Below are 48,222 nucleotides of genomic sequence, written 5' to 3' on the forward strand. Positions count from 1 at the left end.
ATTGCAAGGCAATCTCAAGGACTTTAGTCCCGGAAATTCTACGAATTTCTCGGGGTGATATTTAATTTTTGCATTTTAAATTAATTATTATGTAATAAAGGAGGGATAAAGATATGAACGGACAAAGTGTGAACAAAGGCGTTCTATTTTTTATTGTGGCAATTCTTCTCGGAGCTATCTTAGGAGGCGTTCTCGGAGAAATACTGGGTTTAATAATTACAGGAGGAGTATTAAACAAGATATTGGTAACAGGACTATCTCTTTCCTTAAGCCCCGCCACTTTGGATTTGGCAGTCCTAAATTTTACGTTCGGAGTAGGCATGAAACTCAATCTGCTTTCAGTATTTGGAATTGCGGGAGCTATGTGGTTATTTTATAAAATGTAATTTCTATCCCGATGTAATGTCAGGACAATGTTAACTTCTATTAACTAAAAATTATGAAGCTAAACGAAATAGTAAATAAAAAAGAATTGGCACAGAGCATTAAACTTTTTGATATATATGCGCCCAACATAGCAAAGAAATGCCTGCCCGGTAATTTCATAATATTGATGGTATCCGAATACGGAGAAAGAATTCCTCTTACAATAAATGACTGTGATAGAGCGAAGGGAACGATAAGAATCATAGTCCAGGAAATAGGCAGAACAACACAAGAACTTGGCAAAATGAAAGTGGGAGAAATCATCCCCAATCTGATGGGTCCGCTCGGTCATGCCTCCCATATAGAAAAATTCGGTAAAGTAGTATGCATAGGAGGCGGAGTGGGAACCGCAGTAATGTATCCGATTGCAAAAGCATTGAAAGAAAAAGGAAACGAAGTTATCACAATTATCGGCGCAAAAACAAAAGCACTTGTAATTCTTGAGAATGAGATGAAAAAAATAAGTTCACAATCCTATATTACAACCGATGACGGAAGTTACGGCAGGAAGGGGTTTGTAACCGAACCATTAAACGATATTATTTCGTCACAAACCCCGAACCAGTCCGCCACTGCTTCAATGGCGGACGGTACAGGGCACGGGATAGGCAGAGTATTTGCAATCGGCCCACTTATAATGATGAAGATAATAAGCGAGATAACAAAAAAACATTCAATCCCCACAATAGTCAGTTTAAATCCCATAATGATAGACGGCACGGGAATGTGTGGCGGTTGTCGTGTAAGCGTGGGCAATGAAACAAAATTCGCCTGTGTTGACGGGCCCGAATTTGATGCGCATAAAGTTGATTTTGACGAACTCATCCAAAGAAACAATAGATTTCAAGTAGAAGAAAGACATGCCTGTAAACTTTTAGAAAAATGAAAAGAAGACCCGTAAAAGAAAGAATAAAAGATTTTGGGGAAGTTGCTCTCGGTTTTAGCAAAGAAGAAGCAATAGCCGAAGCAAAAAGATGTCTGCAATGCAAAAAACCTCTTTGTATTAAAGGATGTCCCGTTCAGATAAATATTCCTAAATTCATAAAAGAAATTGCCGAAGAAAAATTCAGTGATGCGATTAAAACATTAAAAGAAACTAACAGTCTGCCTGGAATATGCGGGAGAGTATGTCCGCAGGAAACTCAATGCGAAATGTTTTGTGTCTTGGGCAAAAAAGGAAAACCAATAGATATCGGCTCACTTGAAAGATTTGCATCGGACGAGGGAAAGAACGAGGGACGAGGGACGAGGGACGAAGGACGCAATAAATTCCTCAATCCGCAATCCTCAATCCGCAATGGTATTAAGACAACGGTCGTTGGTTCGGGACCTGCGGGACTTACTTGCGCGGGGGAACTTGCAAAAATGGGTTATGAAGTAACAATATTTGAAAGTCTGCACAAGGCAGGCGGTGTATTAAGATACGGCATACCAGAATTTAGAATGCCCCGCGATGTTTTAGACAGTGAAATACAATATGTAAAAGATTTGGGGGTAAAAATAGAGTGCGATGTTTTAATAGGAAAAACATTTTCCATAGACGAACTTTTTCAGGAAGGATATAAAGCAATATTCATCGCAAGCGGCGCAGGCTATCCGCAATTTTTGAATATAGAAGGAGAGAATGCAAACGGAGTTTATTCGGCAAACGAATTTCTTACCAGAGCGAACCTGATGAAAGCATATGATAAACAATATCACACCCCTATAAAAGTCGGCAAAAAAGTAGGCGTGATAGGCGGAGGCAATGTCGCAATGGATGCGGCAAGAGTGGCTCTTAGATTAGGAGCGGATAATGTCTATTTAGTTTATCGCCGAACTGAAAAAGAAATGCCTGCAAGAGAAGAAGAAAGGGAGAACGCCAAAGAAGAAGGAGTAATTTTTAAAATCCTCACTCAACCCGTCAAAATAAAAACAGACGACAAGGGATGGGTGAAAGAACTTGAGTGTTTGCAAATGAAACTTGGCAAGCCGGATGATTCCGGAAGAAGAAGACCCCTTCCGATTAAAGATTCCAATTTTTCTATTCCTTTAGATACTATTGTTATCGCAATAGGACAAAATCCAAACCCCCTTATCCCCTCATCCACTCCGAACTTAAAAACAGGCAAAAAGGGAACAATAGAAGCAAATGAAGTCGGAGCAACATCCATCGAAGGAGTATTCGCAGGCGGCGATATAGTAACAGGCGCCGCAACGGTCATAGAAGCAATGGGCGCAGGAAGAAAAACGGCAAAGGCAATGGATGAGTATATACGCTCCGCTAAGACCTAAGACTATAGACATTAGACCTTTGACTTTAGACTAAAAAACCACAGACATTAGACTTTAGACTAAAAACTCCCAACCTCTTATCAATTTACAATCCCTTTTTGTGATTTTTCTCATTGTGTTTCGTCTTATTATTTATTTTATAATAACCCCATACTCAGACAATCTCTTATAAGCTTCTTTTAATTTTTTCTTAACCGTTTCAATGACTTCATATTTATTTGCTATTTCTTTTTGCTTGGCTAAATCAAATTTTCCAGTAGATGTTATGGGTATCTTTATATTTTTTACATCTTCTTCTATGTGAGTTTTCTTTAATCTTTTGTTTCCTTGCCCCTGTATAAAATCTGGAAGATGGTTATTCAAAAGGTACAACAAATATTTATAGTCCAACTCTTTTTTGTGTTCTTCTTTAATTAAAAGCAATCCAGAATGACAAGTCATATTAAACTTACCCTTTCTATAAAAAACCATACCAGGATAAGAGCCATCTATAGACCAAGTTAAACCTTCAGCATCCCAATCATAATGATCTATTTTTCCTATCTCTCCATTATTTAGTGTTTGTGCAGAATAAACCGGATATTCACCTTGATGGTTGTTGATATACTCTTTGGTGTATTTTGCCTTGCCTAATTCTATATCAAATAATTCAGTGATCTTTTTATCTTTGAATTTTACCTTGCTGATTTCATCTTCGATTTTCTTAATCTTTTTTCTTGAAGAATTAATTTCTTTTTCTAAATCAGATAAAAACTCATTATAAGAACAAATGCCTAGTGTTTTCTTTTCTTCTTTTATTTTCAGATTAATAAGCTCTTTATCTTTCCAGAAATTCTCAATAATCCAGTATTTACTTTTATCAAAAACATTAAAATCTATTAGCTTGCATCTTGGATCATCAACTTTAAAAAAAGTTTTGCTTCCTTTAAATTGATTATAAAGATTCTTGGCTTGTTCTAAATCGTTATCTTCGATTTCAAACCTATCTGCGTCCAAGTTTTCCCCTATGCTCGAAACTAGATAACAAAAGATAGGGAAGTCCTGAATATCAACATTATTCTGTTTTTTCTCAACACATAAAATATAGGTTTTTTTATTTGTATTAAAAAAGGTTTTCATTGGTAAAGAAATTATAGCATTGATAAAACACTCTTTCTTAATTTCTTCCCTTAGTTTCTTATTAGCAAAATTATCCATAATTCCATTAGGTATAACTACAAAAGCCCGCCCGTCTTTTCTTAAATTATTTAGTATCCATTTTAAAGCAAGCCCCTCAACACCAACACCTGAACACTTATATTCTGATTCTAAACCTTCTTCTTTTATTTCGTTTCTTAAACTTCTTGAACCTTTTTTTACATAGGGTGGATTAGAAAGGATAAGGTCAGGTTTATCTCTTTCCTGTTTGAATTTTACTTTTAAAGTCCCCAGATTACTTTCGGAAAGTAGCTTGAATGTTCCATTAAAATATTCAGCATAATTCTTGGTTAAATTAGGTGCTTTTTGTACAATATCTGATAAATATATTAACATATTAGCTTTGGCCAATATTATAGTTCTATGTTCATCGTCGTCACTACCTTTATCATAACCAAGAAATTTAACCCTCTTTGATGAGAAATTCGATCGAAACTGGCTCTTGAGTTTGGGATAAGTTTGTAAAGGCTCTAAAATAAAACCACCTACACCACAAAAAGGATCACATATAAACTCTGCTGAATTTACATCGGCCATTTCTATAATAGCCCGCACAACTTTTCTAGGAGTAAAAAATTGCCCCAAACGGCTCTTGTCTTGGCTTTGCTTTAAAAAAGTCTCAAATAACTTTGTCTTAAATTCTTTCTTTATATTTCTTAGGGACTGGAATTCTGCGTATTTCTGTAACGAACTCTTGAATAGGTTGGCTTGACTGTAAACTGGCTTTCCTTTACCGTCAACAAAGATTGTTCCGTTTATTATTGTAGTCCCATCGTCTGCAATGGGAAACAGTTTTATTATCTCTACCCTTGAATTTCTTGCGTAAAACTCCAAAACCTCTTTGCTTGTTTTTTTATTTTTATACATATCCATCAAACTTTGAAAGTCATATGGAGTTTTTAGGACGTTGAGATCGCTTAAAAACTTAAAAATAAACAATTCGACAACATTATACAGACATTTTGTAGGATCTTTTCCTGTATTGACGTAAATATCCTGCCAAACACTTTTAGCTAGATTTAATGGGTCAACTTCTTTTGTTTTCCTGAAAGTAGAGTTTTGTTCAGATATTTGATCTAATATCTTTTGAATTAAATCATAAGTCTCTTTAGTTGTTTCTTCTAATTTTTCATAGTTTAGCTGTTTTTGCTCCTTAATGAAAAAATTCGTCTGAACTTTTTGCTTATCTTCACTTAAAATAAAAGAATAACTCCTTTTTTCGTCTGTAGTTCTGTCTCTGTAATCATTCTTTGCATCATCTTGTCTTGGATTAATCCAGTAGGTTACAATTCCATCTGTAATAACCCCAATACTTGCATCAAGTAGCTGGCACACATCATTACATTGTTCTATTGATTCTTTCTTTTGTTTGTCTGTTTGAAAGCCACTAGGTTTCTTCCACTCTATCACAAGTAAAACTTTTGGCTTTTTTTTGTCTCTCCTATCAACAAGAAGTCCGTCAGCCTTCCTCTTTTCATATTTACCATAGCTTCTTTTCTCAATTATTCCACTATCCTTATATTGTTTTACTGTTGTGGAATGTAGAGGGAAGAACTCATAATCAACTATCAAAATACCCTTTTTGTCCAGCTCCCTTGAGATTTGTTCTTCACTAGCCACTTTTTCCCCTTTGTTTATCTCATATATTATATAAACTCAAAGATAAAAAACAAGCATTATAAATTACATATTAGAATTCAAATTCATTTAGAGAATTACAAATCAACTTATAATACTTGCTAACTGCTAATTGCTAATTTTAACTTGTCTTTAGTCTTTTGTCTATTATCTGTTTTCTGTTTTCAGTCTAAAGTCTATAGTCTATGGTCTTTAGTCTAAGGTTTAATGTCTTTTTTCTTTGTTTTATTACTTGCTAATTGATAATTGATAGTTGCTAATTTTAAATTGTCTATAATCCCATCTTTTTCCTTTTCTCTCCTTCTGTTATATAATAAATCCTTAAAATATGCGGACGTGGCGGAATTGGTATACGCGTATGGCTTAGGACCATATCCCTTCGTGGGTTGAGAGTTCAAGTCTCTCCGTCCGCACCACAATTAGGGATTTGACAGTTTAGGATTTATGGTTTATAGTTGTCGTTTCCAAATCGCATACAATAGACCATACACTATAGATTATTGGTTGGTTTTTGCGGGTGTAGCTCAGTGGTAGAGCGTCACGTTGCCAACGTGAGGGTCACGAGTCCGAATCTCGTCGCCCGCTCTAATAACAACACTGATATATCAGTGTTGTTATTACCCCGAGAGTATCGGGAAAATGTCTGTTGGAGATTTTTTCGATGGTTTACGATACGGGGTTTGCAGTGGGATATCTGCGTGATAATCACCCCGAGAGTATCGGAAAATTTCCACGAGGAAATTTCTGTAAAAATGTCTGTTGGAGATTTTTTCGATGGTTTACGATACGGGGTTTGCAGTGGGATATCTGTGTGAAAATTACCCCGCAGAGTATCCCGAAGGTTTTCGGGATGGCTTACGATACGGGGTTTATATGGTATAGAAGACAGTAAACAGACAACAGATGACAGAAAAACACAGAATGGATATGCAATAGAAATACGGTAGAAATACAGTGGAAATACGTAGTATAAAAACAATATATTTCGAAATATTTCTATGTATTTCAATTTATTTCTGTCCAATAAGGAAGAATATATGCAAATAGAAGTTAAAGATTTAAAAGAGAATAAAAAATCGTTATCTATCGAAATTCCTAAGGAAGAAGTAGATAAGAAACTGGCAAAAACATATGCGACGGTTTTAACCAGCGCCGCTATCCCTGGGTTTAGAAAAGGGAAAGCTTCCTTGAAAATATTAAAGCTTTATTACGGCAAGGATATTAAAAAACAGGTTTCGGAAGAACTTGTGGACGAATATTATCAGAAAGCAATTGATGAGAAAGATTTGAGGGTGGCTCCTTCACCGGAAATCAAGGAAGTAGAAGTGGAAGAAGGCAAACCTTTGAAGTTTGAAGCTATTGTTGAGACATTTGCCAAATTTAATATAGGAGAATATAAGGGAATAGAGATTGAAAGAGAGAAATCAGAAGTTGGCGACAAAGAGATAAACGCTGTACTTGAGAGAAAACGCGAAGAACTTGCAGAGCTTATCCCTGTTAATAACCGCCCGTCTATAAAGGGGGACCTTTTAACGGCTGATTATCATATAGAAATAGACGGGAAAGTCGCAAAAGAATTAAAAAACCAAAAATTAGTATTAGGCAAAACTCCTGTTCCCAAAGGATGGGAAAAAGAATTGACCGGAGTCAAGAAAGGTGATGTTAGAGAAATCCGCGAAAAAGCCAAATCGGAAAAATCTAAAGAGGTATTGTATAAATTTGTTGTCAAGGATGTTCAGGAAAGACGACTTTTAGCCCTTGATGATGATTTCGCGAAAAAATTGGGCGATTTCGAAAGTTTGGCTAAGGCAAGAGAAAAGATAAAGGCAGAATTGGAGAAAATGGCTCGTTTTTACGAAGAAGAAAATCTAAGAAGAACTGTCATTGATAAAATCCTTAAAAATTCCGATATTGAAGCACCTGCTTCTTTAATTAAAAGGTTTACGGATTATTATAAATCTATGAATAAGGATATGAGCGAAGAGGAAAGCAAAAAACTGGCGGAAGAAAATATTAAGAAAGAACTGATAGTGGACGAAATTGCTAAAAAAGAAGGGATAAAAGCAACTGACGAGGAAATAAGTAGAAGAAAAAGCCAGATTACAAGAAAAGAAATTTCGCAGGAAGATATCCGGGAAGACTTGAAAAAAGAAAAAGTTTTAAAATTTCTTATTGACAACGCAAAAATAAAAGATAAAGCAAAAAAAGCGATTATTACCCCTGAAGAAGAGAATAAACTTTCTTCGGACAAAAAAGGAAGTATCATAATTCCTTAAAAAACTAAAATGGCTTTAATTCCTATAGTTATAGAACAAACAGGCAGGATGGAAAGAGCGTATGATATCTATTCGCGACTGTTGAAAGACAGGATAATTATGTTGGGCGTTCCCATAGACGACCATATTGCCAATGTGGTAATTGCGCAACTGTTATATTTGGAATCCGAAGACCCCAAAAAAGACATATTTCTGTATATAAATTCACCCGGCGGGTATGCAACCGCAGGATTGGCGATATATGATACTATGCAGTTTATAAAATGCGATGTGTCTACGATATGCCTAGGGCAAGCCTCTTCTGCCGCCGCATTATTGCTTCTTGCGGGGACTAAGGACAAGCGACTGTCCTTGCCGCATAGTAGAATACTTATTCATCAGCCTTCCGGCGCTGTTCAGGGACAAGCCACAGATATTGGAATCCACGCAAAGGAAATATTAACTCTAAAGGAAAAAATGAACGAACTTATTTCTCAACATACAGGTCAATCATTAGAGAAAGTTCAAAAAGATACTGAAAGAGATTATTTTATGAATCCCGAAGAAGCTAAAAAATATGGTATCATAGACGAAATTATTTATTCTAAGAAACCCGCCTCTTCCGGCAAAAAAGATAAGGGCGAAGGAGTTAATAAAAAATGAAAACATTTATACTCAAAAAAGAAGCAGTTGAAAGAAAATGGTATTTAGTAGACGCCAAAGATGAAATCCTGGGAAGATTAGCATCAAGAATAGCCCTTGTTTTGCAAGGCAAGAATAAGCCCTCATATACTCCCAACGTTGATATGAGTGATTTTGTAGTGGTTATAAATGCGGAAAAAATAAAAGTTACGGGCAAAAAATTGCAAACCAAACAATACGAAAGACATTCAACCTATCCGAGCGGTTTAAAAATCGAAAAATTTGAAACATTGCTTAATACAAAGCCCGCAGAAGTGATAAAGAAAGCAGTTAAAAGAATGTTGCCCGTAAACAAATTAAGAGATAAAAGAATGAAGAAATTGAAAATTTACAAAGGTTCTGAACATCCGCATAAAAGTGTAAAAATAGAACCTATAAATCTTACCAAGAAAAGAACTAGTTCGGTTCTTGGTAAACCCTGAATCGTCTAAACATTATATCGGGACTGGTTTGGGGCTTACAAAATACCTGCCTCGCCGAAAACGGCGATTCAAGGCGGGGAGGAGAATTTTGTTTTATGGAAAATAAAGTTAATACTACAGGAAGAAGAAAAGAAGCAGTTGCAAAAGTTTTTCTTTCCTTGGGAACAGGCAATATCGTCATAAACGGCAAAAGATTGGACGAATATTTCCCACTATCGAACCTTCAGGCAAGAGTTCTTGCCCCACTTGAAGTTACTGAAAATCTAAAGCTATATGATGTAAAAATTAAGGTGCTCGGTGGAGGTATTTCAGGACAAGCCGGTGCAGCTGCGCTTGGTATTGCCCGCGCCCTAGTTGAAACAGACGAAAAATTTAGAGCTACGCTTAAGAAAAAAGGCTTATTAAAAAGAGATCCTCGAATGGTAGAGAGAAAAAAATATGGCCGAAGAAAAGCTCGTAAAAGCCCCCAATACTCCAAACGATAAAGGGGAAATTGTTGTTGTTAGTGTTCTCGGTAATGAAATTAGATTAAGAACACAAGCCGGTTCGGATTATATTCATAAGTTAACCGAAGATATTGAAAACAGAATAAAATGCTGTATGAGCGATTCGGGCATTATGTCTTCCCTGAAAGCGGTGATTTTAGTATGCCTTGACCTTGCGGACGAATTGGAAAAGCAAAAGAAACAGCATTCCAAAAAAGACAAGTCTTGTGAAGAAAGAATAGATAAACTAATCAATAAAATTTCCGCAGTTTAATTCTAACGCATAGAAATGCGTTAGAATTACCCCGCAGAGTATCGAAAAAATATCGAAGACCCAGGGTATTATTAACAATGGGGCGAGAGATTTTTTTGATGTTTTACGATACGGGGTTTCGTTGAAATAGAAATACGTTCCGTTTACCCCGTTTAGAGATTTTACGTCGAATAGAACCCTTTACTTAAATAGAAGTATAAAAGGTAATTACGGAAGAAAATTTTTACGAATAAGTTACACTCCGACAACGATACGCCGGAGTTATCCCCGCCTTGCCGTCGAGACAGGTCTAACAGGGGTTTACAATCCAATTTTGCGTGTTATAATAAGTCAAGGCTCTGGGATATACGTGATGGAATAAATGGAATCTTGAGCCAAATAGTTAAAAAGGGAATTCTACTTTGGGTAAAGCGTGTACGTCCCGATGTAATGTCGGGAAAACACAAACTATTCAAGGGAATACCCACTTTGTAAAGCAGCTTTAAGATTCCTGTCCCACACGGTATCTTGGGGCTTTTTAATTCTAACGCATAGAAATGCGTTAGAATTACCCCGCAGAGTATCGAAAAAATATCGAAGACCCAGGGTATTATTAACAATGGGGCGAGAGATTTTTTTGATGTTTTACGATACGGGGTTTCGTTGATATAGAAATGCGTTAGAATTACCCCGCAGAGTATCGGAAAATTTCCACGAGGAAATTTCTGTAAAAATGTCTGTTGGAGATTTTTTCGATAGTTTACGATACGGGGTGATTAAATTCTTCATTCCTTTAAATACAATTTCAAAAATCAAATTATAAAGTGTAGAATAGTACGCTTACTAATGAGAGCACTTTATACTTAACATTTCATACGTGAGCTGTCATTCCTGCATGTAGTAAGCAGGAATCCAGTCTTTCGTCATGAATAGATTCGTCCCCAAGTGTTTCTATTGGGGATAAAAATCCCCGATTACTGCATTCGGGGGCAGGCTATTCGGGAATGACAAAAGAGGGGCGGGAATGACACACAATGTAAAGTACTTTCTGTCCTCCTTAGTAATATCAATAGTATTAACATATAAAAAAATATATGCTGCCAATTATTGGAATAACGATGGGCGACCCTGCCGGAATAGGCGGAGAAATTATCATAAAATCTCTCAAACAAAAAGCCCTGCGCTCAAAGTATTGTCCCGTTATTATCGGTGATTTTTCCTATTTGAAACTCCTCATAAAAAAACTTTCTAGTCCCTTAAAAATAACCAGTATAAATAAAATTAAAGACAGAAAATCCTTACCCATTGACGCAGTCCCCATAATTGACCTGAAAAATTTGGAAAATAAAAAAATAAAGTTTGGAATATGTGACACTGGTTGCGGGAAAGCTTCTTACGAATATATAGCCAAAGCCATAGAATTAGCTTCTTACGGATTTATTGACGCGATTGTTACAGCCCCCATAAACAAAGAAAGTTTTCATAAAGCACATATACCTTATACCGGACATACGGAAATGTTGGCTAAACTTACAAAAACGAAAAATTTCGCAATGATGCTCGTAGGCGGAAAATTAAGAGTCGTATTAGTGACAAGACATATCCCCATTAAAAATGTTTCAAAAAAATTAACTGAAGAAAAAGTTTTCACAGCTATAAAACTTGCCCACAATGCAGGTAAATATTTCAATATCACTAAACCAATAATAGGCATCTGTGGACTTAATCCTCATAGCGGCGAAGGTGGAACTATAGGAGATGAAGAGATTAAAATAATTATACCCGCAATCAAGAAATCCAAAAAAACGGGAATAAACGCGATGGGACCATATGCTTCGGATACTATTTTTTATAAAGCTTTAAAACCTGCCCGCCAAAGTTTGTCAGGCGGGGGAAACTATGATTTTGTTGTTGCAATGTTCCACGACCAAGGACTTATACCTTTAAAAGCGCTTTATTTTGACGAAGGGGTAAACGTTACCTTGGGATTGCCTTTTATCCGAACCTCGCCCGACCACGGTACGGCTTATGATATTGCAGGAAAAGGCATCGCAAATCCTAAAAGTATGCAGGAAGCGATAAAATTAGCTGTAAAAATGAGCCGTATTTAAAATAAAATTTACAAATTTAACTTTTATCAGAAAGACTGAATTTTCTTCCTGATTTTCTTAATCATCCAAGGCGGAGTAGATGCTCCTGCGGTTATTCCGACTTTTTGAAAATTTTTAAACCATTCTTTCTTAAGTTCAGATTCGTCTTCAACCTGACAAGCGCGTTTCTTATTTTTTATACATAGTTCCAGCAACTGTCGTGTATTGGCGCTATTATGTCCGCCTATTATTATCATTATATCCACATCCTTTAAAAGTTTTAGCGTAGATGTTTGTCTTTTTCTGGTGGCGTCACAGATAGTATTTATTACCTTGATCTCTTTGGAGCATTTTGATGCTTTTAAAACAACCTGTTGAAAAATATTCTCACTCATTGTGGTTTGAGCTACTACTCCGCAGGAACCAATAGATTTGTTTTGTAATTCTGATTTATCTTTTACCACAATCACATTACCCTGCAAGAACGGTAATATACCTCTAATTTCAGGATGTTTCTTGTCCCCGACTATTATTAATTGTTCACACATCTTGCTAAGTTTGATAGCTTCATCCCGGGCTTTTTTTACGAAAGGACAAGTCGCATCAATAATTTTTTTTACTCTCGGTTTTATTTTCTTAAGCACTTCAGGAGAAATGCCATGTGAAGGAATAATTACTATTTCATTATCTATTTTTTCAAAATTCTCTATGACTACAATGCCTTTGTTTTCCATTTTTCGGACCATAGGAGGATTATGTATTAAAGCGCCCAGTGTGTAAACCTGTCCATTTTTAGCCGCATCTAAAGCTATTTTTACGGCTCTTTTTACACCGAAACAGAAGCCTGCATTCTTAGCAACAATTATTTTCATTTTATTAACTGACTGTCATTGCGAGCCCAAACATAGTGAAGGCGTGGCAATCTAAAAATGAGATTGCTTCGTCGTCCCGCTTTCAGCGGAGCTTCTCGCAATGACAAGCATTAAGTGTTACTTTCATTTTTATTCTTTAAGATTCTCGAAATGGAAGGTAATGTATCTTTGTTTATCTGATTTAATTTTTTCTCGTATACAAACAATGCATAGAAAGTTAAAACAAAAGTGATGCCCCCTGCTATGGCAGAGACAATTTCACTGCGGCTTATGCCCCATAGGATTAAATATCCGATTAAAAAAGTCATTATCGGTAAAATAAAAACAAGGAAACTCAATTTGGAAATCATACCCTCGGAAATAAATATTTCCACTTCGTTTCCAATTTTGGCTCCAATATCATTGTCAGCAGTTAGCGTCCTTTGCCCTTCATCATCAAGCATACAAATTCTACATTTATCGCAATGTTCAGAAGCGCTTAAAAGCACAACTGCCCTATTTTCTTCTATCTTTATAACTTTCCCTATTTCAATCATATGACTATCATTTTAGGTAAAGCACACCGAGTTGGCAAATAAAAATTCAGAATTCTTCCCAAAGAAAATCTAATAGTGTATTATATACAATCTAATCGCATATAAGTGCGTTTAGATTATCCCGCTGAATGCGGGACTAAAGAAAACCACAGCAGAAGAAAGAAGATTAAGGAAAGTTTATATGAGCGATTTAAATAAAATAGCGGAAAATGTAATTAGCGGCAAAGCCGAGGATGTGAAAAACTTAGTCCAGCAAGCGTTAGATGAAAATATCCCTCCAAAAAAAATATTGGATGAAGGATTGATTGCGGGGATGAATATCGTAGGACAAAAATTTAAAAATAACGATTTTTATATTCCGGAAGTGCTTATTGCGGCAAGAGCTATGCATAGCGGAATGGATGTGTTAAAACCAAGTCTTGTGAAATCAGGAGTAAAACCAATAGCAAAAATTGCAATCGGCACAGTAAAAGGCGACTTGCACGATATCGGAAAAAATCTCGTCACAATGATGCTTCAGGGCGCGGGTTTTGAAATAAATGATTTGGGTATCGATGTCCCCCCGCAGAAATTTATTGAAGCAGTCAAACAAGGTATTCAAATTATAGGATTAAGCGCCCTTCTTACTACAACAATGCCGTCTATGAAAGAGATAGTTGATACTTTTAAAAAAGAGGGATTAAGAGATAAAGTTAAAATTATGGTGGGAGGAGCGCCCTTAACCCAGGAATATGCCGACGAGATAGGAGCTGATGGTTTCGCCTCCGATGCCGCATCTGCCGTAGATAAAGCAAAAGAATTGCTTAAGTTATAAGTTATTTTATAATCCCGCAATCTGAATGATAATTTTTTCATCTTCAACGAAAAAATCAGCGTCCCCAGGAGGAGTCGAACCTCCAACCTACGGATCCGAAGTCCGTTGCTCTATCCAGTTGAGCTATGGGGACAAAAACATCACATACGTTAAGATAAAAAAGTTTTGGGTTTTGCAACTATAACCATTTTTTACGCCTGAAGTAGAGCATCATTAAACCGGCAACACCAGCCATTATTAACAAAACAAAAGGGTAGCCCAATTTCCACCCAAGCTCCGGCATAAACCGAAAATTCATTCCATAAACTCCCGCAATAAATGTCAACGGAATAAATATGGTCGCAATGATTGTGAGCACTTTCATGACTTCGTTCATTCTATTGCTTATACTCGAAAGATAAATATCAAGCATTCCAGAAAGCATATCCCTAAATGTTTCTACGGAATCAATTACCTGAATGGTATGGTCGTAAACATCCCTCAAATATACCATTGTGGTTTTATAGATAAGCTTTGATTCTCCTCTTTGCATATTGCTTATTATTTCTCTTAACGGCCAAATAGATTTACGCAGTGACATCATCTCTCTTTTTAAGTTATGAATTTTCTGTGCGGTTTTTGTTGTCGGCTCCAGCATAACCTCATCTTCTAAAGACTCGGTTTTTTCGCCCAATTTTTCAAGAATAAGAAAATATCCGTCAACTATGGCATCTATTAATGAATAGGCAAGATAGTCGGACTTCATTTTTCTTATTTTCCCTTTATTTGTTCTGATTCTTCCTCTGATTGAGTTAAAAATATCCCCTTCAGCTTCTTGAAACGAAATAACAAAATTAGAACCAAAAACAATGCTTACTTGTTCCTCTTTTATTCCGTTATTTTTTTCATTCTGATAAAGCATTTTCAAAACTATAAAAATATGTTCCGGGAAATCCTCTATTTTAGGGCGTTGAGATGTGTTAACAATATCTTCCAAAATTAAAGAATGAAGATTAAAGTGCTCCCCAACTTTTCGTATAAGGTCAAGATTATGTATGCCGTCTATGTTTATCCAGGTTACAGTAGGCTTATCCCTGTATGGGAAAGCTTCCTCGATAGTTTTTACTTCCTTTTCTTCAAAAGTTTTTTCGTCATAATCAAAAATCGTTATCCTTACCTTTGCATCCCTTTCTTCGCCTATGTGCACCAAAGTTCCCGGCGGCAGTCCAACCATTTCAGAACTTTTTTTAGTAGATTTCCAAAACATTTTCACCTCTTTTCGTTTGCATTTATTACCAATCTTTATATACCTCAAAACTCGCTTTGGTTTTATTTATACTAAATCGCAGGCAAGCTGTCAAAATTGTCACCTTGAGCAAAATCTTGTAAAAAATATTTTAGAGGATATGCTAATAATTTATCAGCTGTAGATATATAGAATCCTAAGCAGATATGATAAAATTCACCAGTAACACTTGAAAGGAGCTATTATGAGCGTCGAAGTTGAAAAATTATGCGAGCGATATCCTGACTTAATTGCCTGCAGAAAAGATATCGAATCTGCAATAGACACAATAAAGGGATGTTATGAAAACAATAATAAAGTATTAACTTGCGGAAACGGCGGAAGCGCAGCCGATGCTGAACATATAGTAGGCGAATTAATGAAGGGGTCTCGTAAGAAAAGGAAGGTTTCAAGTGTTTTTTCTGAAAAAATAAAAGGATTTTATCCGCAAGAGTGTGAACAATTATGCGACAACCTCCAAACTCCGCTGCCTGCGGTTGCGCTCACTTCTCATTTATCTTTTACAACAGCTTTTAACAATGATATGAATCCGGAGTTTACTTTTACACAGCAACTTTTTGGGCTTGGGAAAGAGGGAGATGTTTTAATAGCATTGTCCACTTCCGGAAATGCAAAAAATGTTATCAATGCTTGCAAACTGGCAAAAGTTCTGGGTATAAAAACTGTCGCTTTAACAGGAAGAGACGGGGGGAGGCTTAAAGATATATGCGATATTGTTATACGTGTTCCGGAGGATGAAACATTTCTTATTCAGGAATACCACCTACCTATTTATCACGCAATATGTTCTGCAATAGAGAATGAATTTTTCGAGGAATAGTTTTACAACTTAATTTGCATTCCCTCATAAACAGCAAAACATTTCAAATTGCTCTTTTCTTTCTTAATTATCTGCTTACAATCTTTAACTATTTTGTCTAAATCCTTGTCTTCTCTCTCCTGATTATGATGGAATAGACCAAACTTTTTCACATTAGCTTCCATGGCTAATTTTAACGCATCTTTGTAAATGGAATGTCCCCAACCTTTTTTAGTTTTATAATCCTTTTGTGTATATTCGCAATCGTGTATAAGCAGGTCGGCTCCTGACGAAAAATCCACATAATCTTTATAATCAAGCCCTCCGGGGTGTTTAAAGGTTAATTCATTATCTGTTAGAAAAACAAAAGATTTGTTATCTTCTATAAATTTATAACCTAATCCACCATTGGGGTGACTTAACGATATCGGGATAACCGTAACGGAATCTATCCGAAACTTATCCTTACAAGCCTCATGATAAGAAATGTTGGCCTTGATATCTTCATAATTTACAGGGAAATAAGGAGGAGTCATTGATATTTTGAGAAGTTCCTTGATTGATTTTTGGGCAAACGGATAACCATACATTTTTATACGCGCTTTTTGGGTATATATGGGCTTAAAAAACGGAAACCCCAATAGATGATCCCAATGCGCATGTGTAAAAACGATATCATAACTATACTTTTTTTCTTCAAGAAGTTTAATCCCTAATTTTCTAATACCTGAACCCGCATCGATTATGATTATTTCGCCATTCTTGCTCCTTACCTCCATGCAAGTGGTAGAACCTCCATATTTAATATATTCTTTGCCCGAAACCGGTATTGAGCCCCTTGCCCCCCAACATTTAATAATCATTTCAAATCCTCTTTTTTGGTAAAATTACTAACGTGATACAAATGATAGCATTACTGTGTAGTTATCTTCAAGTATTGTAACTTTTTAGGTGTTTTTAGAGTATTATATGTAGGAATGGTAAATAAGATGATTTGCAAAGACTACGAAAAACAAATCTCAGGGATTTTGGATGGAGAAAAACTTCCCCGCCAAATTTTATCTCATATAGACGAATGCAAATCTTGTCTTAATTTTTATAGAGATACCATAGATTTACAAAGGGGTTTCAGCGAGATAGAAAAATTAGAACCATCGCTGGATTTTGATGCAAAGATTCTTGAAAAACTAAAAATGCGACCTTCCTATTACAAGATTCTAATTTTAATCAGTCCCTTTATTATTTTTATTTCTTTTTTGCTTACCTCTCTTGTTGTTGGAAGATACTCCACTCAAATTACCGTGTTTTGCGCAAAAATATTAAAAATCTGGGAAGTTTTATCCGGATTGTTTTCATATAAATTTTACATCTCTGGAATTTTATTGTTTCTAAGTGCCGCATTTATTGTCATTACTTTTAGCGTATTTGATATCGTTTTACTTTCAAAACTTATTAAAAATGGAGGAGAGTTATGAAAAAAGTATTGATATTGTTTTGTTTTTTAATGTTATCTTCCGTATTATTGGCTAGTGAAGTTTTCCACATCGAGCAATCCACAATTATAAAAGAGGACTTGGTTCTCATAGGCAAATCCTGCGTGATAGATGGAACCGTTAGAGGAGATGCCGTTATTATTAACGGAAACTTAGAACTTAACGGAACGGTTGAGGGAGATGCCGTCGTTCTCGGCGGAGAAGCAATAGTCAACGGACAAAGCCACGTAAAAGGAGATTTGGTTATTGTAGGAGGAAACCTTATAAAAGCAGAAGGTGCTTTTGTAGACGGCGAGGTCGTAATAATCTCCCTGGGACCCTTAAAAAATCTGTTTAAACTTATACCCTCGGTCGTGCAATTCTCAACGGAAAACGGCAAAATCACAATTGAAGGAGACAGTATAATAAAGCCCTTCGGACAAGGGACAAGACAGACGCATACACGACATACATTTGGATGGAAACCCAGCCCAATTTTGCCCTCTTGGATATTACTCGTAAAAGGGATTGCTCTATCAATGTTTATAATGATTTTCACTGCTATTTTCTCATCCGGGTCAGAAACAATGGCGCTTTATTTAGAGAAAAAACCGAGGCAAGCTTTCTTTGCCGGATTTTTAGCGCAGATTTTATTTGTTCCTGCGATTATCGTTCTTGTTTTTAGCATAATCGGAATTTTATTTATTCCTTTCTTAATGCTCGCTTATCCTATAGCATTGCTTGTAGCTCTTGTGCCTTGTTCGCTTTTTATAGGCAAAAAAATCGTTAAAGAATCCGCTTTTTTTAATGAAAAGAGATCTCTAATATCATTGATAGGACTTCTCATCCTTTTTATTATGCTTTTCCTGGGGCAACTGCTTCAAATAGGAAGCTCCGCATTAAATATTATTGGAGGAAGTATTTGCTTTTTAACACTTTTTGCATTTTATCTCTATTTTACTTTCGGGCTGGGCTGTCTTATATTATCAAGAGTAGGCACGAGAAAACCCTGAACCCTGCTCCACTGGTTTTACCTCCCCCCTGCACGCAGGGGTTGGTTTATAACCGTGGTCTCGGGGTCATTACCGTTCGGAAAATTCTAACATTTCTATCTTATGTAGCATCGGGGGTTTTGGGGGAGCGGGGTAAATGGAACTGGATGCAAAATTCATAGAAAAGTTATATAAAAAGGACGAAGAAGCATTAGGAGTCTTTTTGGGCGAATTCAAAGTCCCGCTTTATAATTATATTTATAGAATAATTTATAACAGGCACGATGCGGAAGATATTCTGCAAGAAGTATTCTTAAAGATTTTCCGAAATATTTTCAAAATAGACTTTTCTAAAAATTACAAGTCTTTTATTTATAAAATAGCAAGAAATGCAACCCTGGACTTTCTTAAAAAAAGAAAAGAAGAATATAAGTTTAACAAGAAACCGATAGAAAAAGACGAAGAATCCTGCGAAAAATTAGAGATAAAAAACACTATAGAAATAGCGCTAAGGAGTCTAAATACAAAAGAAAGAGAGTTAATTGTTTTGAAGTATATCCAAGGTTTTAAAATTTCCGAGATCAGCGAAATTCTCAAAATACCCGAAAGTACAATTAAGATAAGGACATTTAGGATAATAAGAAAAATGAGAAATTATATGCAAGACAAATAAGAAAATTTTGCCACTTTTGCTGAATATCACTTTCTCAATTTCTTCACAACATATACTTTCAGAGGACACTTACATAGATAACAAGACTCAAAAAGAAATGAGTATTCACATAGCCAAGCATCTTTATTGGAACATTCTACAAACGATTCCATTGGAGTATCTTTTGTCATAGAAAGATTTTTAAAATCAGACCTGTAGCATGCAAAATCTTTTGGACATTTCATTTCGCTCATTATTTTTTCTATTTGTTCTTTATGCTCTATCATTTTTTTTTCTTCCTGTTTTTATTTAATCGGAAAAACTTATCCCAATCGGCAAATCTTTCCATTTTTCGCTAAGACAAGGAGGATTTTGGGGATTATTTTGTTTACAACAAGTTAACCTCCCCCAACCGAATTTTCTTAAGAGTTTACAAATAACAAGCAAGTCTTTTCCACTAAAGTATTTATCTGCAAATTTTTTAATGGTCTCAGGTTTAAACTTTCCAGTCCCATTATTTTCTACGGCTACTACCACTAATAAAAGAAGTGCTGTTAATTCTTTCCCTGATAATATATTGATTAGATAAGAATCAATTTTCTTAAGAATTTTAAACGATCTAAATATCTTCTCCATACACTTGTAAAAAAGGAACTATTTCACTTATTTTTTATAATAAATATTATATATTATTCCTAAGTATAGAGTGTTTGTCAACCCCGTTAGAGATTAAAGAGAAAAAAATATAATTCATCTCAATAATTAGGAGACAAAAAGAGAATGTATGTAAATATTAAACTGTGATTTACGGTAGCCTTATGGCTACCTATCTCTAACGGGGTCAAGGGTTTTAAAAACTTGTAGGTTAAAAATTATTATGATATTATTCCCCAGCCATGAAACGACGAACTGAACAAACTATTTTGTTAGCAAAAGAGATTGGTCTAAAGCTAAGAAATATAAGGAAAAAACTGGAATTAACTCAAAAACAGCTTTCTCAAAAGATACCGGATAAATTAGATTATACATATATTGGAAAAATTGAACGGGGCGAAATACTACCTTCACTTAAAATGCTTAAAAGGATAAGTGAGGGATTGAAAGTTCCTGTAGATTTTTTCTTTCAAAAAGAAACAGTGACAGAGTTACTGAACATTCTGCCTCAAGAGATCAGAGATATTGCTCGGGACATTGATAAAGTTGCTTTTTTTAGAGCAATAAAAGAACTGGACAAAAAAGATATTCCTTTAGTAACTGAAATAATAAGAATACTGAACAAACATCGTATATCTTTGAATGAGGGCAAAGTTCACAGATATTTTCCTTCCGCAGAACACACGGTTAGGTTGGTAGCCGAAAAGAAAACTTCTTATAAGCGCAAGAAATCTGACAAATAAGACATTTTTCTTGCGTTATTTATTTTTGGGGAAATACTTTTCTATAGCTGCCTGGATATAACCATCGTAAGCTATAACCAATTCAATAACGAAAGGAGTAAACTTACTTACTTGCATTCCTATCAAAGCAACTTGAGGCTGGGAGATGGCAACTACGAGTATATCGTCTTTTTTCTCTACTGGAATGACGCCCAACTCACGCACCGTTTTTTCCGGAAGGATGGTAGCTATTTCTTGCGGTATATTTAAACTTGACAGGTCTACCCAAGATAGATGAAATTGGCTGGCTAAAGCAACACATATATCAGTGGGAGTTATATGCTTAAGGTCTACTAATATTTGCCCTAACTTTTTGTCTTTCTGTTCCTTTTGCTTGTTAAGGGCATCCTCCAATTGGTGAGAAGTAATATAACCCGCACCGAGAATAATTTCTCCCAAAGGTTTAATTTTTGTCTTTTCTATAAGTTTTTGTTCCGCTCTTCTTATTTCATCTTCAATTATAAAAAACCCTTCTGATTGCTGGGTAATAGTTTCTTTCTGTCCTCCGTCTTTCTTTTCTCTTTCCATCCTTTGTTGTTTAAATAATCGCTCCACTTCTTCCAGAGTAATGTTTTGTTGGTCTATTAATTTTTTACCCAACAATCTTTTGCAATCAACGTTTTTAACCGTAGCAGCATTTATATAAATACGTTCGCTTTTATCCGCAGGATTTATAGGCACTATAAAAAAACCGGCATCTTTGAGATTATATTTGTTAGTAGAGCCGTCAACTATCTGTCCGTCCTTAAATTCCACCTTCAGCCTATAGGGAAGAACACCTGCATATATTGACTGGTCTATGGTTTCTTTGTGCAGAATGTTTCCGCTGCTGTCTTTTTTCTTGAGAAAGATAATTTGTTTGATTAAATCTATCTTAATGGGGATGTTGTCTATTTCGCCTTTGTCGTTCTTGGATTGCAAATAAAACACGGGAAAGTTCATATTGAAACTGAACACTTCCCCTTCTTTTTCTTCTCCTTCTAAAAATTTAACTATAACATGGTGCATTTAACTTGCATCCCTTCTGGTTTGGATAAGCAAGATTCAATTAGACATCGCAAACATCACAGCCTAAATTCCCTCACCGTTTGGTATCTTAGCATAGATATATATAAATTCAAAATGGAATTTTTCATAAAAATCTTATATTAAAACACCGGAGTTTACTCTTTATTTTTTATCTTTATAAGTGTTAGAATTAACCGTAAAATAAAATTAGTTTGTATGACATTATAATAACGGCTAAATTAGGAAATTTCTAATATGAATAATTTTGGGTTGGAATTTTTAAAGGTGTCCGGAACTGGTAACGACTTCATCATAGTTATAAATGTAGAAAATAAATATAACTATGAATGGTCCAGTCTGGCAAAAAATCTATGCAGGCGTCACCTATCTATAGGAGCAGATGGGCTTATCGTATTGGAAACTTCTCTCAAAGCAAATGCCAGAATGAGAATATTTAATTCTGACGGGAGCGAAGCAGAGATGTGCGGTAATGCAGCGCGCTGTTCTGCGCGGGTTCTTGTGCATAAAAAACTAACTATCCCAGGTGAAGTTAGTCTGGAAACACTCTCCGGAATTATCACGGCACAGGTAAAAGAGGATACAGTGAAAATAAAAATGACACCACCACATAGTTTCAAGGAAGAGATACATATAAAAATTGATGGCACGGATTATATCGGAAGTTTTATTAATACAGGCGTCCCTCATGCTGTTTTTTTAACTGACGACATAAATAAAATAGACTTACTTGAGATTGCGCCTAAAATCAGAAATAATGAACAGTTTCAGCCGGAAGGAACAAATGTCAACTTTGTGCAAATCCTAGATAATAATTCAATGTCCATCCGCACATATGAAAGAGGAGTGGAAGACGAAACCTATGCATGCGGCACAGGCGCCGTTGCTTCAAGTATCGTAAATTTTATAAAAGGCAACTTAAAAACAAACCTTATAAAAGTGCAAACAAAAGGCGGAGAATTAACTGTTTCCATAGAAGGGACACCCGATAAAATAGAAAATATTTACCTTGCCAGTCCCGTTGAAATAATTTATTCAGCAAAAATTTCACCCCGTTAGAGATTAATTTAATAGAAAAAGTTTAGGCTTTACCAAAGTTTTAAAGCTAAAAACAGGGAAAGAAAACCTTGGGAGTATGACAGAAATGTCAAAAGACATTTCTTATCTCTAACGGGGTTTAGGAGAAGAAATAAAATGATTGATGTTTCAAAAAAATTAAAAGCACTTGTTGAATACCCTTTTGCAGAACTTGACAGAAAAAAAGCAGAAGTTTTGAAAAAAGGTGGTGACGTTATATCCCTTGGAATTGGCGACCCCGATTTAGGACCGTTTCCGAGTGTAATAGAAAAACTAAAAGAATCAACATCAACGCTCAATGTAAATAAATACCCTTCATATAAAGGCAGCGAAGAATTACGCTACGCTGTTGCAAAATGGTATAAAGACAGATTCGGTGTAAAACTTGACCATGAAACAGAAGTTCTAATTCTAATAGGCGCAAAAGAAGGCATAGGACATATACCATTGGCTTTTGTTGACCAAGGGGACAGCGTATTAGTACCAGACCCCGGATATCCGGTATATAAGGCGGGCACTATTCTGGCTGGTGGTTCACCTTTAACTATGCCATTGCACGCAGAAAACGGATTTCTTCCGGATCTAAAAGACATTGAAAAAAAATATGGGCCTCAACTTATAAACTGTAAAATGATGTTCTTAAATTATCCAAATAACCCGACCAGCGCCATAGCTGACGAAGGCTTTTTTAAAGAAGTCGTCGATTTTGCGCAGCGACACAATATAATCATCTGCCACGATGCAACTTATTCGGAAATTACTTATGATAACTATAAAGCACAAAGCTTTCTGGAAACAGAAGGAGCCAAAAATGTCGGAGTAGAATTCCATTCGCTTTCAAAATCCTGCAATATGACAGGTTGGAGAATTGGATTTGTAGTAGGCAATAGAGAAGTAATTGTAGGATTGGGGAAAGTAAAAACAAACATGGATTCAGGTGCGCCAAACCATATGCAGATTGCAGGGATAGAAGCGATAAATACAATGCAGGAAAATTTGGGAAGGATTCTTCCGGTATATAAAGAGAGAAGAGACCTATTAGTGAAAGCAATGCAGGAAGCAGGCATCAATATGCAGTCTCCAAAAGCGACATTCTACCTGTGGATTCCTGTCCCTGCTGGCATGAAGTCTGTAGACTTCTGCGGGAAAGTACTTGAAGAATGCGGCGTTCTGGTAACACCCGGCACAGGTTTTGGAGCTGAAGGTGAAGGTTATTTCAGGATAAGCTTAACCGCCTCCACAGAAAAAATAGAAGAAGCATATAAAAGAATTAAAAATTTGAAATTGTAAAATTGTCGGATTTTAAAAATTTTCTCCACTTTTAAAAAATTTAACTTATTTTTTGCACAATTTTTGTGCTATAATTTCATCTGTTGATTTAGTGAGATTTAACCACGACGCCGTGGAAAGCGCCGTGGTTTTTTTATTTTGTAATATTAGAAAAAGTGGTAAAATCCACAAAGCAGTGATAACGACAAAGGTGTCTAACAAGTTAAGTGAGGAGGTTAGTTCTATGTCTAATAAGATTGAATCTTTTATGGAAAAAATCATCAAGAAAAATCCTGGTGAACAGGAATTCCATCAGGCGGTAAAAGAGGTAGCTGAATCTGTGATACCGTTTATTGAAAAGAACCCAAAATATAAAAAAGCTAAGATATTAGAAAGAATAGCAGAACCCGAGAGAGTAATAATGTTCCGCGTTCCTTGGCTTGACGATAAAGGTGAAGTCCAAATTAACCGCGGCTTCCGCGTTCAAATGAACAACGCTATCGGCCCGTACAAAGGGGGACTACGTTTTCATCCCACTGTTTATTTAGGACTTTTAAAGTTTCTTGCTTTTGAACAGGTTTTCAAAAATAGCCTAACAACCCTTCCTATGGGTGGAGGCAAAGGCGGTTCTGACTTTGACCCTAAAGGAAAATCAGATAACGAAGTAATGAAGTTCTGCCAAAGTTTCATGACAGAACTTTGCAGACATATAGGCCCTAACACCGACATACCTGCAGGAGATATCGGCGTAGGAGGACGTGAAATCGGCTTCATGTTCGGTCAATACAAACGTCTCCGCAACGAATTCACTGGCATCCTCACAGGCAAAGGTCTCAACTGGGGCGGTAGCTTAATCAGACCTGAAGCCACAGGTTATGGTTGTGTTTATTTTGTGGAAGCAATGTTAAAACACAAAGGAGATACATTAAAAGGAAAAACTTGCGCAGTATCAGGTTCCGGTAATGTTGCACAATATACAGCAGAGAAAGTAAACCAGTTGGGAGGAAAATGTGTTACCCTTTCCGACTCAAACGGTACAATTTACGACCCTAAAGGCATAGACGAGAAAAAATTAGCATATGTCATGGAACTTAAAAACGTAAAACGCGGTCGTATCAAAGAATATGCTAAAAAATACGGATGCAAATATTCCGAAGGCAAACGTCCTTGGGGCGTAAAATGCGATATTGCTTTCCCATCTGCAACACAAAATGAGATAAGCAAATCAGATGCAAAAGAGCTGGTTAAAAACGGTTGTATAGCTGTGGGAGAAGGCGCAAACATGCCTACAACACCTGAAGCTATAACAGTCTTCCAGAAGGCTAAGATTCTATACGGTCCCGGCAAAGCAGCTAACGCTGGCGGGGTTTCTACTTCAGGACTTGAAATGTCACAGAATAGCCAAAGGCTTCCTTGGTCAAGAAAAGAAGTTGACAACAAACTTCATGAAATTATGGTTAATATACATCAGACATGTGTTAAATATGGGACAGAAGGTAAATACGTCAACTATGTAAAAGGAGCAAATATCGGCGGATTTGTAAAAGTCGCCGATGCAATGTTAGATCAAGGTCTGGTATAAAAATAAAAAGCGCAAAGTTTGCGCTTAACTCATAGACAAAGGCGTTCCTATCTATAATTAAAGATAGGAACGCCTTTTTTGTCAAAATTAGGAAGAAACTATGGACTTTAGAATATTACTGGAGAAAATAACGCCTGCACTGAAACATATTGCGCGAAAACATTTATTATATGGTTTTTATGATGAGAAAGACCTTTACCAAGAAATGTGTCTTTATCTGTGGCAGAATTACGCAAACGGACTACCGATAGGCATAAATGAAGCATATGTGATCAAGGGATGCGAATTCCATATACAGAATTTCTTAAGAAAAGGCAGACCCAAAACACCTCTTTCAAGCCTTGATAAACTAATATCTCCCGAAGGATTAACTTTGGGCGATATTCTTGAAGATAAAAAAACAAACCTTGAATTAGATATAGATTGCAAACTTACAATTGATAAAATAAAAAGCATAGGGTTAAACGACAAAGAACGAAAGGTATTCTATTCTTTGCTTAAAGGATATACTGTTCGAGAGATAGCAAAAGAAATAGGATGTTCACATGTTATGGTTATTAAGCATAAAAAGAACATAACAAAAAAATGGCAAAAAAAAGGTTACCAAGAGTAGTATATTTTTACTTAATACCATTGAAACACTCAGAAGTGTAAAGAAAACAAATTTAGGTAGTTTAGACATAGGCGTCTTATCAATTTAATAAAATTGGCAAGACGCCTTTTTATTTTTAAAAAATTAAAAAAGGAGGGGAAGATGCTAAAGAAGTCAAGGGGAAGGTTTAATGTATTGTCAGTAGCGGTTCTATTTTTAACTGTATTTGTTTCTTCTAATTGTTATGCTCAGGAAGGATTATTAGAAAATACGGACATAGGGATAAGTTCTGATGTAGGGATCTATTCAAAATACATCTGGAGAGGATTTAAGCTTGACGATGACCCGGTAATGCAGTCGGGAATTTACACAAGCATTAAAGGACTTACTGTTAGCATATGGGGAAGTTTTGATGTCGGAACAGAAGACAGCTTGAATTCAGATGAAGTTGACTATTCAATAGATTACACTTATGAATTCGAAGATTACCTTAGCTTGTCGGTGGGACATAATTATTATGATTTCCCGCCAGCAGATCTATTTACTAAAGAGTTTTATATCGGCATGGGTTCTAATGTGCTACTTTCCCCAACTCTGACTTGGTATAGAGATTATGGAGACGAAGACAAAGGTGGTGGCGACGGCAGTTACACGGTTTTAGGCCTAAGTCACAGCTTTCCTTTGGGGGATTCGCCTGTTAGTTTGGACTTGAGCGGACATGTAGGATATAACGATAAACTTTTCATACAGGGCGAAGGAGGCGATACGGCTTTTAGCATTGGTTTAACTGTTCCTTTAACTGAAAAGATAACATTTAGTCCAAATGCTAATTATTCTATGCCATTCGGAGACCTCAAAGATGAAGATGACGGGAATCAGGAAGAAGAATTTTATTATGGGTTCACTATGGCATTTGATTTTTAAAAATAGAAAGGAGGATGAAATATGTTAAAAATGTTACATAGAGTATTAAAAGTAATTCCACTAGCGCTATTATTTACTTTCGGATTGGCAATATACGCATTTGCCGATGAGCCTAGTGCAGCAAGTAATGCCGTAGCCATTAATACCGTCTGGACTCTGGTAGCGGCATTCTTAGTTTTCTTTATGCAGCCGGGTTTTGCTATGGTTGAGGTCGGTTTTACCAGGGCAAAAAATGCCTCAAATATTTTAATGAAAAATCTTATGGATTTTTCAGTGGGTTCAATTGCTTTCTGGCTGGTAGGTTTTGGGATTATGTTTGGTGCGGATAAATTAGGTCTTTTTGGCACCAGCGGATTTTTCTTAAGTGCCGCTAATCCTGCAACAGGGGAAGGCTTATGGCAATTTGCTTACTGGATGTTTCAAATAGTATTTGCCGCTACCGCTGCTACCATCGTTTCAGGAGCAATGGCGGAAAGGACAAAATTTCCGGCCTATCTAATTTACTCGGTTTTCATCTGTGCCTTAATCTATCCTGTAGTGGGCCACTGGATTTGGGGCGGCGGCTGGCTTTCAAGTAAAGGAATAATTGATTTTGCCGGTTCAACAGTAGTTCATTCAGTGGGCGGTTGGGCGGCCTTGGCCGGAGCAATATTGCTAGGTCCGAGGCTGGGGAAATACAACAAGGATAAAACCTCTAATGCTATTCCCGGGCATAACATTCCCTTAGCTGCATTGGGCGTGTTTATCCTCTGGTTTGGCTGGTTTGGTTTTAACGCTGGAAGCACGACTGCCGGCACTAATTTAAGTATTGCCACTATTGCAGTAACCACTAATTTAGCTGCTGCAGCCGCTGCGATTACAGCTATGTTTACTGCCTGGAAAAAATTCGGGAAGCCGGATACCAGTATGGCTTTTAACGGAGCATTAGCTGGTTTAGTAGCCATAACCGCTCCCTGTGCCAGTGTATCCCCTTTGAGCGCGATTATTATCGGGGCGATAGCCGGTATATTAGTAGTTCTTAGTGTTGAGTTTATAGATAAAGTTCTACATATTGACGACCCCGTAGGAGCAATATCGGTTCATGGCGTTTGCGGTGCTTGGGGTACTCTTTCAGTCGGGCTCTTTGCTCAAAGTGCTTATGGCCAGTCAAGCGGAATAGGCGCTGTAAACGGTTTTTTCTTCGGAGGAGGATTATCACAGTTTTTTACTCAATTATTAGGCGTGGGTTCAGTATTCATATGGGTATTTGGAACCGCCTCAATTCTCTTCTTTATTATTAAGAAAACTATAGGATTAAGAGTATCCAAAGAAGATGAGTTGAAAGGTCTGGATATTACTGAACATGGCATGGAGTCTTATGCTGGGTTTCAGATATTTACTACAGAAAAATGAAAAGTACTAGCAAGCGTCCCGGCATTATGTCGGGACTACTTGCTACCTTATAATAGGAGGATATTAATATGAAACTTATAATTGCAATGATACAACCGCACAAATTACCGGATGTAAAAAAAGCGCTCTATGATGCGAAAGTTTATAAAATGACTGTCTCCAATGCATTAGGTTGCGGGCAACAAAAAGGATTTAGTGAAACTTACCGTGGCGTAATCCACGAAGTGAATTTATTGAAAAAAGTAAGACTGGAGATAGCAGTTAACAAAGATTTTGTTGAACCAACAATTAACGCAATCATTAAAGGAGCAAGAACCGGCAACATCGGAGACGGCAAGATATTTGTTTTGGACTTACAGGAATGTATTAGAATAAGAACAGGGGAACGCGGATATGATGCTATAGGATAAATTGTTTTTGAAGGTTACCAAAAGCTCTGTTTTTTTACTTGTTACAATGTCAAATGTACAAGTCTAAGCAATAGAGCACAAGGTTTGTGCAAATGTATAGAAAATAATTTAAAACAAAGTTGTTTTAATCCTGATGGGTTAGAACATTTTTTTATTTAGAATTAACAACTTAAAAATGGAGGTTTAAAATGGCAAAGAAAACAAAACAGGACATTTTAAAATTGGTTAAGGAAAAAGATGTAAAGTTTATACGCTTGTGGTTTACCGATTTATTAGGGCAGGTGAAGAGTTTTTCAATCACAGACAAGGAATTAGAGAATGCGCTTGATAATGGTATGGGATTTGATGGCTCTTCCGTTACAGGTTATCAGGACATAGAAGAATCAGACATGATTGCAATGCCTGACCCTGATACATTTGCGGTATTGCCGTGGAGGCCAACAGAGAAAGCTGTCGCCAGAATGATATGCGACGTATTAAACCCCGACAAGACTCCATATGAAGGGGATCCGCGTTATGTCTTAAAAAGAGCTCTAAAACGCGCAAGCAAAATGGGTTTTGACCATTTTTATTTAGGGCCGGAACTTGAGTTTTTCTATTTTAAAAACGATATAGGCACAGAGATACTTGATAAAGGCGGGTATTTCGACCTAACCACACTCGACGTAGCAAGCGATTTAAGGAGAGAAACAGTATTGGCTCTTGAAAAGATGGGTATAGACGTTGAATATTCGCATCATGAAGTAGCCCCATCTCAACATGAAGTCGATATGAAATATAAAGATGCGCTCGAGATGGCAGACAACGTTATAACTTACAGGGTTGTCGTAAAAGAGATTGCAAGTAAATTCGGAGTATATGCCACCTTTATGCCAAAACCTATTTTTGGGCAAAACGGTTCAGGAATGCATGTACATCAATCGCTATTCAAAGGAAAGAAAAACGCGTTTTTTGACAAAAATACAAAAGATAATTTATCAGATACAGCTCAAAGCTACATAGCAGGTCTTTTAAAATACTCAAAAGAGATATGTTCTATCTTTGCGCAAACTACCAATTCGTATAAAAGATTAGTCCCGGGTTTCGAAGCACCGGTATACATAGCATGGAGCCGCAGGAACCGAAGCGCGCTTGTAAGAGTGCCGCTTTATTATCCCGGCAAAGAAAACGCTACCAGATGCGAATTCCGGGCAGGTGATCCTGCGTGTAATCCTTACATTACCTTTGCCGCTATGCTTCACGCGGGATTAGAAGGCGTAGAAAAGAAATATAAAGCGCCTAAGCCTATGGACCAGAATTTGTATCATTTAACTGCTGCAGAAAGAAAAGCTAAAGCTATCGAAACGCTTCCCGATAATCTTGGGAATGCAATCGCTCTAACCGAAAACAGCGAACTTGTTAAAAAGGTTCTGGGAAATCATATCTTCCCTAGATTCATCGAGCTGAAGAAGAAAGAATGGGACGATTATAGAATTCAAGTTCCTCAACACGAACTTGATAAGTATCTTTCTATTCTATAGCAAGCCGAAAGTTACTGTTATTACTATTATCATAAGCAAATATAATAGATTTTAATATGAGTTTATCGCAAGAAATCAGCAATTGGATAGAAAAGCAAGTTAAAAACGCCAATAAAAAAGGTATTGTTTTAGGACTGAGCGGGGGAATTGATTCTTCGGTAGTAGCGGTTTTATCGAAGAAAGCATTAGGCGATAATGTTCTCGGGTTACTCCTTCCCTGTAATAGTTCCAACATAGACGAGAGGTTGGCAACGGAACTTGCAAACACATCCAACATAAAAACCAGGAAGATAGATTCGTCCGGCCTCTTTAATCAGCTAATTAATATAAATCCCAAAGCAAATGACCTGGCTAAAGCCAATTTGAAACCCAGGTTGAGAATGCTGATTTTGTATTATTTTGCTAACTCATTGGATTATTTAGTAGCAGGTACCGGAAACAAAAGCGAGATAATGACAGGTTACTTTACCAAACACGGTGATGGAGGCTGTGATGTTTTGCCTTTGGGAGGATTATTGAAAACAGAAGTGAAAAGTTTAGCAAGAGAGTTGAATCTTCCATCTGAAATTATAAAAAGACCGCCAACTGCGGGGCTTTGGGAAGGGCAAACAGATGAATCCGAAATGGCTATAACTTATAAAGATTTAGATAAATGTCTTATAGCAATTGAAAGTAAAACTTTTAAAAATCTTAAAGAATCGGACTTAAAAAGAGTACGGTTGATGATTAAGAAATCACACCATAAAAGAAAAAGAATTCCAATGTTCTATTTTTAAAAAGAAATTGAAAAACTTGTTTAAAAATGCACAAGAATTGAGCGTTTTTTATGATAGACAATATTTCTGATATATTGGATAAAGATTTTTATGATATAGACGCTGGCAAGATATATGCCAACATGGTCAACCGTGTTGAAAAAATAGTTATAACAAAAGCACTTGAGCGTTCATGCGGCAACCAGGTTGAGGCATCAAAGATACTCGGGCTACACCGCAATACTTTACATAGTAAGATAAAGAAGTTTAATATAGACATAATGAAATTTAAAAAATGAATTCCAGATCTTTTCCTGTTAAACAGGGATTATATGACCCGTGGTTTGAGCACGACAGTTGTGGTGTGGGATTTGTCTGCAATATAAACGGGGAAAAATCGCATGATATTGTAAGTAAAGGCATCGAGGTTCTTGAAAGATTAAGTCACAGAGGCGCCGTTGGAGCTGATCCCGAAACGGGAGATGGCGCAGGCATATTGATACAAATACCCCATAAATTCTTACTGCAACAATGTAAAGAAAACGATATTCTATTGCCCAAATTCGGACATTATGGAACAGGATTGGTTTTCCTACCTACCGATAATAAAGAAAAAAACTTCTGCATTAATCTATTCAAAAAAACTGTTAATGAAGAGGGGCAAAAATTTCTCGGCTGGCGTAATCTCCCTGTAGATAGTTCGGTGATAGGAGAAAGCGCAAAAAAAACCATGCCGTTTATTTCTCAAGTCTTTATTGGAAGAAATAAAAACTTAAAGACTCAGGCTACATTTGAGAGAAAACTCTATATCATTAGAAAACAAATTGAGAATATTATCCGCTCATCTTCCTTAAAGCAAAAATCCTGCTTTTATATTACAAATTTATCATCCAAAACCCTAAGTTATAAAGGATTATTAAAACCTTCCCAATTAAGAGATTTTTTCCCTGACCTAAAGAATAAAACTATAGAAAGTTCTTTATGTCTGGTTCATTCACGATACAGCACAAACACCTTCCCTACTTGGGATCTATCACAACCATTCAGGTTCTTAGCTCATAATGGAGAGATAAACACCTTGCGCGGAAACATAAATTGGATCAGAGCAAGAGAACGGCTTCTTGTAAACGAATTATTCGGCACGGATATAGAAAAATTAAAACCAGTTATTGTTGAAGGAGGCAGTGACTCGGCAGCTATTGATAACGTCTTTGAACTGCTAGCGTTGTCAGGCAGACCTCTTGAGCATGCAATGATGATGCTTATTCCTGAAGCTTGGGAGCACAACGATTTTTTAAATAAAGAACTTGAAGATTTTTATAAATACCATGCCTGCTTTATGGAGCCATGGGACGGTCCGGCTGCAATAGCGTTTACAGATGGAAAAAATATCGGAGCAATACTAGACAGAAACGGACTTAGACCTGCGCGTTATATTGTAACCAAGAATGATTTTGTGGTAATGGCATCAGAGGTCGGAGTTCTCAATATAGACCCTGAAGATATTAAGACCTCAGGAAGACTTGAGCCGGGTAAAATATTCCTTATTGATACCCAATCCGGACGCATAGTGCAAGATTGTGAAATTAAAAAGAAAGTCTCTATGTCTTCTCCTTATGGTAAGTGGAATACTGCGAATATGGTTAACCTCGATAAACTTATTACCAGCGGCACAGGTAATAAAAAATCTGAAGATATCATGTCTCAACTAAAAGCCTTCGGTTATTCCAGAGAAGATTTAAAAATGATTATAAAACCTATGGCAGAAGACGGCAAAGAACCTACTGGTTCCATGGGGAATGATACTCCTCACGCATTTTTATCAAAAAAACCTCAAATCCTTTATAACTATTTCAAACAACTTTTCGCGCAAGTAACAAATCCTGCCATAGACTCAATAAGAGAAAAACTTGTTATGAGTCTGGAAAGTTTTGTTGGACCTGAGAAAAACATCTTAGAGGAAACACCGGAACATAGCCATAAACTTACGGTAAAAAATCCAATACTAACAAACGACGAGTTTGAAAAGATTCGCGATATAAGCATAAACGGGTTCACATCAAAGACACTCTATACTTTCTTCAATGCGGCAGACGGTCAGGAGGGATTTAGGCTTACTTTAGAAAGGATTTGCTTTGAAGCAGAATATGCTATTGAAAAGGGATATTCTTTTATCGTACTCAGTGACAGAGGAACAAACAAAGATAATATAGCTTTACCAATGCTTTTGGCTACAAGCACCATTCATCAACACCTTGTAAGAAAAAATATACGTTCGCAGGTCGCAATTATAATCGAAAGCGCAGAACCACGGGAAGTACATCATTTTGCGCTCCTTTTCGGTTACGGCGCAGATTGTATAAACCCATACCTTGCATATGAAACAATAGAATATCTCATAGAACAAAAGGAGATTAACGTAGATATTAAAAAAGCGCTTGCAAATTACAACCAAGCACTAAGAAACGGCATATTAAAAATACTATCCAAGATGGGAATATCCACCTTAAGAAGTTATAGAGGCGCGCAGATATTTGAAGCATTGGGTTTGGATAACGAGCTTATAGAAAAGTTTTTTACCGGGACAGTATCGAGAATAGGAGGGGTAGGACTTGAAGGCATAGCAGACGAAACCATAGAAAGACATAAATTCGCCTATCCTAAAAGAGGTATGACAGCCCCCTATCTGGCAAGCGGCGGAATATACCAATGGAAAAAAGATGGAGAATTTCACCTTTGGAACCCTGAGAGTATCGCTGCGCTGCAGGATGCTACGTGCAATAATGACTATGCTCTATACAAAGAATTTGCAAATATGATCAATGACCAATCAAAAAACCCTACGACTTTGAGGGGACTGCTTAAATTTAAAAAAGGAAAACCAATTTCTATTGATAAAGTTGAACCTGCCCGAAAGATAATGAAACGTTTCGCAACAGGAGCAATGAGCTTCGGCTCAATCTCCAAAAAAGCGCATGAAACAATCGCAATTGCCATGAACAGAATTGGGGGGAAATCCAATACCGGTGAAGGCGGTGAAGACCCTAATAGATTTATAAAATTACCAAATGGAGATTCCAAACGAAGCGCTATAAAGCAAGTTGCTTCCGGTAGATTCGGAGTTACTATTAATTATTTGGTAAATGCAGACGAGATTCAAATAAAAATTTCCCAAGGAGCAAAACCGGGTGAAGGCGGCCAACTTCCCGGACATAAAGTAAGTGAAATTATTGCAAGAACGCGCTATACAACTCCGGGCGTTACTTTAATATCACCACCTCCACATCATGATATATATTCAATTGAAGACCTTGCCCAACTAATATTTGATTTAAAAAACGCTAACCCCAAAGCGCGCGTGAGTGTAAAATTAGTTTCTGAAATAGGAATAGGGACTATTGCTGCAGGAGTTGCAAAAGGTCATGCAGATATGATTCTTATCTCCGGCGCTGACGGAGGAACTGGAGCATCTCCTAAAAGCTCTATAAGATATGCAGGGCTTCCTTGGGAATTAGGACTTTCAGAAACACACCAGACCCTTTTACTTAACAACCTGCGTTCCGGAGTTCGTCTGCAAACTGATGGGCAAATGCGAACAGGTCATGATGTTGCGATTGCAGCGCTTTTAGGCGCCGAGGAATACGGGTTTTGCACAGCCGTACTCATTACATCAGGATGCGTTATGTTAAGGCACTGCCACTTAAATAATTGTTCCGTCGGAGTAGCCACACAGGATGATATTTTACAAAAAAGATTTAGAGGAAAACCTGAATATATAGTTAACTATTTCAATTTTATAACACACGAGCTTCGCGAAATAATGGCAAATCTTGGCATAAAAACTATAAACGAAATGATAGGCAGAACAGACCTTCTTGAAGTTAATAAAGATATAATTCCTGTTAAAGCAAAAGGGATAGATTATTCACAAATGCTTTATAAACCCGAGCTTCCCCCTAATGTAGGACGATACTGCACATCAAAACAGAAAAACGAGCTTGATTCTGTATTAGACAGAAAACTAATAAGGATGTGTAAAAACACTTTTGAGAAAAATGAACCGACAAATATTTCGCTTTTAATCAAAAATACAGACCGAACAACAGGCGCAATGTTAAGCGGAGAAATATGCAAAAGATGCGGTGATGGAACGCTTTTAGAGGATACTATTACCTGCAAGTTCAAAGGCACGGCAGGGCAAAGTTTCGGAGCATTCCTTGCAAAAGGCATTACATTTGAACTGGAAGGCATGACTAACGACTATGTAGGTAAAGGCATTTCCGGCGGAAAAATTATCATCTATCCTGACAGAAAAGCAGACTACACTCCCGACGAGAATGTAATTGTAGGAAATACCACCTTCTACGGGGCTATATCAGGCGAAGCATATATATGTGGCATTGCAGGGGAAAGATTCTGCGTAAGAAATTCCGGACTTTATGCTGTTGTAGAGGGCGTTGGCGACCATGGTTGCGAATATATGACAGGCGGAAGAATAATAGTTCTTGGAAAAACCGGAAGAAATTTTGCGGCAGGAATGTCAGGCGGGATAGCATATATATATGATGAAGATAAAACTTTCAAAAACAAATGCAACAAGAATATGGTCAAATTAGAAAAAATAGAAGAAAGCGATAAAGACACAATATGTAAATTACTTAACAACCACTTTAAATATACGAAAAGCAAGAAAGCAAAAAGAATTATAAAAAATATAGACAATGAATTGAAAAAATTCGTTAAGGTCATGCCGATGGAATATCGGCGTATCTTAGAAAAAGTAAAGATAGAAGAGAAACTAGAATTGACGGAGGAATTAGATGGGTGATCCAAGAGGTTTCTTGAAAATATCCAGACAAACGGGAGAATACAGAGAAGTATCTAGGCGTCTCCAAGACTTTAAACATGTTGCAAAGTTGCGATCTGAAAAAAAGTCAAAAGAACAAGCTTCGCGATGCATGGACTGCGGAACTCCCTTTTGCCATTGGAATTGCCCAATAGGCAACTATATTCCTGAATGGAATGATTATATGTTCCATAGCAATTGGCAAGCTGCATTCGCTTTATTAAACTCGACAAATAATATGCCTGAGATAACAGGAAGGATTTGTCCCGCCATCTGCGAGTATGCGTGCGTATTAGGATTGAATGATGAAGCTGTAACCATACGCGAAAATGAACTTGCTATTATAGAATTTGCGTTTAAAAACAAATTAATAAAACCCCATATCCCCAAAGAAAGAACCGGTAAAAAAATAGCCGTTATAGGTTCGGGTCCGGCAGGATTATCCTGCGCCGCGCAACTTAACAGCACAGGTCATAGTGTCATAGTTTTTGAAAAAGATAAGAAACCGGGAGGAATCCTACGCTACGGCATACCTGATTTTAAACTTGAAAAAAACCTTATAGACAGGCGTATTGATATATGGAAGAAAGAGGGCATTACTTTTAAAACAGGGATAGATGTTGGTAAAGATTATTCTGTAAAAAAACTTCTAAAAGATTTTGATGCCATATGCCTGGCAGGCGGGTCAAGAATTCCCAACGACCTTAACATTAAAGGAAGAAATCTAAAAGGTATATATTTTGCAATGGATTATCTAATCCAATCAAACAAGCTCGCATCAGGTGAAAAAATATCACCAAATGAGGTCATAAACACTAAAGGCAAAAAAGTAATTGTTCTAGGTGGAGGCGACACGGGGGCAGACTGTATCGGAATAGCGCATAGACAATCAGCTTCAAGTGTTGTACAAATAGAAGTCATGCCAAAACCGCCAAAATGCCGCAACGAAGAACATCCCTGGCCCAACTATCCTTTAATCCTAAAGACCTCATCCAGCCACGAAGAAGGTGGCCAGCGCCATTGGGAAATACTCACGAAATATTTTATTGGAAATAAGGGGTTAGTAAAGAAGCTTGAATGCGTAAAGGTCGAATTTGCAAAAGAAAAAGGTAATAATTGTCCTGTTATGAAGGAAGTTGCAGGAAGTAATTTTGAAATTGAGGCAGACCTTGTTATTTTAGCTGTCGGATTTTCACACCCCCAACATTCAGGTTTGCTCAGCGAACTAAAAGTAGAACTTGATAAGCGTGGGAATGTAAAAACTAGCGATAACTTTATGACTTCCGTTGACAAGATATTCTGCGCAGGTGACATGAGAAGAGGCCAGTCACTTGTAGTATGGGCTATATCTGAAGGACGACGTTGCGCCCATTCTATTGATAAAAATCTGATGGGAGAAAGCAATCTGGCTTCTATGTAAACATATAAAGGGTTATTAAAATGATAAGCACAGGTATAAATGGTTTAGATAATATAATTACAGGATTAAGAATTGGGGATAATACTGTTTGGCAAATAGATGACATAAAGGACTATGCCCAACTCGTTAAACCGTTTGTAGCGCAGGCACTTAAAGACAAGAAAAAAGTTGTATACATGAGGTTTGCTTCCCATAAAGAACTGCTTAAACCTTCACCAAAAATAAAACGCTATGAACTTAATGCATATGCGGGATTTGAATCTTTTGCCACAAAAGTCAACAACATAATTACACGGGAAGGCGAAGGCGCATATTATGTATTTGACTGCCTTTCAGAACTTCTTTCAGCCTGGGCTACCGACCTTATGATAGGAAACTTTTTCATGGTCACTTGTCCTTATCTTTACGAACTTAAAACCGTCACATACTTCTCAATATTAAGATATAAACATTCCTTTAAGTCAATAGCCAGGATACGTGAGACAACTCAATTATTGGTGGATGTATATCATTGCCAAGGTAGTTTTTACATACATCCTCTAAAAGTTTGGAATCGTTATTCTCCCACTATGTTTCTTCCTCACCAGAAAGAAAACGGTAAATTTACACCTATTACAGACAGTGTTAACGCTGTAAAGTTGCTTTCTTATATACACGAAAAGGGAGCGGAGAGCGCAAAAAGAAATCTGGATTATTGGGACCTTTTATTTATCAAGGCAGAGGAACTACTCAAGAATAATGCTTCGAAGAATAAAATAAAAAATATGGTAAAAAAACTTTGCGGCATAATGTTAACAAAAAACGAAAAAATATTATCCCTGGGGATACAACACTTCTGTTTAGAAGAACTTATCGAGATAAAATCAAGATTGATAGGCACAGGATATATTGGCGGGAAAAGCACAGGAATGCTTCTTGCTCGAAAAATTCTTTCGGAGAACAAATTGCTTAATTGGGAGAAAATCTCAGAATCGCACGACTCATTTTATATAGGTTCGGATATATTCTATTCATACATAGTGCAGAACCGATTATGGAAACTACGTATGCAACAGAAAACAGAGGGCGAATACTTCAAAGTAGCAAAAATCCTAAAAGAAAAGATACTTTATGGAACCTTTCCTGAAGAAATTATGGAACACTTTCAGCAGATTATAGAATATTTTGGCTCATCGCCTATCATAATACGCTCAAGTTCACTTTTAGAAGACGGTTTTGGCAACGCATTTGCCGGAAAATATGAAAGCATATTTTTAGCCAATCAAGGAAGCCCCGAACAAAGATATATTCAATTTGCAGAAGCTGTAAAGAAAGTATATTCAAGCACTATGAGCGAAGACGCCCTTGCATATAGAAAACAAAGAGGCCTGGATAAATTAGACGAACAAATGGCGCTGTTGGTGCAAAGAGTTTCGGGCGCCCCTCACCAAGAGTATTTCTTTCCTGACCTTGCGGGAGTTGGTCTATCTCACAATATATACATGTGGAATGAAAATATGAATCCAAAGGCAGGAATACTCAGATTAGTTTTTGGACTTGGAACAAGAGCAGTTAACCGCGTTGAAGGGGATTATCCTAGAATGGTTGTACTCGACAATCCTTTACAAAGACCATACGCAGAAAAAGATGACTTGAGAAAATTTTCACAACACGAAGTAGACCTTATAAACATAAAAGAAAATGCTTTTAAGACCATCCCTTTCGAAAATCTTATAAATGAAAAATCTTATGTAAATATAGACCGCGTCGCTGTAAAAGATTATGAGTCCATACACATGATGAGTAAGAACGACACCGAAGACAAAGAATATTGGATATTGACACTGGATAATGTATTTAACGGTAATACATTGATAAGTTTATTTAAAAAGATATTAAAATCACTTGAGAAAAGTTACGGCTATCCTGTCGAGATAGAATTTACGGTAAACTTTGTAAGGGATAATACCTTCAAAATAAATTTACTGCAATGCAGGCCACTACAGACAACGGGGCGCGGACGTAGAGTTGGGATGCCAAATATTGTAAAGAGAGAAAATATATTCTTCCAGTCACAAGGATATTTTCTGGGAGGCAATATTTCGCAGGAAATACGAAGGATTGTATATATTGACCCACAGAAATATAGTAAACTTATATTATCTGATAAATATGAAATCGCCCGTATAGTAGGAAGATTAAACAGCTGCATAGAAAGCAGGGAAAAGTTACCCACTCTTCTTATGGGACCAGGAAGATGGGGCACCACAACACCATCCTTAGGTATACCGGTAAAATTTGCAGAAATAAACAATGTGGCAATCCTTGCAGAAGTCGCCTTCTCGGAAGGTAACCTTATGCCTGAACTGTCTTTCGGAACACATTTTTTCCAGGACTTGGTTGAAACAAACATATTCTATGTTGCATTGTTTCCTGAGAAAAAATCTGCCCGCTTCGCCGAGAGGCAAGCAGGCGGAGATATTATATTCAACGATAAATTTTTCAAGAAAGATAAAAATTTACTCGCAAAACTTGTGCCTCAATCGGCTAAATATAAAGATGTTATCGGTGTATATGATATAAGTAGCGGAGATTTAAAAATAATGTCAGACATAGTCTCGCAGAAGATTATATGTTTTTCAGACTCAAAAAGGATACTTAAATGAAGGCGAAACTTGCTCTTGAAGACGGGACGGTATGGGAAGGATTAAATTTCGGCGCAAAAGGTGAAAGCTATGGTGAAATAGTTTTCAATACCAGCATGGCCGGCTATCAGGAAATACTTACCGACCCTTCCTACAAGGGTCAGATTGTTGCCATGACTTATCCCCTCATCGGAAATTACGGAATAAACAGCGAAGATGTGGAATCTATAAAACCCTTCTTAGAAGGTTTCGTAGTAAAAGAATGCAGTCAAATCTCCAGTAGTTGGCGTTCAGAAAAAAGTCTGGATGAATACCTTAAAGAAAATAATATTATAGGCATAGAAGGCATAGATACGCGCGCTCTTACAAAACATATTAGATTGCAGGGAGCAATGAAAGCGGTAATCTCTACAAAAGATTTAGATAACAACTCATTAATCAAAAAAGCAAAAGCATCCGAGGGATTGATAGGCAAAGATTTGGTCAAAGAGGTCACCTGTAAAAAAATACAAACTTGGAACGAGAGAGGTAAACACAAAGTTGTCGTATTGGATTGCGGGGTAAAATTCAATATCTTAAGAGAACTATCCAATAACAACTGTAAAGTGATTTTCCTGCCGGCTAAAACCGATGCAAAAACCATATTGGGTTTGAAACCTGACGGGCTACTACTCTCAAACGGCCCGGGCGACCCGGAAGGTGTTGCCTATGTTGTGGAAACCGTAAAAAAATTATTAGACAAGTTACCAATTTTCGGCATATGTTTCGGGCAACAAATGTTGGGGTTGGCTCTGGGCGGAAAAACATATAAATTAAAATTCGGACATCATGGAGCAAACCATCCCGTCAAAGATTTAAAAACAGGCAAAATTTACATAACCGCGCAGAATCACGGATTCTGTGTCGATATAAATTCTTTAAACAAAGAAGACATCGAAATTACACACGTAAACTTAAACGATAATACTTTAGAGGGAATAAGACACAAAAAATTGCCCGTTTTTTCCGTGCAATTTCATCCTGAGGCAGGACCCGGTCCAAACGACGCAAAATACCTGTTCGGGGAATTTGTAGAGATGATGGATAAAGACAGAAGACAGAAAACAGACGACAGATGACAGAAAAGACAATAGGATTAATAATTTTTTAATTTCTGAGTTCTGTTTTCTGATATCTGACTTCTGAAAAAATTATGCCTAAAAGAACGGATATAAAAAAGATATTAATAATCGGCGCAGGTCCTATCGTAATCGGACAGGCATGCGAATTTGATTATTCGGGAACACAGGCATGTAAAGTTCTCAAAGCCGAAGGATTTCATGTTATCCTGCTAAACAGCAATCCTGCAACGATTATGACAGATCCGATAACAGCTGATAAAACATACATCGAGCCAATTACTCCCGAAATAGTTCAAAGAATTATTGAAAAAGAAAAACCCGACGCTATTCTGCCCACACTCGGCGGACAAACTGCGCTAAATGTTACCGTACAAGTTGCAGAAATGGGAATATTTGATAAATACAATGTGGAAGTCATAGGCGCAAATATACAAGCTATCAAAAAAGCCGAAAACAGAGAACTATTCAAAAAGGCAATGCATAAAATAGGGCTGGATTTACCCAGAAGCGACAAAGCGCACAGCTTAAAAGAAGCCTTAGAGGTGGTCGAAGAAATCGGAATTCCCGTAATTATAAGACCAAGTTTCACATTGGGAGGAACAGGCGGAGCAGTCGCATACAATATAGAAGAATTCAAACGATTAGCTAAGACAGGTCTTGAATCGAGCATGATTAGCCAAATATTAATTGAAGAATCCGTCATCGGATGGAAAGAATTCGAATTGGAAGTTATGCGAGACGTAAAAGACAATGTTGTTATTATATGTTCTATAGAAAATTTTGACCCTATGGGGGTTCATACAGGTGATTCAATTACGGTTGCTCCCATACAAACTTTAACAGACAAAGAATATCAAAACATGCGTGATGCCTCAATTGCATGCATCAGAGAAATAGGTGTAGAAACAGGCGGTTCCAATGTTCAATTTGCGGTTAATCCGGATAACGGACGAATGGTAGTTATTGAAATGAATCCCCGTGTATCAAGAAGTTCCGCATTGGCCTCCAAAGCAACAGGATTTCCCATTGCAAAAATAGCCGCAAAACTTGCCATAGGATATACGCTGGATGAAATTCCCAATGACATCACAAAAGAAACTCCCGCGTGTTTTGAACCAACAATCGATTATTGCGTAGTTAAGATACCACGATTTACTTTCGAAAAATTCTCCGAAGCGAACGCTACTCTAACCGTATCCATGAAATCCGTAGGCGAGGCAATGGCAATCGGACGAACATTCAAAGAAGCGTTGCAAAAAGGATTAAGGTCTTTGGAAATAGGAGTAGACGGTCTTATGGATTTAAAATTTCAAGTTAGCGAAATTCAACTTTTCGAAAAGTTAAGAACTCCAAACGCCGAGAGAATTTTTTATATAAAATACGCATTAAAGAACGGTATGAATATAGACGATATTTATAAACATACTCAAATTGACAGATGGTTTTTACATAACATCCAAGAAATTGTAGAATTGGAAAAACAAATAACAGATTCCAGACAACAGATTTCAGACAACAGAAATCAGAAAATTAAAAATAAAAAACAAAAAGATATGTCATCTGATGTCCGTCCTCTGTCTTCTGATTTGTTATTGAAAGCTAAACAATTCGGGTTCAGCGACAAACAACTTGCAAGGATGCTAAAAACAGAGGAAGAAATTATTAGAAATTTACGTAATAAATTAAATATTAAAGCTGTATATAAATTGGTCGATACCTGCGGTGCAGAATTTGAAGCTTACACACCATATTACTATTCTACCTATGAAAAAGAAAACGAAAGCTGTAATTAAAGAATATGTTGCGATTCTGGATTTTGGTTCGCAATACACGCAATTAATCGCTCGCAGAGTAAGAGAGTGTAAAATCTATTCCGAAATATTCCCATATACCGTCTCCCTTAAAAAAATTATCGCGGACAAACCCAAGGCTATCATTCTATCCGGCGGGCCGGCAACAGTTACCTTGAGCAAGAGTCCGACTATATCAAAGCAGATATTCGAACTTGGGATTCCCGTATTAGGCATATGCTACGGCATGCAACTTATGGCAAAATTATTTGACGGTAAAGTGAAGCGTTCTCCAAACCGCGAATATGGAAATGCAAAATTAAACATAGCAAAATCCGACAAAATTTTTAGCGGACTTAGCAAAAACTTCACCGTCTGGATGAGCCATGGGGACCAAGTACTGACTCTTCCCAAAGATTTCAAGGCAATCGCATACAGTTCAAACGCCAAAATAGCAGCAATACAGAATAAAACAAAAAAATTATACGGCGTCCAGTTTCATCCTGAGGTAGTCCATACTCCTCAAGGTTTAAAAATAATAGATAATTTCTTAAAGAAAATATGCGGATGTTCTGCCAGCTGGACAATAAGTTCATTTATTAAAAATTCCGTAAAAGATATAAGAAAAGAAGTGGGAAACAACCGCGTTATTTGCGCTTTAAGCGGCGGAGTAGATTCTTCCGTATTGGCAATTCTTCTGCATAAAGCAATAGGGAAGAGACTTTCATGTGTTTTTGTTGATAACGGCTTATTACGAAAAAATGAAGCGGCGCAAATTGTTAAAAAATTTAAACAGCAGTATAAACTAAATCTAATTCATGTCGATGCAAGTAAAAGATTTATAAAAGAATTAAAAGGTGTCATTGATCCTGAGGAAAAACGGCATATTATCGGTAAGGAATTCATAAAAGTATTTGAAGCCGAGGCAAAGAAATCAGGTAAAATAAAATTTTTGGCGCAAGGAACTCTTTATCCCGATGTAGTAGAATCTCAGTCCGTATTTGGAGGGCCTTCTGCCACAATAAAATCACACCATAATGTCGGAGGACTGCCCAAGAATATGCAATTTAAACTTATTGAACCATTCAGATCCTTATTCAAAGACGAAGTAAGAAAAGTCGGAGAAGAACTAAAACTTCCAGAAAACATAATATGGAGGCAACCTTTTCCCGGACCCGGATTGGCGGTAAGAATAATAGGAGAAATAACCGAAGAAAGAATAAATATCTTAAAAGAAGCTGATTCAAGAATTCAGGATGAAATAAAAGCCGCAGGTCTTTATAAAGAAATCTGGCAATCTTTCGGAGTCCTTCTTCCGATTAAAACAGTCGGGGTTATGGGGGACGAACGAACTTATGAAAATGTTATTACTATAAGAGCCGTAACAAGTCAGGACGGCATGACTGCAGATTGGGTAAAATTGCCGTATGAATTACTGGGTAAAATTTCCAACAGAATAATTAATGAAGTTAAAGGTGTAAACAGAGTGGTTTATGATATTTCAAGTAAACCGCCGGCAACAATTGAATGGGAATAACAAACTACAGAAAATAGAAATACGGTAGATATACGATAGAAATATGGTAGAAATATATAACAAGATGCAGGTAGGCAATTTATTTCCATTATATTTCAATGTATTTCGATTTATTTCTTTCTTATTTTATCGAACGAAGTGAGGTAAATATGATAGCAATAATTGACTACGGGATGGGAAATTTAAGAAGTGTTAGCAAAGCTCTGGAATCTGTCGGCGCAAAAACTATAGTCACAAATAAACCCGAAGACATAAAATCCGCCGATGCAGTAATCCTGCCAGGAGTTGGCGCATTTTACAGAGGCATGGAAAATCTAAAGGATAAAAAACTTTTGCCCGTTATATCCGAAGCTGTAAAAAGCAAAAAGCCCTTTTTGGGCATTTGCTTAGGATTACAACTCTTATTCACAGAAAGCGAAGAACACGGTATATCCAAAGGATTGGGGCTAATAAAAGGACGCGTTAAAAAATTCTCCTCCGGCTTAAAAATTCCACATATGGGATGGAACCAAATAAGACTAAAGACCGAAGACCAAAGACCAAAGACCATAAACTTATTTAAAGATATACCGGATGAAAGTTATTTTTACTTCGTGCATTCTTATTACGTAGAGCCTGAAGACAAAAACACTATTATTGCTACTACCAATTATGGCGAAAATTTTGTTTCGGCAATAAATAAAGATAATATATGGGGTGTCCAATTTCACCCCGAAAAAAGCTCGGATTTGGGATTAAAAATTTTAAAAAATTTCGTTGAATCAATAAAAAAATAATGTTAGCCCCGTTAGAAATATTTTAACGGGAGGAAAAGATAACAAATGGAAAAAGAAACTAAATTTCTAACAGGGTTAGCAAAAAGAATAATACCCTGCTTAGACGTAAAAGGCGGACGTGTTGTAAAAGGCATTAAGTTCCGTGAACACCGTGACGCCGGCGATCCTGTAGAACTTGCCTTTTTTTATAATAAAGAGGGTGCTGATGAGCTGGTATTCTACGACATTACAGCATCCAGTGATGAGCGTTCCATAATGCTTGATGTGGTTCGGCGAACAGCTAACCAGCTTTTTATACCCCTTACCGTAGGTGGCGGTCTGCGTACTGTGGATGACATGAACCAAATGCTGAAAGCCGGAGCGGACAAAATATCTATTAATACCGCAGCAGTAATGAACCCCAAATTGATATCAGAGGGCGCGCAACGCTTCGGCAGTCAATGCATAGTGCTTGGAATGGATGCCAAGCGTATCCCCGATTCAAATCCAGTTCGCTGGATTATTCACACTCATACAGGCGCGGACGGAGGACATTCCGCAGGTCTGGATGCAATAGACTGGGCAAAACAGGCAGTGGAACTGGGAGCGGGCGAGATTGTGGTAAACAGTATTGATGCCGATGGCACTAAAAAGGGATATGACCTGGAGTTGCTACGCGCTATTTCAGAAAATGTTTCAGTCCCTGTAGTTGCCAGCGGCGGAGCAGGTAATTTAGACCATCTTGCCGAAGCCCTGACTAAAGGCAAAGCCGATGCAGTCCTCGCCGCTTCAATCTTTCATTATGGCGAATATTCAATTAAAGAAGCAAAAGAATATCTTAAAAAGAAGGGAATTCTTGTAAGAATATAATAGTAACCAGTAACCTGTGTACTGTAACCAGAAAAATATGAAAGAAAATTTCCAGTTCGATTTTGAAAAGTTGAGTGTATATCTATGTAGATTTTTAACTGTGAACTGTAAACTGGTTACTGTTAACTAACCGAGCATAAGCGAGGTAAACGTGTGCGGAATATTTGGAATATACGGTCATAAAGATGCATCTCGGCTCACCTATCTGGGGCTTTATGCTCTCCAGCATCGCGGTGAAGAAAGCGCCGGCATAGTTTCCGCTAACGGTGGCGGCAAAGTAAAATCCCATAATGGTATGGGGCTTGTATCCGATGTCTTCAAGGAAAAAACCATAAAATCTCTTCACGGAAATGTAGCAGTTGGTCATGTCCGTTATTCAACAACCGGTTCAAGCATTTCCAAAAACATACAGCCGTTTCTTGTAGCTCACCGAAAAGGTCATATAGCAATTGCTCATAACGGCAATCTCGTAAACACTAAACAATTGCGACACGGGATGGAGAACAAGGGATCCATTTTCCAAACCTCAATGGATTCGGAGCTTGTAGTCCACCTAATTGCGAAATCGGATAAAAAAGATAAGAAACACATTATTATAGAGGCCCTATCACAACTTGAAGGCGCTTATTCAATAATTCTAATGATGAACAATACATTAATCGGAGCAAGAGACCCTTACGGATTTAGACCCCTTTGCGTAGGCAAACTTGACGGGGCATATGTACTGGCAAGCGAAACCTGCGCATTAGATTTAATACAGGCAAAATATGTCCGCGATATAGAACCAGGCGAGATTGTGTTTATTGACAACCAAGGACTTCGCTCCATTAAACCTTTCCCGCCCCAAAAACACGCATCCTGTATATTTGAATACATATATTTCTCAAGACCTGACAGTAATATATTCGAAAAAAACGTTTACTTGACAAGAAAGCGATTAGGCAAACAGCTTGCAAAAGAACATCCCGTCAAAGCCGATTTAATAATGCCTATCCCAGACTCAGGCAACTACGCAGCGCTCGGTTTCGCAGAAGCATCCAACATACCATACGAAATAGGAATGATACGAAATCATTATATCGGCAGAACATTTATCCAGCCGTCACAGTTTATACGCGATTTCAAAGTAAAAATTAAGTTAAATCCCATAAAAGACGTGCTTAAAGGTAAGCGCATAGTAATAATAGAAGATTCCATAGTAAGAGGCACAACAAGCCGCATAAGAGTAAAAACCCTAAGAGAAGCAGGCGCAAAAGAAGTCCATATGCGGGTAAGTTGTCCTCCGCTTATATCGCCCTGTTTCTACGGCATAGATTTCCCCACAAAAAAAGAACTCATTGCTTCAAACCGCACAATTGAAAGCATAAAAAATTTTATAGGATTAGACAGCCTAAAATATCTAAGTTTGGAAGGTATGCTCAAATCAATGTTATTGCCGAAAGAAGAATTTTGTACGGCATGTTTCACAGGCAATTATCCAATTAAGTTATCTAAAAAAGTTTCTAAAAAAATGCTGGAGAAAAATTAAAATGCCAAAATATATATTTATAACCGGTGGCGTAGTTTCAAGTCTGGGTAAAGGAATAGCTTCTGCTTCAATAGGTAAACTTCTAGAATCAATGGGCTTAAAAATAACCATTATAAAATGCGACCCGTATATAAATGTTGACCCCGGCACAATGAATCCGTTCCAGCACGGTGAAGTTTATGTCACTGACGACGGCGCCGAAACAGATTTGGACTTAGGTCATTATGAACGCTTCACAAACGCAATCGTCGGCAAAGCCAATAATATAACCAGCGGCAAAGTATATTATTCGGTTATCTGTAAAGAAAGAAAAGGCGAATTCCTCGGCGGAACAGTTCAGGTAATTCCTCATATCACAGACGAGATAAAGTCACAGATAAAAAATGCTTCAAAAGGCAAAAATTTGGATATAGTAATAGTTGAAATCGGCGGAACTGTCGGTGATATAGAAAGCTTACCTTTTATGGAAGCAATCAGACAGATGACTTTGGAACTGGGCAGAAAAAATGCAATAAACATACACCTTACCCTTGTACCTTATATTAAAAGCGCGCAAGAAATAAAAACAAAACCTACACAGCATA

The 48,222-nt window shown here is 37.1% G+C and carries 43 protein-coding genes, 3 tRNA genes and 1 other RNA gene; 38 read left to right on the forward strand and 9 right to left on the reverse strand.

What is annotated here, in order from left to right:
- The first annotated feature begins 113 nt into the window (after window positions 1-113).
- The 3 genes from KAS42_00640 to gltA are packed head-to-tail and all read left to right on the forward strand — an operon-like array spanning window position 114 to window position 2,700.
- Window positions 114-386: a DUF4321 domain-containing protein gene (locus KAS42_00640; GenBank protein ID MCK4904741.1), complete on the forward strand. Its 273-nt coding sequence runs from the start codon at window positions 114-116 to the stop codon at window positions 384-386.
- Between the two features lie 53 nt (window positions 387-439).
- Complete coding sequence (locus KAS42_00645) at window positions 440-1,312, forward strand: sulfide/dihydroorotate dehydrogenase-like FAD/NAD-binding protein (GenBank protein MCK4904742.1); 873 nt, start codon at window positions 440-442, stop codon at window positions 1,310-1,312.
- On the forward strand, window positions 1,309-2,700 hold the full coding sequence (gene gltA, locus KAS42_00650; GenBank protein MCK4904743.1) for an NADPH-dependent glutamate synthase: 1,392 nt from the start codon (window positions 1,309-1,311) through the stop codon (window positions 2,698-2,700). Before KAS42_00645 ends, gltA begins: the two co-directional genes overlap by 4 nt.
- Before the next feature lie 132 nt (window positions 2,701-2,832).
- Here the strand turns inward: gltA and KAS42_00655 are convergent, their stop codons facing one another.
- Complete coding sequence (locus tag KAS42_00655) at window positions 2,833-5,517, reverse strand: N-6 DNA methylase (protein ID MCK4904744.1); 2,685 nt, start codon at window positions 5,515-5,517, stop codon at window positions 2,833-2,835.
- A 348-nt stretch (window positions 5,518-5,865) separates the two neighbouring features.
- On the opposite strand from KAS42_00655, the gene KAS42_00660 reads away from it, so the two are divergent.
- The 9 genes from KAS42_00660 to pdxA all read left to right on the forward strand — a co-directional run bounded on the left by KAS42_00660 (window position 5,866) and on the right by pdxA (window position 11,763).
- Window positions 5,866-5,951: transfer RNA gene (locus tag KAS42_00660), tRNA-Leu, on the forward strand.
- Window positions 5,952-6,048: 97 nt separating this feature from the next.
- Window positions 6,049-6,120 (forward strand) — tRNA-Gly (locus KAS42_00665).
- Between the two features lie 452 nt (window positions 6,121-6,572).
- Window positions 6,573-7,811, forward strand: a complete 1,239-nt coding sequence (gene tig, locus KAS42_00670; protein ID MCK4904745.1) for a trigger factor — start codon at window positions 6,573-6,575, stop codon at window positions 7,809-7,811.
- Window positions 7,812-7,820: 9 nt separating this feature from the next.
- Entirely contained in the window at window positions 7,821-8,453 is a 633-nt protein-coding gene (gene clpP / locus KAS42_00675) for an ATP-dependent Clp endopeptidase proteolytic subunit ClpP (protein ID MCK4904746.1), read from the forward strand.
- Complete coding sequence (gene rplM, locus KAS42_00680) at window positions 8,450-8,914, forward strand: 50S ribosomal protein L13 (GenBank protein MCK4904747.1); 465 nt, start codon at window positions 8,450-8,452, stop codon at window positions 8,912-8,914. Before clpP ends, rplM begins: the two co-directional genes overlap by 4 nt.
- 95 nt (window positions 8,915-9,009) lie before the next feature.
- The gene (rpsI, locus tag KAS42_00685) at window positions 9,010-9,399 is read left to right on the forward strand and encodes a 30S ribosomal protein S9 (GenBank protein ID MCK4904748.1); all 390 of its coding nucleotides are present in this window, start codon (window positions 9,010-9,012) and stop codon (window positions 9,397-9,399) included.
- Window positions 9,353-9,673 (forward strand): cell division protein ZapA, encoded by a 321-nt coding sequence (locus tag KAS42_00690; protein MCK4904749.1) that lies wholly within the window; start codon window positions 9,353-9,355, stop codon window positions 9,671-9,673. Before rpsI ends, KAS42_00690 begins: the two co-directional genes overlap by 47 nt.
- A gap of 332 nt (window positions 9,674-10,005) precedes the next feature.
- Window positions 10,006-10,191: non-coding RNA, 6S RNA (ssrS, locus tag KAS42_00695), on the forward strand.
- Window positions 10,192-10,746: 555 nt separating this feature from the next.
- Window positions 10,747-11,763, forward strand: a complete 1,017-nt coding sequence (gene pdxA / locus KAS42_00700) for a 4-hydroxythreonine-4-phosphate dehydrogenase PdxA (GenBank protein ID MCK4904750.1) — start codon at window positions 10,747-10,749, stop codon at window positions 11,761-11,763.
- Between the two features lie 26 nt (window positions 11,764-11,789).
- On the opposite strand, the gene ispH is transcribed toward pdxA, so the two are convergent.
- Entirely contained in the window at window positions 11,790-12,614 is an 825-nt protein-coding gene (ispH, locus tag KAS42_00705) for a 4-hydroxy-3-methylbut-2-enyl diphosphate reductase (protein ID MCK4904751.1), read from the reverse strand.
- A gap of 110 nt (window positions 12,615-12,724) precedes the next feature.
- Window positions 12,725-13,150 carry a SoxR reducing system RseC family protein gene (locus KAS42_00710; GenBank protein ID MCK4904752.1) on the reverse strand — a complete coding sequence of 142 codons (426 nt, stop codon included), beginning with the start codon at window positions 13,148-13,150 and terminating at the stop codon, window positions 12,725-12,727.
- A gap of 181 nt (window positions 13,151-13,331) precedes the next feature.
- Here KAS42_00710 and KAS42_00715 point away from each other — a divergent pair, with 181 nt between their 5' ends.
- The gene (locus KAS42_00715; GenBank protein MCK4904753.1) at window positions 13,332-13,964 is read left to right on the forward strand and encodes a corrinoid protein; all 633 of its coding nucleotides are present in this window, start codon (window positions 13,332-13,334) and stop codon (window positions 13,962-13,964) included.
- 59 nt (window positions 13,965-14,023) lie between these two features.
- Here KAS42_00715 and KAS42_00720 read toward each other — a convergent pair.
- Window positions 14,024-14,097: transfer RNA gene (locus KAS42_00720), tRNA-Arg, on the reverse strand.
- Between the two features lie 45 nt (window positions 14,098-14,142).
- Window positions 14,143-15,210 carry a magnesium/cobalt transporter CorA gene (corA, locus tag KAS42_00725; protein ID MCK4904754.1) on the reverse strand — a complete coding sequence of 356 codons (1,068 nt, stop codon included), beginning with the start codon at window positions 15,208-15,210 and terminating at the stop codon, window positions 14,143-14,145.
- Window positions 15,211-15,430: 220 nt separating this feature from the next.
- Between corA and KAS42_00730 the strand changes: the two genes are divergently transcribed.
- Window positions 15,431-16,069: an SIS domain-containing protein gene (locus KAS42_00730; GenBank protein MCK4904755.1), complete on the forward strand. Its 639-nt coding sequence runs from the start codon at window positions 15,431-15,433 to the stop codon at window positions 16,067-16,069.
- A gap of 2 nt (window positions 16,070-16,071) precedes the next feature.
- Here KAS42_00730 and KAS42_00735 read toward each other — a convergent pair whose 3' ends face one another.
- Window positions 16,072-16,911, reverse strand: a complete 840-nt coding sequence (locus KAS42_00735) for an MBL fold metallo-hydrolase (GenBank protein ID MCK4904756.1) — start codon at window positions 16,909-16,911, stop codon at window positions 16,072-16,074.
- A 126-nt stretch (window positions 16,912-17,037) separates the two neighbouring features.
- Here KAS42_00735 and KAS42_00740 point away from each other — a divergent pair, with 126 nt between their 5' ends.
- From KAS42_00740 to KAS42_00750, 3 genes are all read left to right on the forward strand, one after another.
- On the forward strand, window positions 17,038-17,523 hold the full coding sequence (locus tag KAS42_00740; protein ID MCK4904757.1) for a zf-HC2 domain-containing protein: 486 nt from the start codon (window positions 17,038-17,040) through the stop codon (window positions 17,521-17,523).
- Window positions 17,520-18,533, forward strand: coding sequence for a polymer-forming cytoskeletal protein (locus KAS42_00745; protein ID MCK4904758.1), 1,014 nt, complete (start codon window positions 17,520-17,522; stop codon window positions 18,531-18,533). Before KAS42_00740 ends, KAS42_00745 begins: the two co-directional genes overlap by 4 nt.
- A gap of 136 nt (window positions 18,534-18,669) precedes the next feature.
- Window positions 18,670-19,185, forward strand: a complete 516-nt coding sequence (locus tag KAS42_00750; GenBank protein MCK4904759.1) for an RNA polymerase sigma factor — start codon at window positions 18,670-18,672, stop codon at window positions 19,183-19,185.
- Between the two features lie 26 nt (window positions 19,186-19,211).
- Here the strand turns inward: KAS42_00750 and KAS42_00755 are convergent, their stop codons facing one another.
- Entirely contained in the window at window positions 19,212-19,451 is a 240-nt protein-coding gene (locus KAS42_00755) for a hypothetical protein (GenBank protein ID MCK4904760.1), read from the reverse strand.
- Window positions 19,452-19,473: 22 nt separating this feature from the next.
- Complete coding sequence (locus tag KAS42_00760) at window positions 19,474-19,800, reverse strand: hypothetical protein (GenBank protein MCK4904761.1); 327 nt, start codon at window positions 19,798-19,800, stop codon at window positions 19,474-19,476.
- 260 nt (window positions 19,801-20,060) lie between these two features.
- Between KAS42_00760 and KAS42_00765 the strand changes: the two genes are divergently transcribed.
- Window positions 20,061-20,561: a helix-turn-helix transcriptional regulator gene (locus tag KAS42_00765; protein ID MCK4904762.1), complete on the forward strand. Its 501-nt coding sequence runs from the start codon at window positions 20,061-20,063 to the stop codon at window positions 20,559-20,561.
- Between the two features lie 15 nt (window positions 20,562-20,576).
- Here the strand turns inward: KAS42_00765 and KAS42_00770 are convergent, their stop codons facing one another.
- On the reverse strand, window positions 20,577-21,608 hold the full coding sequence (locus tag KAS42_00770) for a hypothetical protein (GenBank protein ID MCK4904763.1): 1,032 nt from the start codon (window positions 21,606-21,608) through the stop codon (window positions 20,577-20,579).
- Between the two features lie 255 nt (window positions 21,609-21,863).
- Here KAS42_00770 and KAS42_00775 point away from each other — a divergent pair, with 255 nt between their 5' ends.
- The 20 genes from KAS42_00775 to KAS42_00870 form a co-directional block, all read left to right on the forward strand.
- Entirely contained in the window at window positions 21,864-22,685 is an 822-nt protein-coding gene (locus KAS42_00775) for a diaminopimelate epimerase (GenBank protein MCK4904764.1), read from the forward strand.
- Between the two features lie 135 nt (window positions 22,686-22,820).
- Window positions 22,821-23,993 (forward strand): LL-diaminopimelate aminotransferase, encoded by a 1,173-nt coding sequence (locus KAS42_00780; GenBank protein ID MCK4904765.1) that lies wholly within the window; start codon window positions 22,821-22,823, stop codon window positions 23,991-23,993.
- A gap of 223 nt (window positions 23,994-24,216) precedes the next feature.
- Window positions 24,217-25,554 (forward strand): NADP-specific glutamate dehydrogenase, encoded by a 1,338-nt coding sequence (gdhA, locus tag KAS42_00785; GenBank protein MCK4904766.1) that lies wholly within the window; start codon window positions 24,217-24,219, stop codon window positions 25,552-25,554.
- A gap of 100 nt (window positions 25,555-25,654) precedes the next feature.
- Window positions 25,655-26,167, forward strand: coding sequence for a sigma-70 family RNA polymerase sigma factor (locus KAS42_00790; protein ID MCK4904767.1), 513 nt, complete (start codon window positions 25,655-25,657; stop codon window positions 26,165-26,167).
- Between the two features lie 141 nt (window positions 26,168-26,308).
- On the forward strand, window positions 26,309-27,070 hold the full coding sequence (locus KAS42_00795) for a hypothetical protein (protein ID MCK4904768.1): 762 nt from the start codon (window positions 26,309-26,311) through the stop codon (window positions 27,068-27,070).
- Window positions 27,071-27,100: 30 nt separating this feature from the next.
- Entirely contained in the window at window positions 27,101-28,462 is a 1,362-nt protein-coding gene (locus KAS42_00800; GenBank protein ID MCK4904769.1) for an ammonium transporter, read from the forward strand.
- A 68-nt stretch (window positions 28,463-28,530) separates the two neighbouring features.
- Window positions 28,531-28,872 (forward strand): P-II family nitrogen regulator, encoded by a 342-nt coding sequence (locus KAS42_00805; GenBank protein MCK4904770.1) that lies wholly within the window; start codon window positions 28,531-28,533, stop codon window positions 28,870-28,872.
- A gap of 188 nt (window positions 28,873-29,060) precedes the next feature.
- The gene (locus KAS42_00810; GenBank protein MCK4904771.1) at window positions 29,061-30,392 is read left to right on the forward strand and encodes a glutamine synthetase; all 1,332 of its coding nucleotides are present in this window, start codon (window positions 29,061-29,063) and stop codon (window positions 30,390-30,392) included.
- A gap of 56 nt (window positions 30,393-30,448) precedes the next feature.
- A complete protein-coding gene (nadE, locus tag KAS42_00815; GenBank protein ID MCK4904772.1) occupies window positions 30,449-31,168 on the forward strand; it encodes an NAD(+) synthase in 720 nt (239 codons plus the stop codon).
- Between the two features lie 50 nt (window positions 31,169-31,218).
- Window positions 31,219-31,446, forward strand: a complete 228-nt coding sequence (locus KAS42_00820; GenBank protein MCK4904773.1) for a helix-turn-helix domain-containing protein — start codon at window positions 31,219-31,221, stop codon at window positions 31,444-31,446.
- Window positions 31,443-35,975 carry a glutamate synthase large subunit gene (gene gltB / locus KAS42_00825; GenBank protein ID MCK4904774.1) on the forward strand — a complete coding sequence of 1,511 codons (4,533 nt, stop codon included), beginning with the start codon at window positions 31,443-31,445 and terminating at the stop codon, window positions 35,973-35,975. The genes KAS42_00820 and gltB overlap by 4 nt, the downstream gene beginning before the upstream one ends.
- The gene (locus KAS42_00830; protein ID MCK4904775.1) at window positions 35,968-37,413 is read left to right on the forward strand and encodes a glutamate synthase subunit beta; all 1,446 of its coding nucleotides are present in this window, start codon (window positions 35,968-35,970) and stop codon (window positions 37,411-37,413) included. The genes gltB and KAS42_00830 overlap by 8 nt, the downstream gene beginning before the upstream one ends.
- A 20-nt stretch (window positions 37,414-37,433) precedes the next feature.
- On the forward strand, window positions 37,434-40,058 hold the full coding sequence (locus tag KAS42_00835) for a phosphoenolpyruvate synthase (GenBank protein ID MCK4904776.1): 2,625 nt from the start codon (window positions 37,434-37,436) through the stop codon (window positions 40,056-40,058).
- A complete protein-coding gene (carA, locus tag KAS42_00840) occupies window positions 40,055-41,155 on the forward strand; it encodes a glutamine-hydrolyzing carbamoyl-phosphate synthase small subunit (GenBank protein MCK4904777.1) in 1,101 nt (366 codons plus the stop codon). Before KAS42_00835 ends, carA begins: the two co-directional genes overlap by 4 nt.
- 74 nt (window positions 41,156-41,229) lie before the next feature.
- Window positions 41,230-42,951: a carbamoyl-phosphate synthase large subunit gene (gene carB, locus KAS42_00845; protein MCK4904778.1), complete on the forward strand. Its 1,722-nt coding sequence runs from the start codon at window positions 41,230-41,232 to the stop codon at window positions 42,949-42,951.
- Window positions 42,923-44,485 (forward strand): glutamine-hydrolyzing GMP synthase, encoded by a 1,563-nt coding sequence (gene guaA / locus KAS42_00850; protein ID MCK4904779.1) that lies wholly within the window; start codon window positions 42,923-42,925, stop codon window positions 44,483-44,485. Before carB ends, guaA begins: the two co-directional genes overlap by 29 nt.
- A gap of 149 nt (window positions 44,486-44,634) precedes the next feature.
- Window positions 44,635-45,261 carry an imidazole glycerol phosphate synthase subunit HisH gene (gene hisH, locus KAS42_00855; protein MCK4904780.1) on the forward strand — a complete coding sequence of 209 codons (627 nt, stop codon included), beginning with the start codon at window positions 44,635-44,637 and terminating at the stop codon, window positions 45,259-45,261.
- 45 nt (window positions 45,262-45,306) lie between these two features.
- Entirely contained in the window at window positions 45,307-46,110 is an 804-nt protein-coding gene (hisF, locus tag KAS42_00860) for an imidazole glycerol phosphate synthase subunit HisF (GenBank protein MCK4904781.1), read from the forward strand.
- A gap of 151 nt (window positions 46,111-46,261) precedes the next feature.
- Window positions 46,262-47,638, forward strand: coding sequence for an amidophosphoribosyltransferase (locus KAS42_00865; GenBank protein MCK4904782.1), 1,377 nt, complete (start codon window positions 46,262-46,264; stop codon window positions 47,636-47,638).
- A 1-nt stretch (window position 47,639) separates the two neighbouring features.
- The coding region (locus KAS42_00870) for a CTP synthase (protein MCK4904783.1) at window positions 47,640-48,222 on the forward strand (583 nt) is incomplete at its 3' end.

Source organism: bacterium (assembly GCA_023135785.1).
In the GTDB taxonomy this organism is placed as follows: Bacteria; CAIJMQ01; CAIJMQ01; order CAIJMQ01; family CAIJMQ01; genus CAZNJA01.

What these genes read in the sequence shown, in the direction of transcription:
- KAS42_00765 (MCK4904762.1), top strand. Translation starts at nt 20,061, where the DNA reads ATGAAACGACGAACTGAACAAACTATTTTGTTAGCAAAAGAGATTGGT.
- KAS42_00780 (MCK4904765.1), top strand. Translation starts at nt 22,821, where the DNA reads ATGATTGATGTTTCAAAAAAATTAAAAGCACTTGTTGAATACCCTTTT.
- corA (MCK4904754.1), bottom strand. Translation starts at nt 15,210, where the DNA reads ATGTTTTGGAAATCTACTAAAAAAAGTTCTGAAATGGTTGGACTGCCG.
- KAS42_00790 (MCK4904767.1), top strand. Translation starts at nt 25,655, where the DNA reads ATGGACTTTAGAATATTACTGGAGAAAATAACGCCTGCACTGAAACAT.
- KAS42_00830 (MCK4904775.1), top strand. Translation starts at nt 35,968, where the DNA reads ATGGGTGATCCAAGAGGTTTCTTGAAAATATCCAGACAAACGGGAGAA.
- carB (MCK4904778.1), top strand. Translation starts at nt 41,230, where the DNA reads ATGCCTAAAAGAACGGATATAAAAAAGATATTAATAATCGGCGCAGGT.
- nadE (MCK4904772.1), top strand. Translation starts at nt 30,449, where the DNA reads ATGAGTTTATCGCAAGAAATCAGCAATTGGATAGAAAAGCAAGTTAAA.
- KAS42_00690 (MCK4904749.1), top strand. Translation starts at nt 9,353, where the DNA reads ATGGCCGAAGAAAAGCTCGTAAAAGCCCCCAATACTCCAAACGATAAA.
- hisF (MCK4904781.1), top strand. Translation starts at nt 45,307, where the DNA reads ATGGAAAAAGAAACTAAATTTCTAACAGGGTTAGCAAAAAGAATAATA.
- KAS42_00760 (MCK4904761.1), bottom strand. Translation starts at nt 19,800, where the DNA reads ATGGAGAAGATATTTAGATCGTTTAAAATTCTTAAGAAAATTGATTCT.
- ispH (MCK4904751.1), bottom strand. Translation starts at nt 12,614, where the DNA reads ATGAAAATAATTGTTGCTAAGAATGCAGGCTTCTGTTTCGGTGTAAAA.
- KAS42_00820 (MCK4904773.1), top strand. Translation starts at nt 31,219, where the DNA reads ATGATAGACAATATTTCTGATATATTGGATAAAGATTTTTATGATATA.
- clpP (MCK4904746.1), top strand. Translation starts at nt 7,821, where the DNA reads ATGGCTTTAATTCCTATAGTTATAGAACAAACAGGCAGGATGGAAAGA.
- KAS42_00715 (MCK4904753.1), top strand. Translation starts at nt 13,332, where the DNA reads ATGAGCGATTTAAATAAAATAGCGGAAAATGTAATTAGCGGCAAAGCC.
- gltA (MCK4904743.1), top strand. Translation starts at nt 1,309, where the DNA reads ATGAAAAGAAGACCCGTAAAAGAAAGAATAAAAGATTTTGGGGAAGTT.
- pdxA (MCK4904750.1), top strand. Translation starts at nt 10,747, where the DNA reads ATGCTGCCAATTATTGGAATAACGATGGGCGACCCTGCCGGAATAGGC.
- KAS42_00810 (MCK4904771.1), top strand. Translation starts at nt 29,061, where the DNA reads ATGGCAAAGAAAACAAAACAGGACATTTTAAAATTGGTTAAGGAAAAA.
- gdhA (MCK4904766.1), top strand. Translation starts at nt 24,217, where the DNA reads ATGTCTAATAAGATTGAATCTTTTATGGAAAAAATCATCAAGAAAAAT.
- KAS42_00735 (MCK4904756.1), bottom strand. Translation starts at nt 16,911, where the DNA reads ATGATTATTAAATGTTGGGGGGCAAGGGGCTCAATACCGGTTTCGGGC.
- KAS42_00750 (MCK4904759.1), top strand. Translation starts at nt 18,670, where the DNA reads ATGGAACTGGATGCAAAATTCATAGAAAAGTTATATAAAAAGGACGAA.
- rpsI (MCK4904748.1), top strand. Translation starts at nt 9,010, where the DNA reads ATGGAAAATAAAGTTAATACTACAGGAAGAAGAAAAGAAGCAGTTGCA.
- guaA (MCK4904779.1), top strand. Translation starts at nt 42,923, where the DNA reads ATGAAAAAGAAAACGAAAGCTGTAATTAAAGAATATGTTGCGATTCTG.
- KAS42_00745 (MCK4904758.1), top strand. Translation starts at nt 17,520, where the DNA reads ATGAAAAAAGTATTGATATTGTTTTGTTTTTTAATGTTATCTTCCGTA.
- hisH (MCK4904780.1), top strand. Translation starts at nt 44,635, where the DNA reads ATGATAGCAATAATTGACTACGGGATGGGAAATTTAAGAAGTGTTAGC.
- KAS42_00755 (MCK4904760.1), bottom strand. Translation starts at nt 19,451, where the DNA reads ATGATAGAGCATAAAGAACAAATAGAAAAAATAATGAGCGAAATGAAA.
- KAS42_00775 (MCK4904764.1), top strand. Translation starts at nt 21,864, where the DNA reads ATGAATAATTTTGGGTTGGAATTTTTAAAGGTGTCCGGAACTGGTAAC.
- KAS42_00835 (MCK4904776.1), top strand. Translation starts at nt 37,434, where the DNA reads ATGATAAGCACAGGTATAAATGGTTTAGATAATATAATTACAGGATTA.
- carA (MCK4904777.1), top strand. Translation starts at nt 40,055, where the DNA reads ATGAAGGCGAAACTTGCTCTTGAAGACGGGACGGTATGGGAAGGATTA.
- KAS42_00805 (MCK4904770.1), top strand. Translation starts at nt 28,531, where the DNA reads ATGAAACTTATAATTGCAATGATACAACCGCACAAATTACCGGATGTA.
- KAS42_00800 (MCK4904769.1), top strand. Translation starts at nt 27,101, where the DNA reads ATGTTACATAGAGTATTAAAAGTAATTCCACTAGCGCTATTATTTACT.
- tig (MCK4904745.1), top strand. Translation starts at nt 6,573, where the DNA reads ATGCAAATAGAAGTTAAAGATTTAAAAGAGAATAAAAAATCGTTATCT.
- gltB (MCK4904774.1), top strand. Translation starts at nt 31,443, where the DNA reads ATGAATTCCAGATCTTTTCCTGTTAAACAGGGATTATATGACCCGTGG.
- KAS42_00795 (MCK4904768.1), top strand. Translation starts at nt 26,309, where the DNA reads ATGCTAAAGAAGTCAAGGGGAAGGTTTAATGTATTGTCAGTAGCGGTT.
- KAS42_00640 (MCK4904741.1), top strand. Translation starts at nt 114, where the DNA reads ATGAACGGACAAAGTGTGAACAAAGGCGTTCTATTTTTTATTGTGGCA.
- rplM (MCK4904747.1), top strand. Translation starts at nt 8,450, where the DNA reads ATGAAAACATTTATACTCAAAAAAGAAGCAGTTGAAAGAAAATGGTAT.
- KAS42_00645 (MCK4904742.1), top strand. Translation starts at nt 440, where the DNA reads ATGAAGCTAAACGAAATAGTAAATAAAAAAGAATTGGCACAGAGCATT.
- KAS42_00770 (MCK4904763.1), bottom strand. Translation starts at nt 21,608, where the DNA reads ATGCACCATGTTATAGTTAAATTTTTAGAAGGAGAAGAAAAAGAAGGG.
- KAS42_00710 (MCK4904752.1), bottom strand. Translation starts at nt 13,150, where the DNA reads ATGATTGAAATAGGGAAAGTTATAAAGATAGAAGAAAATAGGGCAGTT.
- KAS42_00740 (MCK4904757.1), top strand. Translation starts at nt 17,038, where the DNA reads ATGATTTGCAAAGACTACGAAAAACAAATCTCAGGGATTTTGGATGGA.